The organism is Mycolicibacterium bacteremicum (genome assembly GCF_002086115.1).
In the GTDB taxonomy this organism is placed as follows: Bacteria; Actinomycetota; Actinomycetes; order Mycobacteriales; family Mycobacteriaceae; genus Mycobacterium; species Mycobacterium bacteremicum.
The window spans coordinates 1-54925 of record NZ_MVHJ01000011.1 but is presented as its reverse complement, the minus strand read 5'-3'; the positions used below and the strand labels follow the sequence as shown (position 1 = coordinate 54925).

The 54925-nt window shown below is 68.6% G+C and carries 60 protein-coding genes, 4 tRNA genes and 2 pseudogenes (1 of these 66 cut by a window edge); 37 read left to right on the top strand and 29 right to left on the bottom strand.

What is annotated here, in order from left to right:
* On the top strand, nt 1–6 hold the end of the coding sequence (gene pstB, locus BST17_RS14925; protein WP_083059381.1) for a phosphate ABC transporter ATP-binding protein PstB. 771 nt of this gene lie to the left of the window's left edge; the window shows 6 of its 777 coding nt (coding positions 772–777); its start codon lies beyond the left edge, outside the window; the stop codon is at nt 4–6.
* 199 nt (nt 7–205) lie between these two features.
* Here the strand turns inward: pstB and phoU are convergent, their stop codons facing one another.
* The 5 genes from phoU to BST17_RS14900 all read right to left on the bottom strand — a co-directional run bounded on the left by phoU (nt 206) and on the right by BST17_RS14900 (nt 6088).
* Complete coding sequence (gene phoU / locus BST17_RS14920; RefSeq protein WP_083059379.1) at nt 206–871, bottom strand: phosphate signaling complex protein PhoU; 666 nt, start codon at nt 869–871, stop codon at nt 206–208.
* A gap of 86 nt (nt 872–957) precedes the next feature.
* A complete protein-coding gene (locus BST17_RS14915) occupies nt 958–2979 on the bottom strand; it encodes an LCP family protein (protein ID WP_083059377.1) in 2022 nt (673 codons plus the stop codon).
* A gap of 220 nt (nt 2980–3199) precedes the next feature.
* The gene (dusB, locus tag BST17_RS14910) at nt 3200–4372 is read right to left on the bottom strand and encodes a tRNA dihydrouridine synthase DusB (protein ID WP_407937750.1); all 1173 of its coding nucleotides are present in this window, start codon (nt 4370–4372) and stop codon (nt 3200–3202) included.
* Nucleotides 4369–5379, bottom strand: a complete 1011-nt coding sequence (locus BST17_RS14905; protein WP_083059375.1) for an acyl-ACP desaturase — start codon at nt 5377–5379, stop codon at nt 4369–4371. Before BST17_RS14905 ends, dusB begins: the two co-directional genes overlap by 4 nt.
* A 124-nt stretch (nt 5380–5503) precedes the next feature.
* A complete protein-coding gene (locus BST17_RS14900; RefSeq protein ID WP_083059373.1) occupies nt 5504–6088 on the bottom strand; it encodes a TetR/AcrR family transcriptional regulator in 585 nt (194 codons plus the stop codon).
* Nucleotides 6089–6159: 71 nt separating this feature from the next.
* Between BST17_RS14900 and BST17_RS14895 the strand changes: the two genes are divergently transcribed.
* Both BST17_RS14895 and BST17_RS14890 read left to right on the top strand, forming a co-directional pair.
* Entirely contained in the window at nt 6160–7155 is a 996-nt protein-coding gene (locus tag BST17_RS14895; RefSeq protein ID WP_083059371.1) for an oxygenase MpaB family protein, read from the top strand.
* 28 nt (nt 7156–7183) lie between these two features.
* The gene (locus BST17_RS14890; RefSeq protein ID WP_083059369.1) at nt 7184–8278 is read left to right on the top strand and encodes a serine/threonine-protein kinase; all 1095 of its coding nucleotides are present in this window, start codon (nt 7184–7186) and stop codon (nt 8276–8278) included.
* Between the two features lie 90 nt (nt 8279–8368).
* Here BST17_RS14890 and BST17_RS14885 read toward each other — a convergent pair.
* Nucleotides 8369–8444: transfer RNA gene (locus BST17_RS14885), tRNA-Lys, on the bottom strand.
* A 136-nt stretch (nt 8445–8580) separates the two neighbouring features.
* On the opposite strand from BST17_RS14885, the gene BST17_RS14880 reads away from it, so the two are divergent.
* The 6 genes from BST17_RS14880 to BST17_RS14855 all read left to right on the top strand — a co-directional run bounded on the left by BST17_RS14880 (nt 8581) and on the right by BST17_RS14855 (nt 10490).
* Nucleotides 8581–8653, top strand: a tRNA-Glu gene (locus tag BST17_RS14880).
* A 44-nt stretch (nt 8654–8697) separates the two neighbouring features.
* Nucleotides 8698–8774, top strand: a tRNA-Asp gene (locus BST17_RS14875).
* A gap of 39 nt (nt 8775–8813) precedes the next feature.
* Nucleotides 8814–8887 (top strand) — tRNA-Phe (locus BST17_RS14870).
* Nucleotides 8888–8944: 57 nt separating this feature from the next.
* Nucleotides 8945–9529: a YdcF family protein gene (locus BST17_RS14865; RefSeq protein WP_109750145.1), complete on the top strand. Its 585-nt coding sequence runs from the start codon at nt 8945–8947 to the stop codon at nt 9527–9529.
* A gap of 18 nt (nt 9530–9547) precedes the next feature.
* Nucleotides 9548–9901 carry a Fe-S protein gene (locus BST17_RS14860; RefSeq protein WP_083059367.1) on the top strand — a complete coding sequence of 118 codons (354 nt, stop codon included), beginning with the start codon at nt 9548–9550 and terminating at the stop codon, nt 9899–9901.
* A gap of 4 nt (nt 9902–9905) precedes the next feature.
* Nucleotides 9906–10490, top strand: a complete 585-nt coding sequence (locus BST17_RS14855; protein WP_083059365.1) for a TetR/AcrR family transcriptional regulator — start codon at nt 9906–9908, stop codon at nt 10488–10490.
* Here BST17_RS14855 and BST17_RS14850 read toward each other — a convergent pair.
* Nucleotides 10487–11257: an MBL fold metallo-hydrolase gene (locus BST17_RS14850; RefSeq protein WP_083059363.1), complete on the bottom strand. Its 771-nt coding sequence runs from the start codon at nt 11255–11257 to the stop codon at nt 10487–10489. The two genes, BST17_RS14855 and BST17_RS14850, sit on opposite strands and share 4 nt — an antisense overlap.
* A gap of 95 nt (nt 11258–11352) precedes the next feature.
* Between BST17_RS14850 and BST17_RS14845 the strand changes: the two genes are divergently transcribed.
* Nucleotides 11353–11958, top strand: coding sequence for a TetR/AcrR family transcriptional regulator (locus tag BST17_RS14845; RefSeq protein WP_083059362.1), 606 nt, complete (start codon nt 11353–11355; stop codon nt 11956–11958).
* A 50-nt stretch (nt 11959–12008) separates the two neighbouring features.
* Nucleotides 12009–13574 (top strand): phytoene desaturase family protein, encoded by a 1566-nt coding sequence (locus BST17_RS14840; RefSeq protein ID WP_083059360.1) that lies wholly within the window; start codon nt 12009–12011, stop codon nt 13572–13574.
* On the opposite strand, the gene BST17_RS29305 is transcribed toward BST17_RS14840, so the two are convergent.
* Genes BST17_RS29305 through BST17_RS14830 form a run of 3 tightly spaced genes read right to left on the bottom strand, consistent with a single transcriptional unit; the run spans nt 13571 to nt 15015 of the window.
* A complete protein-coding gene (locus BST17_RS29305) occupies nt 13571–13717 on the bottom strand; it encodes a hypothetical protein (RefSeq protein ID WP_165762282.1) in 147 nt (48 codons plus the stop codon). The two genes, BST17_RS14840 and BST17_RS29305, sit on opposite strands and share 4 nt — an antisense overlap.
* Entirely contained in the window at nt 13714–14622 is a 909-nt protein-coding gene (locus BST17_RS14835; RefSeq protein WP_083059585.1) for a cation diffusion facilitator family transporter, read from the bottom strand. Before BST17_RS14835 ends, BST17_RS29305 begins: the two co-directional genes overlap by 4 nt.
* Nucleotides 14623–14667: 45 nt before the next feature.
* The gene (locus BST17_RS14830) at nt 14668–15015 is read right to left on the bottom strand and encodes a UBP-type zinc finger domain-containing protein (protein WP_083059358.1); all 348 of its coding nucleotides are present in this window, start codon (nt 15013–15015) and stop codon (nt 14668–14670) included.
* A gap of 86 nt (nt 15016–15101) precedes the next feature.
* On the opposite strand from BST17_RS14830, the gene BST17_RS14825 reads away from it, so the two are divergent.
* From BST17_RS14825 to BST17_RS14800, 6 genes are all read left to right on the top strand, one after another.
* A complete protein-coding gene (locus BST17_RS14825; RefSeq protein WP_083059357.1) occupies nt 15102–15542 on the top strand; it encodes an SRPBCC family protein in 441 nt (146 codons plus the stop codon).
* Complete coding sequence (locus BST17_RS14820; protein ID WP_083059356.1) at nt 15539–16618, top strand: CaiB/BaiF CoA transferase family protein; 1080 nt, start codon at nt 15539–15541, stop codon at nt 16616–16618. Before BST17_RS14825 ends, BST17_RS14820 begins: the two co-directional genes overlap by 4 nt.
* An 89-nt stretch (nt 16619–16707) precedes the next feature.
* Complete coding sequence (locus BST17_RS14815; protein ID WP_083059354.1) at nt 16708–17145, top strand: SRPBCC family protein; 438 nt, start codon at nt 16708–16710, stop codon at nt 17143–17145.
* Between the two features lie 54 nt (nt 17146–17199).
* On the top strand, nt 17200–18114 hold the full coding sequence (locus tag BST17_RS14810; RefSeq protein WP_083059353.1) for an LLM class F420-dependent oxidoreductase: 915 nt from the start codon (nt 17200–17202) through the stop codon (nt 18112–18114).
* A gap of 38 nt (nt 18115–18152) precedes the next feature.
* Nucleotides 18153–18854: a GntR family transcriptional regulator gene (locus BST17_RS14805; protein WP_083059351.1), complete on the top strand. Its 702-nt coding sequence runs from the start codon at nt 18153–18155 to the stop codon at nt 18852–18854.
* A gap of 83 nt (nt 18855–18937) precedes the next feature.
* Nucleotides 18938–20476, top strand: coding sequence for an NCS1 family nucleobase:cation symporter-1 (locus tag BST17_RS14800; protein WP_083059349.1), 1539 nt, complete (start codon nt 18938–18940; stop codon nt 20474–20476).
* A gap of 80 nt (nt 20477–20556) precedes the next feature.
* Here the strand turns inward: BST17_RS14800 and BST17_RS14795 are convergent, their stop codons facing one another.
* Nucleotides 20557–21714, bottom strand: a complete 1158-nt coding sequence (locus BST17_RS14795) for a pyridoxal phosphate-dependent aminotransferase (RefSeq protein ID WP_083059347.1) — start codon at nt 21712–21714, stop codon at nt 20557–20559.
* A 15-nt stretch (nt 21715–21729) separates the two neighbouring features.
* Nucleotides 21730–22209 (bottom strand): MarR family winged helix-turn-helix transcriptional regulator, encoded by a 480-nt coding sequence (locus BST17_RS14790; RefSeq protein ID WP_083059345.1) that lies wholly within the window; start codon nt 22207–22209, stop codon nt 21730–21732.
* A gap of 45 nt (nt 22210–22254) precedes the next feature.
* Here BST17_RS14790 and BST17_RS14785 point away from each other — a divergent pair, with 45 nt between their 5' ends.
* The 4 genes from BST17_RS14785 (at nt 22255) to BST17_RS14770 (ending at nt 25219) form a co-directional block, all read left to right on the top strand.
* A complete protein-coding gene (locus BST17_RS14785; protein WP_083059344.1) occupies nt 22255–22686 on the top strand; it encodes a Rid family hydrolase in 432 nt (143 codons plus the stop codon).
* Nucleotides 22686–23600, top strand: a complete 915-nt coding sequence (locus tag BST17_RS14780; RefSeq protein WP_083059342.1) for a zinc-binding dehydrogenase — start codon at nt 22686–22688, stop codon at nt 23598–23600. The genes BST17_RS14785 and BST17_RS14780 overlap by 1 nt, the downstream gene beginning before the upstream one ends.
* Before the next feature lie 78 nt (nt 23601–23678).
* Nucleotides 23679–24419 (top strand): SDR family NAD(P)-dependent oxidoreductase, encoded by a 741-nt coding sequence (locus BST17_RS14775; protein WP_083059340.1) that lies wholly within the window; start codon nt 23679–23681, stop codon nt 24417–24419.
* 32 nt (nt 24420–24451) lie between these two features.
* Nucleotides 24452–25219: a helix-turn-helix transcriptional regulator gene (locus BST17_RS14770; RefSeq protein ID WP_165762281.1), complete on the top strand. Its 768-nt coding sequence runs from the start codon at nt 24452–24454 to the stop codon at nt 25217–25219.
* Nucleotides 25220–25222: 3 nt separating this feature from the next.
* Here the strand turns inward: BST17_RS14770 and BST17_RS14765 are convergent, their stop codons facing one another.
* The 7 genes from BST17_RS14765 to urtA are packed head-to-tail and all read right to left on the bottom strand — an operon-like array spanning nt 25223 to nt 31475.
* The gene (locus BST17_RS14765) at nt 25223–25918 is read right to left on the bottom strand and encodes an urease accessory protein UreF (protein ID WP_083059338.1); all 696 of its coding nucleotides are present in this window, start codon (nt 25916–25918) and stop codon (nt 25223–25225) included.
* The gene (locus tag BST17_RS14760) at nt 25899–26378 is read right to left on the bottom strand and encodes an urease accessory protein UreE (protein WP_083059336.1); all 480 of its coding nucleotides are present in this window, start codon (nt 26376–26378) and stop codon (nt 25899–25901) included. Before BST17_RS14760 ends, BST17_RS14765 begins: the two co-directional genes overlap by 20 nt.
* A complete protein-coding gene (locus BST17_RS14755) occupies nt 26375–27181 on the bottom strand; it encodes an urease accessory protein UreD (RefSeq protein WP_083059334.1) in 807 nt (268 codons plus the stop codon). The genes BST17_RS14760 and BST17_RS14755 overlap by 4 nt, the downstream gene beginning before the upstream one ends.
* Nucleotides 27178–27795 (bottom strand): urease accessory protein UreG, encoded by a 618-nt coding sequence (ureG, locus tag BST17_RS14750; protein ID WP_083059332.1) that lies wholly within the window; start codon nt 27793–27795, stop codon nt 27178–27180. Before ureG ends, BST17_RS14755 begins: the two co-directional genes overlap by 4 nt.
* Nucleotides 27796–27806: 11 nt before the next feature.
* Nucleotides 27807–29522, bottom strand: a complete 1716-nt coding sequence (ureC, locus tag BST17_RS14745; protein ID WP_083059330.1) for an urease subunit alpha — start codon at nt 29520–29522, stop codon at nt 27807–27809.
* A 1-nt stretch (nt 29523) separates the two neighbouring features.
* Nucleotides 29524–30237 (bottom strand): urease subunit beta, encoded by a 714-nt coding sequence (locus BST17_RS14740; RefSeq protein WP_083059328.1) that lies wholly within the window; start codon nt 30235–30237, stop codon nt 29524–29526.
* 2 nt (nt 30238–30239) lie between these two features.
* Nucleotides 30240–31475: an urea ABC transporter substrate-binding protein gene (gene urtA, locus BST17_RS14735; RefSeq protein ID WP_083059326.1), complete on the bottom strand. Its 1236-nt coding sequence runs from the start codon at nt 31473–31475 to the stop codon at nt 30240–30242.
* Nucleotides 31476–31654: 179 nt separating this feature from the next.
* On the opposite strand from urtA, the gene BST17_RS14730 reads away from it, so the two are divergent.
* The 6 genes from BST17_RS14730 to BST17_RS14705 all read left to right on the top strand — a co-directional run bounded on the left by BST17_RS14730 (nt 31655) and on the right by BST17_RS14705 (nt 40056).
* A complete protein-coding gene (locus BST17_RS14730) occupies nt 31655–32665 on the top strand; it encodes a helix-turn-helix transcriptional regulator (protein WP_083059324.1) in 1011 nt (336 codons plus the stop codon).
* A gap of 6 nt (nt 32666–32671) precedes the next feature.
* On the top strand, nt 32672–33784 hold the full coding sequence (locus BST17_RS14725) for an alkene reductase (RefSeq protein WP_083059322.1): 1113 nt from the start codon (nt 32672–32674) through the stop codon (nt 33782–33784).
* A gap of 122 nt (nt 33785–33906) precedes the next feature.
* Nucleotides 33907–35118 carry an acetyl-CoA C-acetyltransferase gene (locus BST17_RS14720; protein ID WP_083059320.1) on the top strand — a complete coding sequence of 404 codons (1212 nt, stop codon included), beginning with the start codon at nt 33907–33909 and terminating at the stop codon, nt 35116–35118.
* Nucleotides 35119–35129: 11 nt separating this feature from the next.
* Entirely contained in the window at nt 35130–37289 is a 2160-nt protein-coding gene (locus tag BST17_RS14715) for a 3-hydroxyacyl-CoA dehydrogenase NAD-binding domain-containing protein (RefSeq protein ID WP_083059318.1), read from the top strand.
* Nucleotides 37290–37610: 321 nt separating this feature from the next.
* A complete protein-coding gene (locus tag BST17_RS14710; RefSeq protein ID WP_083059316.1) occupies nt 37611–38573 on the top strand; it encodes a helix-turn-helix domain-containing protein in 963 nt (320 codons plus the stop codon).
* Between the two features lie 22 nt (nt 38574–38595).
* Nucleotides 38596–40056 carry a class I adenylate-forming enzyme family protein gene (locus BST17_RS14705; protein WP_083059314.1) on the top strand — a complete coding sequence of 487 codons (1461 nt, stop codon included), beginning with the start codon at nt 38596–38598 and terminating at the stop codon, nt 40054–40056.
* Here the strand turns inward: BST17_RS14705 and BST17_RS14700 are convergent.
* Nucleotides 39945–41219, bottom strand: coding sequence for an FAD-dependent monooxygenase (locus BST17_RS14700; protein ID WP_083059312.1), 1275 nt, complete (start codon nt 41217–41219; stop codon nt 39945–39947). The genes BST17_RS14705 and BST17_RS14700 overlap by 112 nt on opposite strands.
* Nucleotides 41220–41294: 75 nt before the next feature.
* Between BST17_RS14700 and BST17_RS14695 the strand changes: the two genes are divergently transcribed.
* A complete protein-coding gene (locus BST17_RS14695; RefSeq protein WP_083059310.1) occupies nt 41295–41831 on the top strand; it encodes a TetR/AcrR family transcriptional regulator in 537 nt (178 codons plus the stop codon).
* On the opposite strand, the gene BST17_RS14690 is transcribed toward BST17_RS14695, so the two are convergent.
* Nucleotides 41828–42253, bottom strand: a complete 426-nt coding sequence (locus BST17_RS14690) for a pyridoxamine 5'-phosphate oxidase family protein (RefSeq protein ID WP_083059308.1) — start codon at nt 42251–42253, stop codon at nt 41828–41830. The genes BST17_RS14695 and BST17_RS14690 overlap by 4 nt on opposite strands.
* 3 nt (nt 42254–42256) lie before the next feature.
* A complete protein-coding gene (locus BST17_RS14685) occupies nt 42257–43006 on the bottom strand; it encodes a hypothetical protein (protein ID WP_083059306.1) in 750 nt (249 codons plus the stop codon).
* 90 nt (nt 43007–43096) lie between these two features.
* On the opposite strand from BST17_RS14685, the gene BST17_RS14680 reads away from it, so the two are divergent.
* A complete protein-coding gene (locus BST17_RS14680; protein WP_083059305.1) occupies nt 43097–44086 on the top strand; it encodes an LLM class F420-dependent oxidoreductase in 990 nt (329 codons plus the stop codon).
* Here BST17_RS14680 and BST17_RS14675 read toward each other — a convergent pair.
* Both BST17_RS14675 and BST17_RS14670 read right to left on the bottom strand, forming a co-directional pair.
* Nucleotides 44079–44444, bottom strand: a complete 366-nt coding sequence (locus tag BST17_RS14675) for a nuclear transport factor 2 family protein (protein WP_083059303.1) — start codon at nt 44442–44444, stop codon at nt 44079–44081. The two genes, BST17_RS14680 and BST17_RS14675, sit on opposite strands and share 8 nt — an antisense overlap.
* Nucleotides 44431–45135 carry an SDR family NAD(P)-dependent oxidoreductase gene (locus tag BST17_RS14670; RefSeq protein WP_083059301.1) on the bottom strand — a complete coding sequence of 235 codons (705 nt, stop codon included), beginning with the start codon at nt 45133–45135 and terminating at the stop codon, nt 44431–44433. Before BST17_RS14670 ends, BST17_RS14675 begins: the two co-directional genes overlap by 14 nt.
* Before the next feature lie 116 nt (nt 45136–45251).
* On the opposite strand from BST17_RS14670, the gene BST17_RS14665 reads away from it, so the two are divergent.
* The 3 genes and pseudogenes from BST17_RS14665 to BST17_RS14655 all read left to right on the top strand — a co-directional run bounded on the left by BST17_RS14665 (nt 45252) and on the right by BST17_RS14655 (nt 47326).
* Complete coding sequence (locus BST17_RS14665) at nt 45252–46184, top strand: LysR family transcriptional regulator (RefSeq protein WP_083059584.1); 933 nt, start codon at nt 45252–45254, stop codon at nt 46182–46184.
* A gap of 114 nt (nt 46185–46298) precedes the next feature.
* Nucleotides 46299–46974, top strand: a pseudogene (locus BST17_RS14660) (SDR family oxidoreductase).
* Between the two features lie 7 nt (nt 46975–46981).
* Entirely contained in the window at nt 46982–47326 is a 345-nt protein-coding gene (locus BST17_RS14655) for a cupin domain-containing protein (RefSeq protein ID WP_083059299.1), read from the top strand.
* A gap of 2 nt (nt 47327–47328) precedes the next feature.
* Here the strand turns inward: BST17_RS14655 and BST17_RS14650 are convergent, their stop codons facing one another.
* Complete coding sequence (locus tag BST17_RS14650) at nt 47329–47742, bottom strand: DUF5313 domain-containing protein (protein ID WP_083059297.1); 414 nt, start codon at nt 47740–47742, stop codon at nt 47329–47331.
* 54 nt (nt 47743–47796) lie between these two features.
* Here BST17_RS14650 and BST17_RS14645 point away from each other — a divergent pair, with 54 nt between their 5' ends.
* Nucleotides 47797–48294 carry a MarR family winged helix-turn-helix transcriptional regulator gene (locus tag BST17_RS14645; RefSeq protein ID WP_083059582.1) on the top strand — a complete coding sequence of 166 codons (498 nt, stop codon included), beginning with the start codon at nt 47797–47799 and terminating at the stop codon, nt 48292–48294.
* Here the strand turns inward: BST17_RS14645 and BST17_RS14640 are convergent.
* The 3 genes from BST17_RS14640 to BST17_RS14630 are packed head-to-tail and all read right to left on the bottom strand — an operon-like array spanning nt 48291 to nt 52595.
* Nucleotides 48291–48641 (bottom strand): VOC family protein, encoded by a 351-nt coding sequence (locus BST17_RS14640; RefSeq protein ID WP_083059295.1) that lies wholly within the window; start codon nt 48639–48641, stop codon nt 48291–48293. The genes BST17_RS14645 and BST17_RS14640 overlap by 4 nt on opposite strands.
* On the bottom strand, nt 48638–50287 hold the full coding sequence (locus BST17_RS14635) for a DNA repair helicase XPB (protein ID WP_083059293.1): 1650 nt from the start codon (nt 50285–50287) through the stop codon (nt 48638–48640). The genes BST17_RS14640 and BST17_RS14635 overlap by 4 nt, the downstream gene beginning before the upstream one ends.
* A gap of 34 nt (nt 50288–50321) precedes the next feature.
* Entirely contained in the window at nt 50322–52595 is a 2274-nt protein-coding gene (locus BST17_RS14630; protein WP_083059291.1) for a helicase-associated domain-containing protein, read from the bottom strand.
* A 57-nt stretch (nt 52596–52652) separates the two neighbouring features.
* Between BST17_RS14630 and BST17_RS14625 the strand changes: the two genes are divergently transcribed.
* Genes BST17_RS14625 through BST17_RS14610 form a run of 4 tightly spaced genes read left to right on the top strand, consistent with a single transcriptional unit; the run spans nt 52653 to nt 54205 of the window.
* Nucleotides 52653–52844: a hypothetical protein gene (locus BST17_RS14625; RefSeq protein ID WP_083059289.1), complete on the top strand. Its 192-nt coding sequence runs from the start codon at nt 52653–52655 to the stop codon at nt 52842–52844.
* Nucleotides 52845–52888: 44 nt separating this feature from the next.
* Nucleotides 52889–53314, top strand: a complete 426-nt coding sequence (moaC, locus tag BST17_RS14620) for a cyclic pyranopterin monophosphate synthase MoaC (RefSeq protein WP_276070943.1) — start codon at nt 52889–52891, stop codon at nt 53312–53314.
* Nucleotides 53311–53787, top strand: a complete 477-nt coding sequence (locus BST17_RS14615) for a MogA/MoaB family molybdenum cofactor biosynthesis protein (protein WP_083059285.1) — start codon at nt 53311–53313, stop codon at nt 53785–53787. The genes moaC and BST17_RS14615 overlap by 4 nt, the downstream gene beginning before the upstream one ends.
* Nucleotides 53777–54205, top strand: coding sequence for a molybdenum cofactor biosynthesis protein MoaE (locus BST17_RS14610; RefSeq protein ID WP_083059284.1), 429 nt, complete (start codon nt 53777–53779; stop codon nt 54203–54205). The genes BST17_RS14615 and BST17_RS14610 overlap by 11 nt, the downstream gene beginning before the upstream one ends.
* A gap of 82 nt (nt 54206–54287) precedes the next feature.
* Here the strand turns inward: BST17_RS14610 and BST17_RS29300 are convergent.
* Nucleotides 54288–54925, bottom strand: a pseudogene (locus tag BST17_RS29300) (transglycosylase family protein); the annotation flags it as partial.

Sequence of the window (54925 nt, the reverse complement as noted above, 5' to 3'; positions counted from 1 at the left end):
GGCTAGCTCGACGCTTCACCTGCGCGGCATCGGCTACGGCCGGTGCCGCGCAGTGCTTTTCCGGCGCACGGACCGCACGGCGAGCGACCGTGTAGGTTCGTGACACGCCGCGCCCGGCGGGCAGTCCGGGGTCGCTCGCGAGCCGGTGCCCCGAAACGACAAGGGCCGATCCCGGACGGGATCGGCCCTTGTCGCAGGTATAGCGCTACTGCGGTTCGGCCAGATTGTCGTCGGGCAGCTCACCGGTGGCGGTGAAGATCACCCGGCGCGAGATCTCGACCGCGTGGTCGGCGAAGCGCTCGTAGAAGCGGCTCAGCAGCGTGACATCGACTGCGGCGGTGACGCCGTGCTTCCAGTCCTTGTCCATCAGCACCGAGAACAGGTGACGGTGCAGATCGTCCATCGCATCGTCCTCATCGCGGATCTGGGCGGCCTTCTCCGGGTCGAGGGTGTCCAGCACCTCGCGGGCACTGTGGGCCAATTCCACTGCGACACGGCCCATCTCGGCGAAGTAGCCGTTCACCTCCTCGGGCAGCGCATGCTGCGGGTGGCGGCGGCGGGCGATCTTGGCCACGTGCAGGGCCAGCGCACCCATCCGGTCGATATCGGCGATGATCTGGATGCCGCTGACGATGGCGCGCAGGTCTCCGGCGACCGGGCCCTGCAGGGCCAGCAGCATGAAGGCGGCTTCCTCGGCACGCACCCGGATCTCGCCGAGCCGGTCCTGTTCGGAGATGACCTGCTCGGCCAGCGCCAGGTCGGCCTGCAGCAGGGACTGGGTCGCGCGTTCCATCGCCACGCCGGCCAGACCGGCCATCTCGCCGAGCTGAACGGTCAAGGAAGACAGTTGTTCTTGGTACGCAGTACGCATGGGAATACCTTACGGTTGCTGAGCTTCCAGGTCACGATTCCACAGGTGAACGAAAGGTGAATGCCCTTCGCGCCCACGGTCCTGCTTTATTCGCAGGTCGTGTCGGCCGCGTTGGTGACGGTGAGGTCCTCGGGAAGCTCGGTGGTGGTGCTGCTGGACGTGCCGCGCAGCAGTCGCACCTGGACGGTGGAGCCGCTGGGCGACGGCGGTGTGACGGAGCTGAAATCGGAGCCCAGCACCACCCGCACGACGTCGCCCATGCCGGTGGTCCGCTCGATGGTGGCGTTGTGGAAGGACGAGGCGACGGTTGCTGCGGCCTGCTCGTTGCCGGGGGAGAAGAACACCGTCGTGGAGTCCAGCGGCCCCGGGTAGTCGTCCGGGGTGTCGACGTTGAAGCCGTGCTGCTGGAGCACCGAGGCGGCATTGGCGGCCAGACCGGACTCGCCGGTGGAGTTGGACACCCGCACGGTCACCGCGCTCGGGTCGGTGGTCACCGCGTCGAGCGTCTCCGGCCCGTCGGTCTGAGTGGGCGCGGTTGTGCCGCCGTGGGTTTCGGGGGCGGCCGGTGCCGGGGTGTTGTCGACATTGCGTTCTTCGGGCAGCGGGTCGTCGTTGATGATCGCGTCGAACAGGGCGGCCATGTCATCGACGCGGGGCTGCTCGTTGCCGTACTCATCGGCGTAGCCGGTGGTGGGCACGGTGACGAAGGTGATGCGGCCGGCGTTGACGCCCTGGACCGACTGGCCGAGGTCGACGAGGTCCTTGGTCTTGATGTTGTCGACGTAGCTGTCCTCGATGAACATGTTGACCACGTTGTTGAGCTTGGAAAGACTGAAGAAGACCTCTTTGGAGATCATCGAGCGCAGTAGCGAGGACAGGAACAGTTGCTGGCGCTTGATCCGGCCGTAGTCGCCGTTGAACTCGGTGGTCACCTGGCGGGCGCGCACGTAGTTCAGGGCGGTGTGCCCGTCGACCATCTGCCGGCCCGGGTTGGCCAGCACGGTGCCCAGCTCGTAGTCCTCCAGCGGGGTGGTGCTGCACACCTCGACCCCGCCCAGGGCGTCGACCATCTTGGCGAAGCCGTTGAAGTCGATGGCCATGAACCGGTTGACCGACAGGCCGGACAGCTTCTGGATGACCTTGACCAGGCACTTGGGCCCGCCGACGGCGTAGGCGGAGTTCAGCTTCGTCTCGGTGTAGGCCTCCTCGAGGCCGTACATCGGCGAGTTCTCGTCGGTGATGGGTCCGTACACGCCGGTCTCGGGATCCCACGGCTCGCATTTCATCGGGGTGATGGACAGATCACGTGGGAAGGAGACGGCGACGACGCGTTTACGGTCCGCCGGGATGTTCACCAGCATGATCGTGTCCGACCGCGCGCCCGCCGCATCGTCGGTGGTCCCCGCGCCGATCTCGGCGTTGGCCCCGATGCGGGTGTCCGTGCCCACGATCAGGAAGTTCTCGTCACCGAACTGCTTGTTCGGGTCGACGATATCGCGCGAGTTGGGGTCCAGTGCCGACACCTGGTTGAGGCTGTTGTTCTTCATCGACTGCCACTGCCAGGCGCCGCCGGTCAGCACCAGCGCGCACACCGCGGCCAACGCGGCGGCCACCCGGCCGGCGGTGCGCGCGGTGCGATGGGAGTGGCTGCGGGGCCGCACGGCGTGCAGCGGGGGCCGCTCGGCGGTCAGGTCCGGCAGTTCCGGGGCGTAGGCCGACGGGACGTACATGACCTCGGTCGGCGGCTCGGTGGTGCCGGGGCGGTCCGGGGCGTCGGGTTCGAAGATGACGGCGTCGATCGGCTCGACGGGGTCGGTGATCTCGGCCGCCGTCTCGGGCGCGATGTCGGGGGTCTCGTCGGTGCCATCGTCCTCGGCGCGGTGCCGGGACCGTCCGGGGGTGTCCGGCTTGTCGGCGGCCAGCTTGGCGATCAGGTCGGCGACGGTGACACCGTCGGTGTGGTTACCGGAATCGGCGGGCGGCACGGAGGCGGCCGCCCGCTCCCACGGCGCGGCGCCTGGTTTGGACCGCTCGGATCGGGTAAGCCGGTCATTGTCGCCCCGCGCACGGTCGGGCCGGCCAGGAGTGGCGTTGTCGCCGTCACTCATGTCCTACCGGCCTTCGACTCGAGGGGTGCGTGCGCGCCGTTGCGCACGGTGTCGTGTGGGCTGCCCAGCTGCTGTGCGATCAAACAGCACTACTTCTTGTAGCAGGCCCATGCCCGGATCCGCCAGCGGAGACCGGGCACGTGGGCCCTCATCGTACTGAGGCAACCTGAGCGTCGGCCAGCGCAGCGATGTGACGGAGCAGTCTCGTAACCATCTCGGCTCAGCCGCCGGAGTGCATGACATCGGCCGCCTCGGGCACGGTGTCGTCATCGGGATCGTCGAGCCAGCCCTCGGGCAGCGACACCGACGCCGGGGAGCCCTGACGGCCGCGCGGGCCGCCGGCGACCTCCGGGAAGGGCACCTCCCGGTCGAGTTCGTCCAGCAGCGTGTCCAGCTCATCGAGGGTCTTCACCAGCGCCAATGCCCGTCGCAGGTCGGCACCGGCCGGAAAGCCGTGCAGGTACCAGGCGACATGCTTGCGGATGTCGCGCATGCCCTTGTCCTCGCCGAAGTGGGCGGCCAACAGTTCACCATGGCGGCGGACGATGTCGGCGACCTCGCCGAGCGTCGGCGGGGTGGGGATGGGATGGCCGTTGAACGCGGCGGACAGTTCGGCGAACAGCCACGGCCGGCCCAGGCAACCGCGCCCGATGACGACTCCGTCACACCCGGTCTGCGACATCATGGTCAGCGCATCGCGGGCGTCGAAGATGTCACCGTTGCCGAGCACCGGAATGCCGGTCACGTGCGCCTTGAGTTCGGCGATGCGTGACCAGTCCGCAGCCCCCGAGTACCGCTGGGCCGCGGTGCGGGCGTGCAGGGCGACGGCGGCCGCACCCTCCTGCTCGGCGATCCGGCCGGCGTCGAGATGGGTGGTGTGCTCATCGTCGATGCCGACCCGGAACTTCGCGGTGACCGGGATCGAGGTGCCGGACACACCGCGCACGGCGGCGGCGACGATCTGGCCGAACAGCCGGCGCTTGAACGGGATGGCGGCGCCGCCGCCGCGCTTGGTGACCTTGGGTACCGGGCAGCCGAAGTTCATGTCGAGGTGATCGGCCAGGCCCTCGTCGGCGATCATCTTCGCCGCGCGGTAGGTGGTCTCCGGGTCGACGGTGTAGAGCTGCAGCGACCGCGGCGACTCGTCGGGGGCGAACGTGGTCATGTGCATGGTGACCGGATGGCGCTCCACCAGCGCCCGGGCGGTCACCATCTCGCACACGTACAGACCGCTGATGGTGCCGGCGCGGGCCACCTCCAGTTCGCGGCACAGCGTGCGGAAGGCGACATTGGTGACACCGGCCATCGGGGCCAGCACCACCGGAGAACGCAACGCGATCGGCCCGATCTGCAGGGCAGACCGGGCCGTCGTCGGGTTGTCGAGCAGCGTCATCCGGCGGCGGAGGAGCTCACCAGCAGGTTCTTCATCGCCTTCTTCTCGGCGACCTTGCGCTCCCGCTCCAGCCGGCGTTCCTTGGCGATCTCGAACTTCTCGCAGGTCTCCTCGAGCTCACGGACGTGCTCACCGATCTCGTCGCGCAGCTTGGCGCCCTCGCCGGTGAAGTCGTCGCGCTCCAGGATGCGCCACTTCTTGAGCACCGGCATCACGATGTCGTCGAGGTGGATGCGCGGGTCATACACACCACCGGTGGCGATCACGACGGCCTTGCGGCGGAAGTCGGGGATCGTGTACCCGGGCATCTTGAAGTTGGTCAGCACCTTGTGCAGTGCCTTCATCGCCTGGTTCGGCGCGATGTCCAGCCCGGCGGCGGAGACGTCGCGGTAGAAGATCATGTGCAGGTTCTCGTCGGCCGAGATCCGGCCCAGCAGCTGGTCGGCGATCGGCTCGTTGCACGCCTTGCCGGTGTTGCGGTGCGAGACGCGGGTGGCCAGCTCCTGGAAGGTCACGTAGATCACCGAGTCGAACAGGCTCTGGGCGAACAGCTCATCGCCGCCCTGCTGGTTCTGGCCGGGTGAGAAGCCCCGGGTGACCTGCTCGACGCGCAGCTCCTCGAGCTCGATCGGGTCGATGGCGCGGGTGACCAGCAGGTAGTCGCGCAGCGCGATGCCGTGCCGGTTCTCCTCGGCGGTCCAGCGGTTGACCCAGTAGCCCCACGGGCCGTCCATGCTGAAGTTCATCGCGATCTCGCGGTGGTACGAGGGCAGGTTGTCCTCGGTCAGCAGGTTGGTGATCATCGCGACCCGGGCGACCTCGGACAGCTTGGACTGCTCGGGATGCCACTCCTCGCCGCCGAGGGCGTAGAAGTTCTTGCCGTCCGACCACGGGATGTAGTCGTGGGGGTTCCAGTCCTTGCGCATGGTCAGGTGCCGGTTGATCTGCTTCTCGACGACGGGCTCCAGCTCGTGCAGAAGCTGCAGATCGGTCAGTTCCTTGATCATGGACCCTCCGATTTATCTGTACCTGGTGGTTGCACTCAATATATCTGTGTCTTTCGGTGACATTCAAGTTCCGTCAACGTGAGTCGCATAACGGTTACCCGTCTTTTGGGTAAGTCCACCGTGATCAGTGCGCGGCGGCGCGGGCGAGCAACAACTTGCTGCAGTAATCCACGAACTGGTCGCGGGTCGCGCTCAGGCGGCCGTCCAGGTAGGCGGTGAACAGGGCGGTCAGCGCGCCGACCAGGCCGGTGGCCACCATGGCCTGCACCGACGGATCGGCGATCTGGGTCAGCTTGCGCTGGATGAGCGCGATGAAGTCGGGCATCCACTCGGCGCCGGATTTGACCAGCACCTGTTCGCGTTCGGGGGCCAGCAGCAGCACCCGGCCGCGAGTCGGGTCGTCGACCATCAACTCGACGAACTGCTCGACGGCGGCCCGCGGAGTCTGGGCCGACAGCAACGTCGTCATCGCCGCGCCGCACACCTCGTCATAGACCGCGCGGACGAAAACATCGCGGTCGGTGAAGCTTTCGTAGAAGTAGCGCTCGGTCAGGCCCGCCGCGCGGCAGACCGCGCGCACCGTCAGCGCCGGCCCGGCGGCGCCACCGAGCAGTGCGATGCCCGCGGTGATCAGTTCGTTGCGGCGCAATGCCTGGCGGTCCTGCAGGGGAACGCCGGACCATCGACCACGTCGTTGACCGGACGGCACATCACTCCTAAGCTGCGTAATGACAACGGGTGTAGTCAGAATTGATTCCCGACTCGAACGGAAGGTCGCCAGTGACTCAAGATACGTCCGAGACATGCCCGGTGACCAGCGATTCCGCTGCGGCCGCCGGCTGTCCCGTCAGTACGGGTTACGACGCCGTCCCGCTCGGCCCCGATTCGCTGACCTGGAAGTACTTCGGCCAGTGGACGGGTCTGTTCCAAGGCACCTGGGCCGGCTCGATGCAGAACATGCACCCACAACTCGGGGCCGCGGTCGAGGAACACTCGATCTTCTTCATCGAGCGCATCCCGCGGCTGCTGCGCTCGATCTACCCGATCGGCGGGGTGGTCTTCGACGGTGACCGTGCCCCACAGACCGGCGCGGAGGTCCGCGATTACCACATCGGCATCAAGGGCACGGACAAGCAGGGCCGCCGCTACAGCGCGCTCAATCCGGACGTCTTCTACTGGGCGCACGCGACCTTCTTCAAGTCGACCCTGTTGGCCGCCGAGAAGTTCGGCGGTGGCATCTCACTCGCCGACAAGCGGCAGCTGTTCGACGAGCACGTGCAGTGGTACCGGATGTACGGCATGAGTATGCGGCCGGTACCGAAGTCCTGGGAGGAGTTCGAGGCCTACTGGGACCACATGTGCACCCATGTGCTGGAGCGCAACTGGGCGGCGGTCACCGTGATGGACCTGTCGACTATGCCCAAACACCCTTCGCTGCAATGGATTCCGGATCCGTTGTGGAAGCTGAACCTGAAGGTGATGCAGCGCTTCCTGACGTTCATGACCGTCGCCCTCTACGACGAGCCGGTCCGCGAACTGATGGGGTACACCTGGACGCCGCGCCAGCAGTTCCTGCACGACCGGCTGTGCGAGGTCATCACCGTCGCGGGCAAGGTGCTGCCCAAGCGCTCGCTGATGCATCCGCGTAAGCGCTCGGCGGTGGATCGCGCCGCCGGCCGGCTGCCCGCCGATGCGCCGTTGGTACAGACCCCGGCCCGCAACCTGCCGCCGCTGGAGTACCGCGGCAGCCCGAACTTCTACTGCCCGCAGGTCTGAGGTTCAGCCGCGGTCTACGGTTGACCGCATGCAGCAGCCCCTCGGCGGTCGCTACGAACTTCGCGGACTCCTCGGCCGCGGCGGCATGGCCGAGGTCCACGACGGCTGGGATGCGCGCCTGGGCCGGCCGGTGGCGATCAAGCTGATGGACCCCCGGGTCGGAAGTCGGCAGCGGTTCGAATCCGAGGCGCGCGCGGCGGCTGCCCTGAGCCACCCGCACATCGTCGCCGTGCACGACAGCGGTGAGCAGGACGGCACGCCCTACATCGTGATGGAACGCCTCTCGGGGCGGACGTTGGCCGACCTGATCGCGGCGGGCCCGATGCCTCCGCCGCAGGTACGGGCGCTGCTGTCGGAGATCCTGTCCGCGTTGGCCGCCGCGCACGCCGCGGGCATCCTGCACCGGGATGTCAAGCCGGCCAACATCCTGATCACCGACACCGGCAGCGCCAAGATCGCCGACTTCGGCATCGCGAAGAGCCCCGAATCCGGGCAGACGATGACGGGGCAGCTGTTCGGCACGCTGGGCTATCTAAGCCCCGAGCGGCTGGCCGGCCATCCGGCCACCGCCGCCGACGATCTGTACGCCGCGGGCGTGTTGGCCGCCGAGGCCCTCATCGGCCGCATCCCGCTGCCGCACGAGAACCTGGCCGTCCTGCGTCCGGATGTCGACGCGACGCTGGTCTCGGCGATCCAGCGGGCGACCGCACCCGATCCTCGCCACCGCTTCGCCGACGCCAGGCAGATGCTGGCGGCGCTGTCGGTGCGACCGCCGACGATGGTGCTGGATCAGCCGCTGCCGGACCCGGCCACGGTCATGGTGGCGGCCCCGCGGTCGCGCAGTCGCCGCCGCACGGTGCTCGCGGTGGTCGGTGCGATCGTGGCCGTGCTCATCCTCATCGCCGCGTTCCTGGTCGACACCGCCTCACGCACCGGGACGCCCACGCCGGCGCCGTCGAGCACGACGAGTCCGTCTCCGGTCGCGCCGGTGTCGTCGCCGCCGGTCCTTCCGACCACGACCGTCGCGCCCGCCCCGGCGCCCGCGCCAGGCCCGCCCCCTGGGCGTGGCAATGGGGAGAACCGCAAGGGTGAGAAGGGGCCGAAGCCCAAGCAGGACCGCTGAAAGCGGGCCCGGCGGCACGAGAGTGACGTTCTTGCGGTCCCGGCGGCCGTCCGAGCGCAGAAACGTCACTCTCGCGGGCCGGAGTAGGTGTGGTGCCCCCACCAGGGCTCGAACCTGGGACCTGCGGATTAAAAGTCCGTAGCTCTACCGACTGAGCTATAGGGGCGTGGTGAAAAAGGATACTTGCCGCCCTGATCAGACGAGTGGGGGTATCCGGTTTGGGATTTCGCGCAGCTGTGTCCTAAGCTATCGAAGCTTCCAACGTCACCGGCGTTGAGAGCGGCCCGGAGAAATCCGGATAGGCCCCCATCGTTTAGCGGCCTAGGACGCCGCCCTTTCACGGCGGTAGCACGGGTTCGAATCCCGTTGGGGGTACGGCACGACGGTGGTGACACACCGGAGTGCAGCAGTACGAGCAAGGCCCTGTGGCGCAGTTGGTTAGCGCGCCGCCCTGTCACGGCGGAGGTCGCGGGTTCGAGTCCCGTCAGGGTCGCCATCTCGGCGAGGTATCCCGGTCGAAAGGCCGGAGCCTTCCGGCCAGGTAGCTCAGTTGGTACGAGCGTCCGCCTGAAAAGCGGAAGGTCGCCGGTTCGATCCCGGCCCTGGCCACTCAGATCAAAATTGTCATTTCCGTAACATCTTCCCCACGGATCACGATCAACAGTCGTGCCGCACTCATTCGGGGATGAAAAGCGCAATCGCCTGACCGCCGTCGTTGTCGCCGTGCTGCTGGCGCTCGGACTCGCCCTCGCCGCGCCGGCCCAGGCCCAACCCGCGGGCAAGGATTTCTCCAAGCCGGCCATCGTGATCCTCGGTTACGGCCTGACGCCCGACGGCTGGATGCGCCCCATCCTCTACACCCGGGTGCTCACCGGACTGGCCATCGCGCAGGCGTTCCCGCAGTCGCCGATCATCGTCACCGGGGGTAACCCGCGCCAGGGCCGCACCGAGGCCGGGGAGATGCGCAACCTGCTGCAGCTGCTCGGCTTCCCGCGCAACCGCATCATCGTCGAGGACAAGGCCAACAGCACCGTGCAGAATGCCCGGTTCTCCGTCCCGCTGGCCGAGAAGGCGGACACCTCCGGCATCATCCTGGTCACCTCGTCGACGCATCAGGATCGCGCCGACACCAACTTCGTCGACGCCGGAGCCAACGTCCTGGCCACCGTGAGCTTCCCGGACGGCAACCCGCAGACCAACATCGGGCAGTTCATCAAGGATGTCCTCAGCCCACTCACGCCGATCCGATGAGCGCGATACGCTCCCGCCATGGAGCTACTACGCAATGTAGTTATCTTGCTGCACATCGTCGGCTTCGCCGTCACGTTCGGCGCCTGGGTGGCCGCGGCGGTGGCCCGGGAATTCCGGGTCAGCAGGCTGATGGACTACGGCCTGCTGCTGTCGCTGCTCACCGGCCTCGCGCTGGCCGCACCGTGGCCGGCGGGTGTGGTGCTCAACTACCCGAAGATCGGCACGAAGCTGGTGCTGCTGATCATCCTCGGTGGCGTGCTGGGCATGGGCAGCGCCCGCCAGCGTCGCACCGGGCAGGCCGTGCCACGTCCGCTGTTCTATGCGGCCGGGGCGCTGTCGGTGACCGCCGCCGCCATCGCCGTTCTATGGTGACCGGGTGACGACGGACGCGGCCGGTGCAGATTTCCGCACCCGGCTGCTGGCCGCGTGCGAGGCGTCGATCGCCGAGGACGGGTACGCCAAGACGACGATCGCCGACATCGTGCGGCGGGCCCGGACCTCGCGACGCACCTTCTACGAGCATTTCTCCAGTAAGGAGGAGTGCTTCATGGCGCTGCTGGCCGAGGCCAACGCCGATCAGGTGCGCCAGATATCGGCCGCCGTCGATCCCGACGCCCCGTGGCGCGAGCAGGCCCGCCAGGCCATCGAGGCCTGGATCGCCTCCGGCGAGTCCCGCCCCGACCTGACGCTGAGCTGGATCCGCGACGGCCCATCGCTGGGCGCCGCCGGGCGCGCGCTCACCCGCGATTTCATGGAGCAGTTCATCGAGATGGTGAACGCCCTGGTCGACAGCCCACGTTTCCGCGAGGCCGGCATCGGAGCGGTGTCGCGCCAGCGGGTCATCATGCTGCTGGGCGGACTGCGCGAGCTGACGGCCGTCACTGTCGAGAACGGCGGCACCATGAGCGATATCACCGAGGAAGCCGTCGACGCGACGATCGCGCTGGTGGCCCCGCACTAGGCGCTTGCGCGCGCCTGCTCCAGCAGCACCGGGTCGTGGGCATTGACGATCAGCAGGTCGGGTTCGTTGCGCGCGGCCAGCTCGGCGAGCCGGGCGTGGTTGTCGCGCACCTGCTTTCGGTCGAAAGCCAGCACCATCTCCATCGACAGGATCTTCGGGATGGGTTGGCCGTCGAGCTTGCCGCGGTGGTAGAACGCATCACCGCAGTGCAGCACCCAGCGATGCCCGGCATCGACCGCCACGCACGCATGCCCACGGGTGTGCCCGGGCAGCGGAATCAGTGCGATGCCGTCGAGCACCTGCTTGGCCGCGCCGAATCCGCGCCAGGGCTCGCCGTCGGCATCGTGCTCGACGAGCTTGGGGCCGTGCGCCCACTGGATGCTGCGATAGCGCATCCGCTCCTGCGCCGAGGGGGAGTGCACGGCGGCGGCCGCCTCCGATGAGGTGACGTGCACCTGGGCGCCGGGAAAGTCGGCGAGACCGCCGATGTGGTCGAAGTCGAAATGGGTGAGCACGATGTGGCGGACGTCGCCGCGGGCGTAGCCGAGCGCTTCCACCTGCCGTGCCGCGGTTTCGGCCGGGTCGAGCACCGGGCGCGATGCGTGCCGGAAGGGCCCGAGCCGACGGGCGGGCTCGGCGCAGTCGAGCAGCCCGTACCCGCTGTCGACCAGCACCAGGCCGTCGGCGGCCTCGACCAACAGGACGTGACAGACCAGCGGTGCCGTCGGAACGGGCATGCTGCCGCAGTTGAGATGATGCACGCGCACTACGTGGAGACCCCCCTCGGAACGTTGCCGCGAGCCTACGAAATGCCCGCCGCGGGTCCGGCGGCGCACCCAGCGGTCTGGGGTACGTTGAGCCGATGGTTCGGCCCGCCCAGACGGCACGCAGTGAGCGCACCCGCGACGCGCTGCGCCAGGCTGCGATGGTGCGCTTCTTGGCCCAGGGCGTCGACGACACCTCCGCCGAGCAGATCGCCGCTGACGCCGGGGTGTCGCTGCGCACCTTCTACCGGCACTTCTCGTCCAAGCATGACCTGCTGTTCGTCGATTACGACGCCGGTCTGGAGTGGTTCCGCACCGCGCTGGCACACCGCTCCGCCGACGAGTCGATCGTCGAAGCCGTCCACGCGGCCATCCTGGAATCGCCGTACGACGTGGACGCCGTCGCGCGTATCGCCGAACTGCGCTCTGATGAGCTGGACCCCGGCCGCATCGTCCGCCACATCCGCCAGGTCGAGGCGTCGTTCGCCGAGGTCGTCGAGGAGCACCTGCGCCACGATCTGCCGGCGGCGCAAAGTGCCGATGACCGCCTGCAGATCACCGTCGCCGCCCGCTGCATCGCGGCGGCGGTCTTCGGCGCCATGGAGGTCTGGATGCTCGCCGAGGACCGCTCGCTACCGGAGTTGGCCCGGCTGTGCCGCACAGCGCTGGACTCACTGGAATCGGGTGTCATCCCGACCCGCTAGAAGTTTTGTCAATATTGACAAAACGTGGTGCCGGGTGTCAGCCTCGGTGAATGTCGGACAGCTTCGATGCCATCGTCATCGGTGCGGGCCACAACGGTCTGGCCGCCGCCGCACTGCTGCAACGCGCGGGACTGCGCACCCTGTGCCTGGACGCCAAGCTCTATGCCGGCGGAACGGCCTCCACCGTCGAGCTTTTCGATGGCTACCGGTTCGAGATCGCCGGGTCGCTGCAGTTCCCCACATCGGCGGTGGTGAGCCGCGAGCTCGGGCTGGACGCGCTGCCGACCATCGACGTCGAGGTGATGTCGGTATCGCTGCGCGGTATCGGCGACGATCCGGTGATCTATTACACCGACCCGATGAAACTGCTCACCCACCTCAACGAGGTGCACGGTGCCGAAGCGGTCAACGGGATGGCCGGGCTGATGGCCTGGAGCCAGGCGCCGACGCGCGCGCTGGGCCGGTTCGACGCCGGCCGGCCGCCCAAGACCCTCGACGAGATGTATGCCTGCGCCGGTAACGAATTCGAACGCGGCGCCATCACCGACATGCTGTTCGGCTCGGTCACCGATGTGCTCGACCGCTACCTGCCCGATGCCGAGAAGCACGGCGCCCTGCGCGGCATGCTGTCCTTCCTGGCGGTCAACACCACCTACCGCGCTCCAGCCACCCCGGGCAGCGCGGCCGCGCTGGCCTTCGGGCTGGCGGTGCCCGACGAGAACGCCGTGCTGATGAAGAAGCTGCGCGGTGGGATAGGTGCTCTGACAACACATCTGCGTGATCTGCTGGTCGACGGCGGAGGAGAGCTGCGGCTGCGGGCGACGGTGCAGGAGATCCTGACCGCAGGCGGTCGCGTCACCGGGGTACGACTGGAGGACGGCTCGCAGCTGAGCGCGCCGATCGTCGTTTCGGGCGTCGCGCCCGATGCCACCATCACCGGGATGCTCGATCCCGGTGTGCTCCCGGGCGAGGTGCGTGAGCGCTTCGCCCGCGTCGACCACCGCGGAAGCTATCTGCAGATGCACTTCGCCCTCGATGGCCTACCGACCTTCGCCGACCCCTACGACATGCTCAACGACCCTGCGCTGCAGTCGGCGATCGGCCTGTTCAACACCCCCGAGGAACTGCAGCAGCAATGGGAGGACTGCCGCCGCGGCATCGTCCCGGCCGACCCGGCGATCGCCATGCAACTACCCTCGGTGCAGGATCCCGACCTCGCCCCGCCCGGTAAGCATGCGGTGTCGGCGTTCTCGCTGTGGTTCCCGGTCGAGGGGTCCGACGCGTCCTACGGCGATCTGAAGGCGCAGATGGGGCAGCGCGTCATCGACAAGATCACCCGGCTGGCACCGGATTTCGAGCGGCGCATCATCCGGCACACCACGTTCACACCGAAGCACATGGGCACCATGTTCGGCGCCCCCGGGGGCGATTACTGCCACGGGCTGATCCACCCCGAGCAGATGGGACCGAACCGACCCGGTCCGAAAGGCCATCTCGACCAGCCCATCCCGATCGACGGCCTGTACCTGGGTAGCGCCGGGTGTCACGGCGGCCCGGGCATCACCTTCATCCCCGGATACAACGCGGCGCAGGCCGCGCTGGCGGACCTGCGTTAGGCGTGCTCTTCGCCGGCCGGCGCGCCGCCCTCATCGGTCCAGTCCGACCGATCCTCGGCCCCCTTGGCCGGGTCGCTCAGGACATCGTCCTCGGCGCCCTCTTTACCCGCATCTGACTCGGTGGTCTTGGGATCTGCGCTCACCACGGTTCGGTACCCGCTTCGTCGGGCTCGGAAACGGTCAGCACCACCTCGATGATCTCCGGCGCGGAGTCCTCGAACCGGTGCTCCAGCATGCGCAGCGTGCGGGCCACCGACGACTCGACCGCATCGCCGACCAGGTCCACGCTCGCGATCACGAAGATCTGTTTGGGGCCGATGAACTCGGGCCGCAGGAACCGGACCCCGGCGACCTCGGGAAAACTCGCCAACCGCTCCGAGAGCGCCTGCTGCAACCGCGGCGGTCCGCCCTCACCGGTCAGAAAGATCCGGTTGCGGTTGATCAGCACCACGGCGACGACGGCGAGCAACAGACCGACCAGGATGGAGCCGACCGCATCCCACACCACATCGCCGGTGAGCTGGTGCAGCAGGATCCCGCCGAAGGCGATGACGATACCGATCAGCGCGGCGCTGTCCTCGGCGAACACCGCGCGGACCGTCGGGTCCGATGTCTCGAACGCGTACCGCAGCACGTCGCTGTCGAAAGCCCGCGCGTCGCTGCGCAATTGACGGATGGCCTGCAACCAGGACACCCCCTCCAGGACGAAGGCGATCGCGAGGACGACATAGGCGATGCGGTAATCCTCGGCGCCCTGCTCTCCGTGCAGCAATTCGGTGACCCCGTGCCAGATCGACACCGCCGCCCCGACGACGAACAGCCCGACGGCGGCGAGCAGCGACCAGACATAGGCCTCCCGGCCGTACCCGAGGGGCCGGCGCCGGTCGGCCTTGCGGGTGCTGCGCCGGGTCGCGATGAGCAGGAACACCTCATTGCCGGCATCGGCCCAGGAATGTGCGGCCTCGGCGACCATCGATGCCGACCCGGAGACCACCGCCGCGAAGCTCTTGGCCACGGCGACGGCCAGATTCGCGGCGAACGCCACCATCACGGTGAGTGTGCTGTCGCCGCCTCCCGATTTGACCACGACGGGTCAGCGATCCCGGCTCTGCAGTTGCGCCATCCAGTCGGCCGGTACCCGTGCGCGTGGTCCCGGCACCGGTTGGTCCGCGGGATGGGCCTGTGGCGCGGCCAGTTCCGGTCCGTCGTAGTACTGGTTGGTGGCGTAATCCCAGAACCAGTCCTCGCCCGGTTCGAAACTGCGGATGATCGGATGCCCGGTCTCGCGCCAGTGTGCCGAGGCGTGCCTGGCCAGCGAGTCATCACAACATCCGACGTGCCCGCACGCGGCGCAGCGACGCAGATGTACCCACCAGCCCCCGTCTGCATCGCACTCCACGCAGCCGCTGCCGGACGGGGGTGCGGAAGGATCGACGTCCACGGAGCTGAGTCTATGCCCGCAGGATTGCCCGCACGGCCTGGCGGGTTTCGCCGGTCGAGGTCCGGCGCGGTGGTTAGTGTCGGGCCATGGCAACCACCGTTTCCCGTGATGTGCTCATCGAGGCGACCCCGGAGGAGATCCTCGCCGTCGTCGCCGACGTCGAGTCCACCCCGTCGTGGTCACCCCAGTATCAGAAGGCCGAGGTGGTCGACCGCGACGCGCAGGGCCGCCCGCACCGCGTCATCCAGACCATCAAGACCGTCGGCATCAGCGATGCCCTGACCATCGACTACACCTGGGAGGAGAACAAGGTCAGCTGGGTGCTGGTCAAGGCCAGCCAGCTGAAATCCCAGGAGTGCAGCTACACGCTGACCCCCGAGGGCGACAAGACCCGCGTCCGCTTCGACATGACCATCGACCTGGCGATCCCGATGCCCGGCTTCATCCTCAAGAAGGTCATGTCCGGTGCAATCGACGTGGCCACCGAGGGACTGCGCAAGCAGGTGCTCAAGGTCAAGAAGGGGTGACCGGCGGCGGTCCGCTCGCCGGTGTCCGGGTGGTCGAACTCGGCGGTATCGGACCCGGTCCGCATGCGGCGATGATGCTCGCCGATCTGGGGGCCGATGTGGTTCGCGTCCGACGGCCGGGTTCGCTGCAGATGCCCGCCGAGAACGTCGATCTGCTGCACCGCGGCAAGCGCGTCGTCGACCTGGACGTCAAGCGCGAACCGCAGGTGCTACTCGACCTCATCGCGAAGGCCGATGTGCTGCTGGACTGCTTCCGGCCCGGCACCTGTGAACGGCTGGGCATCGGGCCCGACGAGTGCACCGCGGTGAATCCGCGACTCATCTACGCCCGGATCACCGGGTGGGGGCAGGACGGGCCGCTGGCGCAGACCGCGGGCCACGACATCAACTATCTGTCCCAGACCGGTGTGCTGAGTGCCATCGGATACCGCGACCGGCCGCCGGTCGCGCCGCTGAATCTGGTGGCCGATTTCGGAGGGGGCTCCATGCTGGTGCTGGCCGGCATCTTGGCCGCACTCTACGAACGCGAGCGATCCGGTACCGGACAGGTGATCGATGCCGCCATGGTCGACGGGGTCAGCATGCTGGCCCAGATGATGTGGACCATGAAGGCGACGGGATCGCTTGCCGACCAACGGGAATCGTTTCTGCTCGACGGCGGCGCCCCGTTCTACCGGACCTATGCGGCCGCCGACGGTGGGTACCTCGCGGTCGGCTCGATCGAGCCGCAGTTCTTCGCCGCCCTGCTGACCGGGCTCGGGCTCAGCGCCGATGGGCTGCCCGGCCAATTCGACCGCGATCGCTGGCCGCAGCTGCGGGAAGTGTTCGAGGCCAGGTTCGCCGAGCGCACGCGCGACGAGTGGGTCGCCGTGTTCGACGGCACCGACGCCTGCGTCACCCCGGTGCTGACCTGGGCGGAGGCCGCCGACAGCGCTCACCTGCTGACCCGTCACACGCTGGTCGATGTCGACGGGGTGCGGCAGGCCGCTCCGGCACCGCGATTCTCGCGCACCCCGGCCGGTCCGGTGGGCACGCCGCCGCAGCACACCACCCCGATCGTCGACCTGGATTGGTAGCGCCTTTGCTGCCTGCAGAATCGTCAATTATCAAAAACCAGTTCGGTCAAATCCTTGCGAGAAAATAAGACCCGTCTTATATTTGCCTGATGGCTGTCAGAGCGTCGAGAGAACTCCTCTTCGACGCCTCGCCGGAGGCGATCCTGGATGCGCTCGCCGACATCGACGAGGTGCCGACCTGGTCGACCCTGCACAGGGCCACCGAGGTGGTGGACCGTCACCCCGACGGCAGACCCCATCACGTCAAGGCCACCGTGAAGATCATGGGCATCACCGACAAGGAGATGCTGGAATACCACTGGGGTGACGACTGGATGGTCTGGGACGCCCAGGACACCTTCCAGCAGCGCGGTCAGCACGGTGAGTACAAGCTGATCCGCGAGGGCGATCGCACGCGGGTCCGCTTCGACCTGATCATCGATCTGGCCGCGCCCATCCCGGAGTTCCTGATCCGGCGCGCCAAGAAGCTGGTGCTCGACGCGGCCCTCGACCGGCTGCGCGCCCGGGTCAGCCGGTTCTACGGCTAGGAATCAACGCGAGGCAAACGGAATTCTGGGCTACGGCTGGTCGCTGACCGGTGTATGCCCACCGGAATCGTGCTCGTTCCCAACCGACAATCCGCCAACCACGTCGACGACGCCATCAGCCAGGCCCGTCAGGCCCATGACGCCGGGGTCCGCCAGATCTGGCTCGCCCAGCAGTTCGACCACGACGCGATCGGCCTCGCCGGCCTGATCGGCGCCGCGGTACGCGGACTCGGTGTCGGTACCTCGGTCGTCCCGCTCAACCCGCGACACCCGCTGATCGTCGCGGCCCAGGCGCAGACGGCGCAGGCCGCCACGCACGGCAACTTCAGCCTCGGCATCGGCCTCGGCGCACACAAACCCGAGGAGGACGCGTTCGGTAGGTCGTGGCCGAATCCGGTGCGCCGGCTCCGCGAGCATCTGCAGGTGCTGCGGTCGATCTTCGACGATGGTGTGGTCGGCTTCCACGGCGACGAGTTCACCGCCGCTCCCGAGTGGCCGGTATCGGTCGCCGGTGGCACCCCGGTCCCGGTCTACGTGGCCGCCATGGGCCCGAAGGCGTTGCAGGTCACCGGCGAACTGGCCGACGGCACCCTGCCGTATCTGGCCGGTCCGCGCACCATCGGGGAGTTCATCGTGCCGACCATCAGCAAGGCCGCCGCCGACGCGGGCCGGCCCGCGCCGCGGATCATCGCGATGGTGCCCGCACTGGTCACCGACGACGTCGAGGCGGGCCGCGCGCTGGCTGCCGAAACCCTGGCCTTCTACGGCACCATCCCGTCGTATCAGAAGGTGATCGCGCGCGAGAAACTCGACTCCATCGCCGATCTGGCCGCGGTCGGTGACGCCGAGACGGTCCGCGCACACCTGCGCCGCTATCTCGATGCCGGAGCCACCGACGTCGCGCTCAGCCCGCTGGATCATTCGCTGCCGGCGCTCGCCCCGCTGTGGGAGGTGACCGCGTCGTTGTAGGCAACACGGCGGCAACATCGGCGGCCTACCGTGAACCGATGACGCCGGTGCGCCGTTCGGCACTGCTGGAGTGCCTGGTCGCCGACCGCGCCGGCACCTCGCAACAGGGCATCCTCACCGAACTGCGGCGCGCCGTGCTCGACGGTGGCGTGCCGCCGGGCTCCCCGATTCCGCTGGCCGAGGTGGCCGAGGTGTTCGGGGTCAGTCAGATCCCGATCAGGGAGGCGCTCAAGACGCTGGTGGGCGAGGGGCTGGTCGCGCACCGGCGCAACGGCGGTTACACGGTCGCGCTGCTCACCGCGCAGGAATTACGCGAGATGTACATCGTGCGTGAGACGTTGGAGACGGCCTCGCTGACCGCCGCGGTGCACAACGCGACCGACACCGACCGGGCGGCCGCCGTGCTGGCCAACCAGCGTCTCGAACAGGCGCTGCGTGACGGCGACGGCACCGCATACCACCGGGGCAGCCGACAGTTCCACACCGCGTTGACGGCGCCGTCGCGGATGCACCGGCTGTTGCACATGCTCGAAAGTGCGTGGAACGTCACCGAACCGGTGCAGTCGATGGTGCATGTCAGCCCGGTCGACCGGGCCGAGTTGCACGCCGATCACCGCGCCATGCTGGAGGCCTTCCTGGCCGGCGACGTCGACCGGCTGCTCGCGGTGTCCGAGCAGCACGCCGCACGGCTGAACTCGGTCATCGCGACGCTGCCGCGCGATACCGGCCTGCTGGCCTGACCGCGGAATATATTTGCGGCGCAACCGAGAAGATGCGTCGGCGGAAACGGCGGCGAAACAAACCGGTCGCATAGTCGGCACTTATGACCGAAACCGTTGTACCCGCACACAGCGCCCCGCCGGGAGCCGCCGGTGACATGGTCGAAGCCGCCGGTCACCCGGTCGGCGGCGGCGTCATCAAGCCCGGCTACGACCCGCGGCTGACCAATGAGGACCTGGCCCCGCTGGGCAAGCAGACCTGGTCGTCCTACAACATCTTCGCCTTCTGGATGTCCGATGTGCACAGCGTCGGTGGCTATGTCACCGCAGGCAGTCTGTTCGCGCTCGGCCTGGCCAGCTGGCAGGTGTTGGTGGCGCTGCTGGTCGGCATCACCATCGTCTACTTCTTCTGCAATCTGGTCGCCAAGCCGAGCCAGGCCACCGGGGTGCCCTACCCGGTGATCTGTCGCACCGTGTTCGGTGTGCTGGGCGCCAACATCCCGGCCATCATCCGCGGTCTGATCGCGGTGGCCTGGTACGGCATCCAGACATATCTGGCGTCTGCGGCCCTGGATGTCGTCCTGCTCAAACTGTTCCCGGCGTTGATGCCGTACGCGGTGGTCGAGGATTACGGGTTCGCCGGCCTCTCGCTGCTGGGGTGGTGCAGCTTCCTGCTGCTGTGGGTACTGCAGGCCTGCGTGTTCTGGCGCGGCATGGAATCGATCCGCAAGTTCATCGACTTCTGCGGCCCGGCAGTGTATGTCGTGATGTTCATCCTGTGCGGATACCTGATCTACAAGGCCGGCTGGGGGGCGATCGACCTGAACCTCGGCGCGGTGACGCACACCGGTTGGTCGGCCGTGCCGGTCATGCTGGGGGCCATCGCCCTGGTGGTGTCCTACTTCTCCGGGCCGATGCTGAACTTCGGCGACTTCTCCCGCTACGGCAAGTCCTTCGCGGCGGTGAAGAAGGGCAACTTCCTGGGCCTGCCGGTGAACTTCCTGGTGTTCTCGGTGCTGGTGGTCGTCACCGCGTCGCTGACGCTGCCGGTGTTCGGCGAACTGCTGACCGACCCGGTGGAAACGGTGGCCCGTATCGACAGCACCTTCGCGATCGTGCTGGGCGCGTTGACGTTCACCATCGCCACCATCGGTATCAACATCGTCGCCAACTTCATCTCGCCGGCATTCGACTTCTCCAATGTGAGCCCGCAGCGCATCAGTTGGCGGGCCGGCGGCATGATCGCCGCGGTCGGCTCGGTGTTGATCACGCCGTGGAATCTGTACGCCAACCCCGAGGTCATCCACTACACCCTGGAAACACTCGGCGCGTTCATCGGCCCGCTGTTCGGGGTGCTGATCGCCGACTACTACCTGGTGCGCAGGCAGAAGGTGGTCGTCGACGATCTGTTCACCATGGAGTCCACCGGAAAGTACTGGTACACCAAGGGTTACAACCGGGTCGCGGTGCTGGCCACGGTGCTGGGTGCGGTACTGGCGGTCATCCCGGTCCTGCTGGGCGGCAGCGTCGCCGGGATGGCCACCGCGGCCCAGTACAGCTGGTTCATCGGCTGCGGCGTCGGCTTCGCGGTGTACTACCTGCTGGGCACCCGGGACAAGCTGGTCGCGAACTCGCTCACCTGAACCTCCCCGAGTGAGACGTTGTTGCGCTGTCCGGCAAGGATTTCACGCAACAACGTCTCATTCGCGGCATCCGGCGGGTGTCAGGATGCCCTGAGCACCCCGAGGCGTCGGATCGCCTCATCCAAGGTGTCGTCGCGCTTGCAGAACGCGAACCGCACCAGGTGATTCCAACCGTTGTCACCGCTCGTGAACGCGGACATCGGGATGGCCGCCACCCCGGCCTTGTGCGGCAGCTCGGCGCAGAACGCGGTGCTGTCGGTGTATCCGAGCGGACGCGGATCGGCACACAGGAAGTAGGTGCCCGCACTGTCGTGCACCTCGAAGCCGAGGTCGGTCAGCGCGGCACCGAGGCGGTTCCGCTTGCCCTCCAGGTCGGCCCGCAGACCGGCCACCCAGTCGTCCTCGTGGTCCAGCGCGTAGGCGATGGCCGGCTGGAACGGCGCCCCGCCGACGTACGTCAGATACTGCTTGGCGGCCCGCACCCCGGCGATCAGGTCCGGTGCCGCGCACGCCCAGCCGATCTTCCAGCCGGTGGCATTGAACATCTTGGCCGCGCTCGAGATCGTCACCGTCCGGCCGGCCATGCCCGGATAGCCCGCCAGCGGACGGTGTTCGACGCCGAAGACCAGCGTCTCGTAGACCTCATCGGTGATGACCAGCAGATCGTGTTCGGCCGCCAGTGCGGCGACCGCGGCCAATTCGGCGTTGCTGAGCACCATGCCCGTCGGATTGTGCGGGGAGTTCAGCAGCAGCGCGCGGGTGCGCGGGGTGACCGCGGCGCGCAGCGCCTCGACGTCGAGGGCGAAGCCCCGCCCGGCGGGTACCAGCGGGACGGTGACCCGGTGGCAGCCGGCCATCGCGATGACAGGGGAATAGGAGTCGTAGAACGGCTCGATGACGAGGACCTCGGAGCCGGGCTCCACCAGACCGAGCAGGGCGGCCGCGATCGCCTCGGTGGCGCCGACGGTCACCAGCACCTCGGTGTCCGGGTCGTACTCGATGCCATACCGGCGCCGGCGCTGCGCGGCGATCGCCGTCCGCAGGGCCGGGATACCGAGCCCGGGCGGGTACTGGTTGATCCCGTCGGCGATGGCGTCCTGGGCGACCTTCAGCATGCCGGCCGGCCCGTCCTCGTCGGGGAAACCCTGCCCGAGGTTCACGGCGCCGATCTTGGCGGCCAGCGCCGACATCTCCGCGAAGATCGTCACCGCGTAGGGCTGTAGCCGGGAGACGGTCATATTCGGTGAGCCTACTCAGCCGTGCTGGCCCTTGAAACCCGGTGACACCACCCGCAGCTTGGCGGCGATCCGGGTGAGCGCCGCGAGATCGCCGGCGGTCAGTGGATCGAGGACCAACTCGCGCACCGCGCGCACGTGGATCGGCGCCGCCTCGACCACCAGTCGGTAGCCGGGTTCGGTGAGGGTCGCCAGCGTGTACCGGCCGTCCTCGGGATCGGGGGAGCGGGTCACCCAGCCGCGCTGCTCGAATCGCTTGACCACGTTGGACAGTCGTGACAGCGAGCCGTTAGCCAGGAAGGCCAACTCGCTCATCCGGATCCGGCGGTCCGGGGCGTCGGAGATGTGGCTGAGCGTGAGGTACTCGAACAGCGTGAGGTCCACCTGGCGCAGCGGGGCCTCCAGCTTCCCCGGCAGCAGCAGCATCAGCGAGACCAGACCGGTCCAGGCATCCTTCTCATCCTGGTTCAGCCACGGGGTGTCATCGGTGCGCGCCATCCCGATGACTTTACGCGTGAAGTCATCGCGTGTACGTTTGACTTCATGCGTGAAGTCAAAAACTCGAAAGTCCAGTTCTTTGCCACCCCGGGCTGGGGCGAAACGGCCCTGGCGGAACGGCACTATCACCAGGCGGTCCGTATCGGCGACCGCGTCGAGATCTCCGGTCAGGGTGGTTGGGATGACGACCTGAACTTCCCCGAGACACTCGAGGCCGAGATCGACCGGGCCTTCGACAACGTCGGGGCGGTCCTCGCGGCGGCCGGCGCCGCGTGGGGTGATGTGGTGCACGTGAACACCTATCACGTGCTGGCGCCACCCACCGAGGACTTCGACGCCCACAACGCCATCGTGATCGACCAGATGCGCAGGCGGATGCCCGACCGCGCCCCCATCTGGACCGAAACCGGCGTCACGGCACTCGGGGCGCCGCAGATGCGCTTCGAGATCCGGGTCACCGCGGTGGTCGAGAACTGATGCGCGCCATCGTCTTCGACCCGGACGCACGAAACAACTTCGCGCACGCCGAGGTGGCTGACCCGGTATCGTCGGCGCCCGACGAGCTGCTGATCGAGGTCAAGGCGATCTCGCTGAACTTCGGCGAGGTCAAGTACGGCGACAACGCCGAGCACCCCGGCGACATCCCCGGCTGGGACAGTGCCGGGATCGTCGTGACTGCGGCGGCCGACGGGTCCGGCCCGCCGGTGGGCACCCGGGTGGCCGGTGCGGCCTGGTCGCAGGGCTGGGCGCAGCGCCGGGTACTCGCAGCGGACAACGTTGCGGTGATACCGGATTCGCTCGATTTCGAGACAGCGGCCGCCCTACCGGTCGTGGGGGTCACCGCCGTGCAGATCATCCGCAGGCTGGGCCCGGTGCTCGGCAAGCGGGTGCTGATCACCGGGGCGTCCGGCGGCGTGGGCCGGGTGGCGGTGCAGCTGGCGGCCCGCGCCGGTGCGCACGTGGTCGCCGTGGTCGGCAGCCCGCAGCGCGGCGCCGGATTGCGCGAGCTCGGCGCCGAGGAGGTCGTCGTCGGTCTCGATGGCGTCGCGCCGGTGCACGGTGTGCTCGAACACGTCGGCGGCACAATGCTTTCCGATGCATACGCGCTTCTCGAGGATGGCGGCACGGTGATCTCGGTCGGCGCGGCCTCCGGCGAGCCGTCGGTCATCGACTTCGAGGCGGCGCGGATGGCCAGGAAGAACAACGGCATCGAGTCCTTCATGACGACCTGGCCGGTGGGTGCGGACTTGCAATACGTCCTCGATCTGGCCGGCCGTTCGGAGTTGGATGCCCAGGTGGGTTACCGCGATTCCTGGGACAATCTCGACGCCGCGATCGACGCCCTGCTCGGCAGGCGGGTGGCGGGCAAGGCGGCGCTGACGGTCGGCTGAGCAGCGGCCCTTTATTCCCCGGCGGAGGGGTACATGTTCTGACTCCCTGTCCCCGGCGCCGCGCGCTGTGATGGGTACATGACCACAACTGAGAACCCGATCGTCCTGGTGACCGGCGCGAACGCCGGCATCGGTTTCCATCTCGCACAACAGCTGTCCGGAGCGGGTGCCCGGGTGCTGCTGGCGGCCCGCAACCCGGAGCGCGGGCACGCGGCGGCCGAGAAGCTGGCAGCCGACGGACTCGATGTCGAGGTGCTGGCCCTCGACGTCACCGACGACCGCACCATCACCGCCGCGGCCGAGCATGTCACCCGGACCCATGGCCGACTCGACATCCTGATCAACAATGCCGCAATCGTCGGCGACGGCCTGCCCGCCTCCCAGGTGAGCCGCGCGGCGATCCTGCAGACCATCGACACCAACGTCGCCGGCGTGTCTGCCGTCATCAACGCCTTCCTGCCGGTGCTACGAGCATCCGGGCGGGCCCGCATCCTGAATGTCTCCAGTGAGCTCGGATCGGCCCGGCTGGTCAGCGATCCGGACTGGCCGCACAGTGATGTGGCGGCGGCCGCGTACCAGGCGTCCAAGAGCGCCCTGGACATGCTGACGGTGCTCTACGCCAAAGAGCTCGCCCGGGAGGACATCTCGGTGCTCTCGGTGAGTCCGGGATACCGCTCCACCGGTCTGAACAACGGCCAACCGATGGAGGGTGCCGGCGATCCGGCCGAGGGCGCGGCCGGCATCGTCGCGATCGCGCTGGCCGAACGATCCCGGACGGGTCAGTTCCTCAGCGACCAGGGGGAGCTCGTGCCGTGGTGATGGCGACCCGGCCGCCGTGTCACCATCGACGAATGGACGGACAGGCGGCCGGCGACTTCCTGCGCGCGATCCGGGAGAACCGCGACCCGGCGGCGTTCGGGTTCACCGTGACGGGTCGGCGCACCAGTGGACTGCGACGCTCGGAGGTCGCCACGCTGGCGCACATCTCCGTCGAGCACTACACCAACCTGGAACGTGCCCGCGGCAGCGGCCCCTCCGAACAGGTGCTCGACGCGGTGGCCGGTGCCCTGCGCCTGGACGCCGACGAACGCAGGCATCTGTTCCAGCTCGTCGGGCGCAACGTGCCCTGGGGTGAGTCGCCGAGCACCGAACTGAGTCCCAGCGTCGCCGAACTCATCACCGGACTGGGCGCCACCGCCGCCATGGTGCTCAGCGCGCGCTTCGACATCCTCGCCTGGAACGCCGCGGCCGCGGATCTGATGGAGGATTTCGGCGCCCTCCCGCCCACCGATCGCAATATCGCCCGCCGCCACTTCCTCTCGGAGAAGGGCCATTACGGGATGAGCGAGGCCGAGGAGTTCTCCCGGATGGTGGCGGGCCAACTGCGCGCCACCGCCGCCCGGTATCCGCGGGACCACCTGACCCGGCAACTCATCGACGTGCTACGGAGTCGCAGCCCGGATTTCGCCGCGTTGTGGTCCGATGCCACCGTGGTCAACACCACGCACATGATCAAGCGGCTCGACCACCCGCAGCGGGGTCATCTCACGCTGTCGTGTGACGCGCTGATGGATCCGCACCGGGACCAGACCATCGTGATGTTCTCGGTCATCGACTGATCCTCAGGTCGCGAACAATCGCGCCGTCCGTTCCTCGTGCCGCATACCGCTGATCTCCAGCGCGGGGGACAGGCTGCTCAACTCCGACAGCGGACGGCGGCAGGCCGCGTCGGCCCATTCGGTCACCGCATCGGCATTGCGCAGCTGGATGCGCTGACTCTGCAGCGGCCCGAGCCTGCCGAGGCGGACCGCCGCGCTGAGCATCGAGGCCATCATCGACCGCAGCACACCCAGCACCGCCACCTGCCGCGGCACGGCCAGTACCGCCTGCACCACGCCGTCCACCACGGCGGCATGCCCCGGGGTCGCGGAGTCCAGCACGGCATGCAGATAGCGGTGCTGCCCGCCGATCCCGATATCGCAGGCCGTGGCGGCCAACTGCCTGCCCGCCGACACCGACGCCGTCCGCGCGTTGCCGAAAAGCTTGTAGGTGGCGGTCAGCTCATCCAGGGCGGTCAGCGCGGCCAGATCGGTGGCGGCCCAGGCATGTGCGGTGATGGTGGCGTCCAATGTCGCGAAACCGTGCCGCAGATGGCCGCACACCGCCGCCTCGATTTCCGCGGAGTCGGCATCCGGCCTATTCGACAACCATTCCTCCAGTCCGTGACTGTGCACCATCCGGCCGGCCGGGAAGGCGCTGTCGTGCAGCTGCAGCCACAGCGCAAGCGCGGTGGCGGATTCAGTGGTGATGGCCGGCATGGTCATCCGCGGAGGTCCGTGCCCAGCCGTGCCCGGCCAGGGCCATCTCGATCACCTCGCCCACCACCCCGATCCCGGCGAGCATCTCGCGGGCGGCGTCGGCACTGGTGAACAGCGGGACGGTCACGGCGTCCTCATCGACATCGACCGGTGCGTGCTGATTGCCCAGCAGGTGTCCGAGCAGCAGCATGGCGCGCGCGGAATTGTCGGCGAAGCGGACCCGGATGGCCGGTTCGGCGGGCCGGCGGACCACCACGACATCACCACCGTCGTCGGCGATCACCGCCCCATGGCGCAGAAAGGCACCGCGGGGCAACATGATTCGCACCTCGATTCCGGTATCGGCGGTCACCAGCTGGCGGTGCTTACCCGCATCGCCCCACCCGATGTCCACGTGATGGCGCCGCCGGTCGGCGAACACCGGGTCATCGACGGATCCGAGGACGGTATCGGCTATCACGAGGCGCTCCTTTGCTTCGGTGGGATCGGCAGCGCGGTGCGCGCCGCGGTGTGGACGGCCCGCTGGACGGCGTCCAGCGCCGGTGCGTCACCGGCCAGCAACCGCACGAAAACCCCGGCGCCGAACGGGAGTTCGCCGGCCCCGCCGTCGATGTCTCGGTGCCCGGTCAGCGCCACGCGGACAGCGGTCAGCACGGCGGCGACATCCTGGCCGGGGGCGACGATCAGCGCGGTGGCCAGGTAGTCGGCGGCGACGCCGGCGCCCGCGGTGATGAGCTGACGGTCGCGCGCCACCGTCCGGCCCGCCACCCGCACGGTGAACGAACTGTCGACCGCGGCGTAGCGGAACCGTTCGCCGTGCGCGATCCGGCCCGCCGCGATGGCATCCCAGCCGAAATACATCCCGCCCGGCGCGACGTCCACCGCGAGGTCCTGGGTGAAGGCCGAATCAGCCTGCGGGATGATCGTTTTGGGTCGGTATTCCAGCACCGCCGCGGACTGCACGCCGAACCGCAGCCGGTGCCGGGCCCCCGGCCCGCCGCCGGCGAACACCTGGGTGGCGGCCTGACTGGTCAGCTGCAGGTGGGTGCCGTCCGCGCACTGCACGCTGGTGTGCAGATCGTCATCGGAGAAGGTGCCGCCGCTGGGGCTCTGCACACACAATGTCGCCGCGCGCGGATAGGCGGCATCGGCGTGCAACGCCATCGTCACCCGCTGCGGGTACCGCTGCCGCAACCCGGCGACCCGGGTCGTGCCCGTGGCGTCGGCCACGGTGCGCAGGCTCAGCTCACCGGGTGCGATCACGTGCGGGCCGTGAGCATGACACCGCGCAGCAGCTCCTCGGTCAGGGCGTCCAGGCCGGCGCCCGACCGCAGATCGGTGAACAGCGTCGGTTTGACCGGCCGGGCCACCGCGCAGTCGCGACGCATCCGTTCCAGGTCCGCGCCCACCAGATCGGCCAGGTCGATCTTGTTGACCACCAGCAGATCCGCCTGCAGCAGACCGATGCCCTTCTTGCGGGGGATGTCGTCACCGCCGGCGGTGTCGATGACGAAGATCCAGTAGTCGACCAGATCGGAGGTGAATGTCGCGGCCAGGTTGTCCCCACCGGATTCGATCAGGATCAGGTCCAGATCGTCGAACTCGGCGGCCAGCCGGCGCGCGGCGGCCAGGTTGGCCGACGGATCCTCGCGGATCGCGGTGTGCGGGCAGGCACCGGTCTCCACGGCCAGCACCCGGGCCGGGTCGATGACCCCGCTGCGCCGCACCCGCTGGGCGTCCTCGTCGGTGACCAGGTCGTTGGTGATCACCGCGACCCCGAGGCCGCGTCGGATCAGTTGCGGCACCAGCGTTTCCACCAGGCGGGTCTTCCCCGAACCGACCGGACCGCCGATGCCGATGCGGAGCACCTCACTCATCGTCTTCCTCCCTATTTCAGCGTGTAGCGGCGGCCCAGCGGCACCGACGTCATCGGCACGCTCTGGCACAGTTGCCCGTCCACGATCACCCGGTAGGTGTCGGGCTCGATCCGGATATCGGGCAGGTAGTCGTTGTGCAGCAGGTCGGCCTTGGTGAGCGCCCGGGAGCCGCGGCAGGCGACCAGCGGGGTCTGCAACCCGAGCCGCGCACCGAGACCGGCGTCGACCGCCGCGGCGGCCACGAAGTTCACCGACACATCGCTGGGGGTCTGTCCGAATGCCGCCCACTGCGGCCGATACTTCAGCGGTTCGCACGTCATCAGCGAGGCGTTGGCCTCACCCATCACCGACCAGGCCGGGAAGCCGCCCTTGAACACCACCTCGGGCCGGATGCCGAAGAACTTCGGTTCCCACAGCACGATATCGGCGAGCTTGCCCGGTTCCAGTGAGCCGACCTCGTGATCGATCCCGAACAGCCGGGCGGGGTTGATGGTCAACTTGGCGATGTACCGCAGGATCCGGGCGTTGTCGGCGCCGGTGCCCTCGTCGGCGGGCAGCGCGCCGCGGGTGGCCCGCATATGGGAGGCCAATTGCCAGGTGCGCGCAATGGTCTCGCCGATCCGGCCCATGCCCTGGGAATCGGACCCCATCGCCGAGATGGCCCCGAGGTCGTGCAGCACATCCTCGGCGGCGATGGTCTCGCGCCGGATCCGGGATTCGGCGAACGCCACATCCTCGGGGATGCGCGGGTTCAGGTGGTGGCACACCATCACCATGTCGAGGTGCTCGTCGAAGGTGTTCAGCGTGTACGGGTTCGTCGGGTTCGTCGAGGACGGCAGGCAGTACGGTTCACCCACCACCTGCATGATGTCGGGCGCGTGACCACCGCCGGCACCCTCGGCGTGGTAGGTGTGGATGGCCCGGCCGCCGATCGCGGCCATGGTGTCCTCATAGAACCCGGACTCGTTGAGGGTGTCGGTGTGGATCTGCACCTGGAGGTCCAGTTCATCACCGGCGTCCAGGGAGGCCCGGATCGCGGCCGGGGTGGCACCCCAGTCCTCGTGGATCTTGTAGCCGATCGCGCCGGCCAGCCCCTGCTCGATCAGCGGTGCGGTGCTCGAGGCGCTGCCGTTGCCGATGAAGCCGAAGTTCATCGGGAAGGCCTCGGCGGCCCGCAGCATGCGGGCCAGGTTGGTCGGCCCCGATGAGGTGATACCGACCGTGACCGGGCCCAGCCCACCGCCGATCATCGTGGTGATACCGCTGGAGATGGCCTCCTCGACCAGGCCGGCGCTGTCGAAGTGCACATGCACGTCGATGGCGCCCGCGGTGGCGATCATGCCCTCCCCGGAGCGGATGTCGGTGCCCGCCCCGATGATCAGCTCCGGGTCCACCCCGTCCATGGTGCGCGGGTTGCCGGCCTTGCCGATACCGACGATCCGGCCGTCGCGGATCCCGATGTCGGCCTTACGTATTCCCAGCACCGCGTCAATGATCAGCGCGTTGGTGATGACGAAGTCGAGCGCACCGTCGGCGTGGGTCACATCGCCGTGCACCGCCATGCCCTCGCGCATGGTCTTACCGCCGCCGAACACGGCCTCGTCGCCGTAGACCGTTGCGTCGGCCTCGACGCGGGCCAGCAGTTCGGTGTCGGCCAGGCGCACCCGGTCCCCGGTTGTCGGCCCGTAGAGCTCGGCGTAGCGGGCCCGGCTGATGCGGTAGACCATCTCAGCTCCCCGCATCCGGTAGGGCATCCAGGAAGCCGCGGGTGTGCATGGTGCTCATCAGCTCCTCGCCGGGATCGGCGTCGGTGGGCCCGTTGGTGACGTCGTTCTGGCCGATCACCACGCGCTCACCCCCGTAGTTGGTCAGCGAGACCTCCTGCGTCTCACCGGGTTCGAAGCGCACCGCGAGCCCCGACGGGATGTCCAACCGCATACCGAAGGCGGCCCGGCGGTCGAAGCGCAGCGCCCGGTTGGCCTCGAAGAAGTGGAAGTGCGAACCGACCTGGATGGGCCGGTCACCGGTGTTCTGCACGCTCACCGAGACCGTGGCCCGGCCCGCATTCAGTTCGAGCTCGCCGTCGGCGGCCAGTACCTCGCCCGGAGTGAAGGCGATCTCGTCGGCCGACCGGGTACCGGGGGAGATCGCGTCGTGCACCGTGACGAGCTTCTGCCCGTCGGAGAAGAACGCCTCGACCTGCACCGAACCCAGCAGGGTGCGGACGCCGGGGAGCACGTCGTCATCGGTCAGGACGTCTGCTCCCAGCGCTGCCGCCTCGGCGACGTTCGCACCGGAACGGGCCGCCTCGATCACCTCGTCGGCGATCAACGCCCGCGCCTCGGCATAGCTGAGTCTCAGTCCCGCGTCGCGGTGCTTGCGGGCCAGTTCGGCCGCCAGGAACAACAGCAACCGGTCCTCGTCCTTCGGAGTCAGATGCATGATCAGCCCGTGATCCCCTCGGCCCAGGGATAGTCCTTGAGATATGGGTCGGGGGTGATGGGCGCCGGGGACTGCCATACCTGGTCGATCAACCCGCTCGGGGCCACCTTGCCGATGCGCGCGGTCTTGGTGACGTGGTGGTTCTCGCCGTCGATGGACACCGACCCCTCGGGTGCGTCGACCGTGACGCCGCCGGCCGCGGCCTGGATGTCGGCGACGGCGAACGAATCCGCCTTCTCCACCGTGGCTTTCCACAGATGGACGGCGGTGTAGGCGGATTCCATCGGGTCCGAGGTGACGCGGTCGGCCCCGTACTTGGCCTTGAAGTCGGCGACGAAGGTCTTGTTGGCCGGGGTGTCGAGGGTCTCGTAGTAGTTCCACGACGACAGCTGCCCGACCAGGGTGTCGGCGCCGATGCTCTTGACCTCCTCCTCGCCGACGCACATCGACATCACCGGCATGGTCTGCGGGTTCAGGCCCGCGCTGTTGTATTCGCGGAAGAATGCGGTCAACGAGCCACCGACCACGACGTTGAAGATCGCGTCGGCGCCGGCGCTGCGGATCTTGTTGACGATCGTGGCGAAGTTCGTACTGTCCAGCGGCACATAGTCTTCGCCCTTGATCTCGATACCGTTGGCCGCCGCGTAGGCCTTCACGATGGCGTTGGAGGTCCGCGGGAACACGTAGTCACTGCCGACCAGGTACAGCGAGGTGACGCCCTGCTCCTTCAGATAGTCCAGGGCCGGGATGATCTGCTGATTGGTGGTGGCCCCGGAGTAGAAGATGTTCTTCGAGGACTCCAGCCCCTCATACTGCTGGCCGTAGTACAGCAGTGCGTTGGAATCCTCGAACACCGGCAGCATCGCCTTGCGGCTGGCCGAGGTGTAGCCACCGAAAACCGCTGCCACACAGTCACTGTTGACCAGTTTGTTGGCCTTTTCGGCGAACACCGTCGGATCCGATGCGCCGTCCTCGGACAGCAGATCGAGCTGCTTGCCCAGCACACCACCATCGGCGTTGATCTCGTCCACGGCCATCGCGATGGCGTCGTGGATGACCGACTCGCTGACGGCCAGACCGCCGGACAGGGAGTTGATGGCGCCGATGGACACCTGCGGGCCCGAGGTGTCGGCACACCCCTCGGTGGCCGCGGTGTCGTCACCGGCCCGGCTGCCGCAGCCGGCCGCGAGCAGGGTGGTCGCCGCCAGCAGTGCCACACCCGCACTGAGTCTGTTCATGAGAGCCGCCTTCGATGTTCGTGGATCGTTGGCGATCAGCGTAGAAACGCCCGGTGCGACGGGCTATGGGAGGAATCTCCCATTTTCGGCGGCACTGTTGCCTGCCCGCCGCGCAGCCGAAACATCCACGAAACATGTTCTGCACATCATGCTTTCGGGGCGCAGAAACGAAGGATCCGATGGCAGGCACATACGCCGAGGTGCTCGGCAGCTCGGCGAGCATCGAGACGCGCGCGCACGAGATGCTCGACGCGCTCGGTGCCCGCGCCGCGTCGTCGGCCTCGGCGATCAGCCTGTGGGATCCGATCCGGCGCCGCCATGTCGCGGTCGCCAATCACGGCTACCCCGATGCGGTGATGGAGCACCTGAACACCTGGTTCATCGATCACGACCCGCTGTTCGAGAAGATGCGGGTACGCGGGCTCGGGGCGCTGCGCTGGCGTGACTTCCCGGAGTACCGCGACACCTATTCGGTCCAAGGCGTTTTCGTGCCCGCCGGCTTCGACGAGGGTCTGTCGGCGCGGCTGGTCACCGCCGACGGCAGCTACGCGGGCACCATCCACGTCAACTGTGACGACGCCCGCCATCCCAGTGATGACGATGTGGCCGAGATTAATTCGCTACGCGCCCAGATGGCCGAGCAGCTGGACTTCTCGGTGCGCCCACGCATGGTCGCCGAACTGATGGCGCCCGAGGCCCAGGCCTGGGCGGTCGACGCAGATGGTCAGGCGCACCTGCTGATTCACGGTGACACCTTCGACGCCCCGCTGGACCGCGCACTGGTCGCGGAGATGACGCTGGCCGCCCGCGCACCCGAGCTGGGCTTCCGGCCCGAGGTGACGCGGTGGTTCGACGGTGCCGGCTGGTTGCACGCCCGGCACATCGGTACCGCCCGGCGGTTCTCGCAGGACAGCCTGACCGGGGTGATCCTGGTGACCCGGGATCCGTTGCCGTTCGGCATCACTGCGCGCGAGCTGGACGCACTCACCCTGGCCGCCCAGGGGTTGACCAACAATCAGATCGCCGCGCGTCTGTTCATCAGCGTGCGCACCGCCGGTCACCACATGGAAAGCGCGATGGCCAAACTCGGCGCGAGCAACCGGGCGGCCTGCGTGTCCCACGCGGTCACCTGGGGTCTGCTGTCGGGCCGGCTGCTAGGCGGGAATGTTTGGGCGGCCGACAGCGCTTAGACCCACGTGACCGATCAGACCTTCCGCCTCGCCCCCGACGCCACACTGCTCAAGCCGCTGCGGGTCGGTGCCACCGAGGTCGCCAACCGTCTTTTCATGGCGCCGCTGACCCGTTCGCGCGCCCAGTCCGATGCCACCCCGTCCGATCTGGCGGCGCTGTACTACTCCCAGCGTGCCGGGGCCGGGCTGATCATCAGCGAGGCCACGGCGATCTGCGAGCAGGCCAACGGCGCCTACATGAACACCCCGGGCCTCTACACCGACCGGCACCAGGCGGCGTGGGCCGACATCGCCGCAGCGGTACATGCCGCGGGCAGCAAGATGTTCGTCCAGCTCTGGCACGTCGGACGGATGGCGCACCCGGAGATCAGCGGCTTCGACGTCGTCGGCCCGTCGCCCGTGGCGGCCGCGGTCACCACCCACACCCCGTCGGGCAAGCAGCCGCTGCCGGTACCGCGTGAGCTGACCGTCGAGGAGATCACGACCATCATCGGCCAGTTCCGCAGTGCCGCGCGGCGCGCCGTCGACGCCGGGATGGACGGTGTGGAGATCCACTCCGCCAACGGGTACCTGCTGCACGAATTCCTCTCCGATGTCGTCAACCTGCGCACCGACGGCTATGGCGGTAGCAGCGCGAACCGGGCCCGGCTGACCGCCGAGGTGGTCGAGGCGGTGGCCGACGAGATCGGCGCCGACCGGGTCGGTCTGCGGATCTCGCCGGGCAACGGCGCCGGCGATATGCGCGAGAACGATGTCATCGGTGCCTACGAGGCGCTGCTGACCCGCATCGCTCCACTGGGCCTGGCCTACCTGCACGTGCTGATCGATCCGACGACCCAGACCTTCGGCGCGTTGCGGGCGCTGTGGCCCGACACCCTGGTGCTCAACACCGGGCGCGACACCGGCACCGACTTCTGCCAGCTGGAATCGCTGGCCGACTGGGGTGCGGCGAGCGCCATCGCCGTCGGCCGCACCTGGCTGGCCAACCCGGACCTGATCGACCGGCTGCTGCTGGGCGCCGAGCTCAACGAACCCGATGTGCGTACCTTCTACGCATCGGGCCCCGGCGGGTACATCGACTATCCGACGCTCGCGGAGGCCGAACCACAGTCGGCCTGACCCCTCGGACGCCGGTACAGGGCCGCCCAACCAACAGGTTGGGCGGCCCTGTTAGGCTGCGGTCTCAGTGGACTACCGTCCCGATGGACGACCCCTGTCACCCACCCGAAAGGGAACATCACATGTCCGAAGGTGCCTTCATCTACGAGGCGATCCGCACCCCGCGCGGTAAGCAGCGCGGCGGATCGCTCAACGAGATCAAGCCGGTAAACCTGGTCGTCGGTCTGATCGACGAGATCCGTACCCGCTTCCCCGACCTGGACGAGAACCTGATCAGCGATCTCATCCTCGGCGTCGTGTCCCCGGTCGGTGACCAGGGCGGCGACATCGCCCGCACCGCCGGCCTGGTGGCCGGCCTGCCGGAGACCACCGGCGGCTTCCAGCTCAACCGCTTCTGCGCCTCCGGCCTGGAGGCCGTCAACCTGGGCGCCCAGAAGGTCGCGTCCGGCTGGGACGACCTGGTGCTGGCCGGCGGCGTGGAGTCCATGAGCCGCGTCCCGATGGGTGCCGACGGCGGCGCCTGGGCCTCGGATCCGGACACCAACTACCGCATCGGCTTCGTCCCGCAGGGCATCGGCGCCGACCTGATCGCCACCATCGAGGGCTTCTCCCGCGAGGACGTCGACGCCTACGCGGCCCGCTCGCAGGAGCGCGCGGCGGCGGCCTGGTCCGGCGGTTACTTCGCCAAGTCGATCGTGCCGGTCAAGGATCAGAACGGCCTGGTCGTGCTGGACAACGACGAGCACATGCGGCCCGGCTCCACCGTGGAGAGCCTCGGCAAGCTCAAGACCGCGTTCGACGGTATCGGCGCGATGGGCGGCTTCGACGACGTGGCGCTGCAGAAGTACCACTCGGTCGAGAAGATCAACCACGTGCACACCGGCGGCAACAGCTCGGGCATCGTCGACGGAGCCGCGCTGCTGCTCATCGGCTCGGAAAAGGCCGGTCAGAGCCAGGGTCTGACCCCGCGCGCCCGCATCGTGGCCACCGCCACCAGCGGTGCCGACCCGGTCATCATGCTCACCGGCCCCACCCCGGCCACCCAGAAGGTGCTCGACCGCGCCGGGCTGACCGTGGACGATATCGACCTGTTCGAGCTGAACGAGGCCTTCGCCTCGGTGGTGCTGAAGTTCCAGAAGGATCTGAAGATCCCGGACGAGAAACTCAACGTCAACGGTGGCGCCATCGCATTCGGCCACCCGCTCGGCGCCACCGGCGCCATGATCACCGGAACCATGGTCGACGAGCTCGAGCGTCGTGGCGCCAAGCGTGCGCTGATCACGCTGTGCGTCGGCGGCGGCATGGGCGTGGCCACCATCATCGAGCGCGTCTAGGGAGACTGAAAATGGCAGAGAACACGATTCAGTGGGAACAGGATGCCGACGGCATCGTCACCCTGACGCTGGACGACCCGACCGGTTCGGCCAACGTGATGAACGAGCACTACAAGGAATCCATGCACAATGCGGTGGAACGCCTTGTGGCCGAGAAGGATTCAATCACCGGCGTCGTCATCGCCAGCGCGAAGAAGACCTTCTTCGCCGGTGGCGATCTCAAGGGCATGATCAACATCGGTCCCGATGACGCCCAGCAGGCGTTCGACGAGGTCGAGTTCATCAAGGCCGACCTGCGCAAGCTGGAGACCCTGGGCAAGCCGGTCGTTACGGCCATCAACGGCGCGGCCCTCGGTGGCGGCCTGGAGATCGCGCTGGCCACCCACCACCGCATCGCCGCCGATGTGCGCGGCGTGCAGATCGGCCTGCCCGAGGTCACCCTGGGCCTGCTGCCCGGTGGCGGCGGCGTGGCCCGCACCGTGCGGATGTTCGGCATCCAGAAGGCCTTCATGGAGGTACTGAGCCAGGGCACCCGATTCAACCCGGCCAAGGCCAAGGAGATCGGCCTGGTCGACGAGCTGGTCGGCTCGGTCGAGGAGCTGATCCCGGCCGCGAAGGCATGGATCAAGCGCGAACGAGAGGAGCGCCCTGAAGGCACTGTGCAGCCGTGGGATGTCAAGGGCTACAAGATGCCCGGCGGTACCCCGTCCAGCCCCGGCCTGGCCGCCATCCTGCCGTCCTTCCCGGCGCTGCTGAAGAAGCAGCTCAAGGGCGCGCCGATGCCGGCGCCACGGGCGATCCTGAACGCGGCCGTCGAGGGCGCCCAGGTCGACTTCGACACCGCCACCCGCATCGAGAGCCGCTACTTCACCCAGCTGGTCACCGGCCAGGTCGCCAAGAACATGATCCAGGCGTTCTTCCTGGACCTGCAGGCGATCAACGGCGGTGCCTCCCGGCCCGAGGGCATCGCCCCGGTGCCGATCACCAAGATCGGTGTGCTGGGCGCGGGCATGATGGGCGCGGGTATCGCCTATGTATCGGCCAAGGCCGGCTATGACGTTGTGCTCAAGGATGTTTCGATCGAGGCGGCGCAGAAGGGCAAGGCCTACTCGGAGGGTCTGGAGGCCAAGGCGCTCAAGCGCGGCAAGACCACCCAGGAGAAATCCGACGCGCTGTTGGCCAAGATCACCCCGACGGCGGATCCCGCGGACCTCGCCGGTGTCGACTTCGTGATCGAGGCCGTCTTCGAGAGCCAGGAACTCAAGCACAAGGTGTTCCAGGAGATCGAGGACATCGTCGAGCCCAACGCGATCCTGGGGTCGAACACCTCCACGCTGCCCATCACCGGCCTGGCCAGTGGGGTGAAGCGTCAGGAGGACTTCATCGGCATCCACTTCTTCAGCCCCGTCGACAAGATGCCGCTGGTGGAGATCATCAAGGGCGAGAAGACCTCCGACGAGGCGCTGGCCCGGGTGTTCGACTACACGCTGGCCATCAAGAAGACCCCGATCGTCGTCAACGACAGCCGCGGCTTCTTCACCAGCCGCGTCATCGGCACCTTCGTCAACGAGGCGCTGGCCATGCTGGGTGAGGGCATCGAGCCCGCCACCATCGAGCAGGCCGGTGCGCAGGCCGGGTACCCGGCGGCGCCGCTGCAGCTCTCCGATGAGCTCAACCTGGAGCTGATGCACAAGATCGCCGTCGCGACCCGCAAGGGCATCGAGGACGCCGGTGGCACCTACGAGCCGCATCCGGCCGAGGCCGTCGTGGAGAAGATGATCGAGATCGGCCGCCCGTCGCGGCTCTCGGGCGCCGGCTTCTACGAGTACGCCGAGGGCAAGCGCGTCGGGCTGTGGCCGGGACTGAAGGAGACCTTCAACTCCGGCAGCGCGACCATCCCGCTGCAGGACGCCATCGACCGGATGTTGTTCGCCGAGGCGCTGGAGACCCAGAAGTGCCTCGACGAGGGCGTGCTGACCTCGACCGCCGATGCCAACATCGGCTCCATCATGGGTATCGGCTTCCCGCCGTACACCGGTGGTTCGGCGCAGTACATCGTCGGTTACGAGGGCCCCGGTGGCGTCGGCAAGGCCGCGTTCGTGGCCCGCGCCAAGGAACTGGCCGCCAAGTACGGCGAGCGGTTCAACCCGCCCGCCTCGCTGGAGGCCTAGCCTCACCGCGCCGCACGGCGCGTGCATGACCAGAAGCCCCCGGGCCCGCCGACCTCGAAACGGCGAGCCCGGGGGTTTTCTCATGCCCGTTCTCTTCCGACTGGGCGCCCTCGGCGCAGAGTGAGTCGCTGCGACGGCGGCGGGCCGGTGACTGCTCGGCCGGTCGGACCCCGTGGGCAATCCCGTTGGCCGCGTGGACACCGGCGAAAAAGGCGGCCAGGGCATCGAAACGCTTGCGAATGTTCGTCATGGCTTCGACGATGCCGAACCCCGCTGCGCACGCACAGTGTCACTGGTGCCGCTCTTCGATAAGATAGTGACATGCATACCGTGGCGATCCTGGCGTATGACGGCATGACCGGCTTCGAATCCGGTCTGGCTGCCGAGATCTTCGGGATGGCCGACCTGCCCGGCCGCTTCTCCGCCGGCGTCGCGCCGACCGGATACACGGTGCAACTGTGCTCCGAACAGCCCGAGATCCGGATGCTCGGCGGTGCGATGGTGCACACCTCCTACGGCCTCGACGACCTCGCGGCCGCCGACACCGTGTTGATCCCGAGCGTGCGCGATGTCGAGCAGGCGCCCTCCGATGGTCTGCTGGAGGCCATCCGCGCCGCCGATGACCGTGGAGCTCGGCTGGTGTCCATCTGCTCGGGCGCCTTCGCGCTCGCCGCGGCGGGCGTGCTCGACGGCCGCCCGGCCACCACCCACTGGATCTACGCCGACCTGCTGGCCCGGCGGTATCCCGCGATCGAGGTCGACCCGACGCCGCTCTACGTCGACAGCGGTCGGGTGCTCACCAGCGCGGGCTGCGCCGCCGGCCTGGACCTGTGCCTGCACATCGTGCGCTCCGATCACGGCGTGCAGGTGGCCAATGACGTCGCCCGTCGGCTGGTCGTCTCCCCGCACCGGGCCGGCGGGCAGGCGCAGTACATCGACACCCCGGTCCCCGAACCCACCGTGGACGGCCGGATCGCGGCCGGAATGGCATGGGCACTGGAGCATCTGGACCGTCCCATCACGCTGGACGAGCTCGCCGAGCGGTCGGCGCTGTCGCGGCGCAGCTATCTGCGTCAGTTCGCCAAGGCCACCGGCACCACACCGATCAAATGGCTGATCGAGCAGCGCATCCAGGCCAGCCTGGCGCTGCTGGAATCCTCGGACCTCGGTATCGAGCAGATCGCGGCGCGGGTGGGCTTCGAGTCCCCGGTGACGTTCCGGCACCACTTCGTCCGGCAGATGCACACCACCCCCAGTGAGTACCGAAGCTGCTTTGCGGCCTGAGCGCGCCGGGCACAATGAAGCGGTGACCGAAAGCTTTACCGAAAGGTTCGCGGCAGGCCTGGCGAGCTACGGCGACCGACCCTGTATCGAATTCGAGGGACGCTGGCACGACGGAAACGACGTGCAGCGCTACGGTCGCGCACTGGCCGACTGCCTGCGCGGTCTGCAGCCGGGGGAGCCCGTCGCGCTGGTGGTGCGCAACCGTTATCCGCACGCCGCCGCCGTCATCGGCGCGCTGGCGCATGCGCGCCCGGTCGTGATGATCTACTCATTCCAGTCGCCGGAGACGATCGCCGCCGATGTCGAGCGCACCGACGCCGCCGCCGTGCTCGCCGACCCGCAGGACTGGACCGCCCCCGTGACCGCCGCGGCGCAGCGGGTGGGCGCCGCCCGGATCATGCTCGGCGATGACGCACCCGCCGTGGTGGCGCCGGCGCGCGATCGCCCGCATCCGGCCCTCGACGGGGCGCTGGCCATCCTGACCAGTGGAACCACCGGCCCGCCAAAGCGGTTCGTGGTCGGCGCGCAGGTGTTGGAGCACACCGTGTTCAGCGTCACCGGCGGCCGGGCCAGGCCCGACGAGCCGCCGGAGCTGGTGTACTGGCCGCTCGGCGGTATCGGCGGGGTGTGCCAGCTGGTCACCGGCGTCTACGTCGGCAAGCGCATGGTGCTGCTGGAGCGCTTCGCCGTCGACGCCTGGGTGCGTGCCGTCAAAACCCATGGGCTGCAACGGGTCGGTGTGCAGCCCGCGGTGGTGCGGATGCTGCTGGACGCCGACCTGGACCCCGCGGACCTGGCCTCCCTGCAGTACGTGATGAGCGCCTCCGGCCCGCTGGATGTCCCCACCCGCGACGCGTTCGAGCAGCGCTACGGCATCCCGGTGCTGACCGCCTACGGCGCAACGGAATTCGCCGGCTCGGTGTGCACCTGGACCCCGGATCTCTACCGCAAGTTCGGCGCCCGCAAACGCGCGAGTTCGGGCCGGGCGCTGCCCGGTGTCGAGGTGCGCATCCTCGACCCGGACACCGGGGCCGAGGTGGCCACTGGGCAGCGCGGCATCCTGACCGCGAAGGTGCCGCTGCTGGGACCGGGCTGGGTGCGCACCACCGACCTGGCGTCGGTCGACGAGGACGGATTCATCACCCTGCACGGCCGGGCCGACGGCGCGATCAACCGGGGCGGCTTCAAGATCTTGCCGGAAACCGTTCGGGCCGTGCTCATCTCCCATCCGGGCGTGCGTGACGCCGGGGTGGTCGGGGTGCCCGACCGGCGGCTCGGCGAGGTCCCGTTCGCCGCCGTCGAACGCGCACCCGGCAGCTCGGTCACCGGGGCGGAACTCCTCGACCTGATCCGCGGGGCGCTACCCGCCCATCATGTGCCGGTGTCCGTCCTGGTGGTCGACGAGTTACCGCGCACACCGTCGCTCAAGGTCAGTGTGCCCGGCGTCGTGGCGCTGTACGCCGGTATCTCGATCGAGTCGTAGAGCCGGATGCCCTTGCGGTTCAACCGCACCAGCGCGTCGGTCATCGGCCGCGGCAGCGTCGTCACCAGCCGCATCCCGGCGATGAACGCCCACGCCCCCAGCGGGGAGGACGGCAGGATGCTGCGCGCGACGCTCTTGGCCAGTTCGCGGGCACCCAGCACCGGGGCCCGCATGATGCCCTCGTAGGCCGGAAACGCCACGGTGTGATCACCTTTGGCGGCCGCCAGCTCGCCGGCCAGCACCCGCGCCCCGATCACCGCGAGGCTGGTGCTGCCGCCGACTGCGGGTCCCGGGCAGTAGCCGGCGTCACCGACCAGTGTGACCCGCCCGCGTGACCAGCTGGTCAGTTGCAGTTGCGTGATGGCGTCGAAGTAGAAGGCCGGTGCGCCGGCCACCTGGTCGAGCCAGCCGTCGACCTCGGCGCTCAGACCGGTGAACCGCTCGGTGAGCTGGCGCTGCTGGCCCGCGGTGTCGCGGTGGTCGTAGACGAAACCGGAGGTGGGCCGGAACAGGAACACCGCGCGTGCATCGTCGAGGTGATCGGCGGTGTAGATCATCGCGGTCCGGTCGACATCGACATAACCGGTCATCTCACCGGCGGCGACGAAGGACTTCGGCAGCGACACCACGCAGAGGTGGGCACCGAGGAATTCGGTGTGCCCCGAGTCGGGACCGAAGACCAATTGCCGTACGCCCGAATGCAATCCGTCGGCACCGAGCACCATGTCGAATGTCCGGGACGCACCACCGGCGAAGGTGACCCGGCCGTTGGGATCGATGGCGGTGAGATGATCGCCGAACACATACTCGATGTCCGCGCGCCCGGCGTCGTAGAAGATCTGGCTCAGGTCGTCGCGCATGATCTCGACGTGGCGCGCCGAGATCGCCGAGGACAGTCTGCCGTAGTCGATGTGGGTCGGACGGCCACCGCCCACGCGACGGAAGGTGATCCGGTGGGTGCCGGTGGCGTGCGCCATCACCTGATCCAGCACGCCCATCTGTTCGGCGATGTCCATGGCGGGGCCGAACAGGTCGATCGCGTGGCCGCCGGTCTTGCGCAGGTGCGGCGCGCGCTCGACGACCGTGACGTCGAACCCGGACCGGGTCAGCCAATAGCCGAGCACCGGTCCGGCAATGCTCGCCCCGGAGATCAGAATCTTCATCACAACTCCTTACTTAACGGTCGGTAAGTAGACCTCCGCCAGCTTACTTAACGATCGGTCAGTTAGGCTAGGTACGTGAGCGCGCCACGGTCGGACACCCGGCAACGCATACAGGAGGTGGCCCGCGAACTGTTCGCCGAAAAGGGGGTGCAGCGCACCAGCCTGCAGGACATCGCGGCCCGCCTCGGTATCACCAAACCGGCGCTGTACTACCACTTCGGCTCACGGGAAGACCTGGTCCGCAGCATCGTCCAGCCGCTGGTCGACGGTGGCGAGGAGTTCGTCACGCGGTGCGAGCAGGCCGCCGACCTCACGCCCACCCAGGTGCTGGCGGGTTACTTCGACTACTTCTACGCCTTCCGCGCCGATCTGGTCACGGTGATCTCGGAGCTGAGCACCATCGCTGATCTCGGTCTGATCGACAGCATGCTGGCGTGGCGGGAGCGGCTCTGCGGGGTGCTCTTCGGTGCCGACCCGACCTTCGATCAGCAGGTCCGGTCGGTGATCGCACTCGGCGGGCTGCAGGACTGCTGCATATCGTTCCCCGATGCGCCGGCCGATGACCTGCGTGACCGCGCGGTGGCGGCGGCGCTGACCGCGCTGTACGGCTAGAAGCCACCCATATCGGCGGAGAACCAGTGCTGGGGCCGCAGATGGACGGCCACGCTGGGCCCGTGCTCGCGCCGGGCCATCTCCAGATAGGGCTCGACCGCCTCGGGCGGTAGGTAGCGCCGGGTCATCTCGACCAGCTGCTCGTCGGTGCCCTCTTCGATCCGGGCCACCGCGCCGTCGACGCTGACGTAGCGGACCGTCGGCTCGACCCGCTCGACCATCAGCGACAGATGCCCGGCGGCCTCGATCAGCCTGTGCTTGCGGGACCCGACACCGGTCAGGAACCACGGCTGGCCGCCGGGGGTGTACTGGTACCAGATCGGCACCGTCAGCGGACCACGGTTGGGGCCGGACGCTATCGAGAGCGCCGCGACATGCGGCTCGGCCAGGAACGCCTCACGATCTTCCCGGGAGAGCGGCATGGCTTACAGGCAGGGCCGGAAGAACAGCAGCTTGGGACCGCAGATACCGGAGGCGCCCAGCTTGGGCGGGCCGATGCGCGGCATGCCGATCTTGGGCATCTGCGGGGCACCGATCTTCGGCGGGGCCGGCAGCTCGGGCAGACCGATCGGCGGCGGCGGGGGCAGCTGGAACTGCGGCAGCTTGGGCAGCGACAGCGACGGCACCGAGGTGGCGACCCGGGCGACGTCGGAGGCGGCGGCGAAGGTCTGGCCACCGATCTGGGAGGCGTTGGCCAGCGTGGTGACCGGCGCCGAAAGGCTCGTCAGGGAAGCACCGCCCGCACCCGGTAGCAGGCCGAAGAACGCCAGCGTCGCGGCGGTGTCGGCGGCCGCGGCGGTGATCAGCGTCGGCCAGCCCACCACGGTGTCGACGGTGTTGACCACCGAGTTCCACACCTGGGTGGACCGGGGGAGGGCGCCCAGGTTGTTCGCGAGCTGCCAGGCGCCGCCCAGCTGATCCGGCGTGAGCTTGGCCACAGCCGGGGTCTCGGCCTTGTCCAGCGCGGCGGCCAGCAGGGTCTGGCACTCGCCGGTGCCGGAGTTGCGGACCTCGTTGCGCTTGCAGTTGTCCACGCAGGCGCCGTTGTAGTTGACCTGACCTGGGTTGCAGGTGGTCTCGGCGCCGCTGGGCGCCGCGGTGGCGATGGCGACAGCGGTCAGCGGCATGACGGCCGCCGCGATGGCAGCCGCGAAGCGACGTCGGGTGGCAGTCATGACGAGATCCTCACGGAAGGGTGTAGCGAACAAACTTCTGCGAGTGTAGACGATTTAACAATGCCGTGTGCACGCCTAAAGTCGAAGGCTATGCGCTTCGGACTGTTCATCCCGCAGGGTTGGCGACTCGATCTCGTCGACATTCCCACCGAAAACCACTGGTCAGTGATGAATGAGCTGGCCCGCTACGCCGATAACAGCACGTGGGACTCGGTGTGGGTGTACGACCACTTCCACACCGTCCCGGTGCCCACCGACGAGGCCACCCACGAGGCATGGTCGCTGATGGCGGCGTTCGCGGCCGTCACCGAGCGGGTGAAATTGGGCCAGATGTGTACGGCCATGAGCTATCGGAATCCGGCGTACCTGGCAAAGGTGGCCGCAACGGTCGACGTGATCTCCGGGGGCCGCACCCAGATGGGGATCGGCGGCGGCTGGTACGAGCACGAGTGGCGTGCCTACGGCTACGGCTTCCCGTCCGCGGGTGACCGGCTGGGCCGCCTCGACGAGGGGGTGCAGATCATGCGCGACGCCTGGCGCGACGGCCGCGTCACCCTCGACGGCAAGCACTACCAGGTGGACGACGCCATCGTCGCGCCCAAGCCGCTGCAGGACGGCGGCCCGCCGCTGTGGATCGCCGGCGGCGGGGAGAAGGTGACGCTGAAGATCGCGGCCAAGTACGCGCAGTACACCAACTTCAGCTCGGTGCCCGCCGACTTCGAACACAAGTCGCAGGTGCTGGCCGGGCACTGCCAGACCGTGGGCACCGACTACGACGCCATCGTGCGGTCGGCCAACTTCAACTCGGTGATCGCCACCTCCGAGAACGAGGTGAAGGACCGGCTGGAACGGATCCGCGCCCGCCAGGTGGGCAAGGCCGGTGAGGACGCCGTCGACGCCATGCTGGCCAACGTCGCCTCCCCGGACTCGGCCACCGGCACCCCCGAACAGGTCATCGAGCGTCTCACCCGGCTGCGTGACCTCGGCTGCGAGTACGCGATCATCTACTTCCCCGAGGCGGCGTACGACCGCTCGGGTGTCGAGTTGTTCGAGCGCGAGGTCATCCCGGCCCTCAGCTAGCCAACGCGCTGACCTGGTACTGCGCGATGCGCCACCCCTCGGCGGTCTCGGTGACGACGACCCCGAGGTTCAGGCTGACCGCCGTGCCGTCGGCGAAGCTGAAATCGGCCCGGGCGAAGCCCGTCACCACGGTGTCGGCCGGCCGCCGGTACTCCAGGACGGTGTAGTCGACGCTCAGCCCGGCCGGTTGCCCGTCGTAGTAGGCGAACACCCCGTCGCGGCCGACGCTGTAGGGCTTGAGCCCCTGAAAGACCGCGTCCGCGGTGAACACGGCGGCGGCCCGGCCGGGATCATGCCCGTCGACCCCGGCCTTCCACTCGTCGAGGACCTGTGCGAGGACGTCCTCAGTGCCCGGCATGCTGGCCTCCGTCGACGTGCAGGATCTCCCCGGTCACGAAGCCGGCGTGCTCCAGGTACAGCACGGCCTCGACGACCTCGTCGAGTTCACCGATGCGGTGCTGCGGATTGAGCTGCGCCAGCGCGGCGTACTCCTCGTCGGCGTGCATCGGGGTGCGGATGATGCCGAGCGCGACGGCATTGACCCGGATACCGCGCTCGGCGTACTCGACGGCCAGTGATCTGGTGGCCGCGTTCAGGCCGCCCTTGGTCAGCGCGGCCAGCACCGAGGGTGCGGCCTTGGTGGCCTGGTCGACCAGGCTGGTGGAGACGTTGACGACGTGGCCGCCGTCGCCCATGACCGCCAGCGCGGCGCGGGTCACCTCGAAGAAGCCGCGCAGGTTCACCCCGGTGATGGCGTCGTAGTCGGCGTCGGTGTACTCGGTGAACGGCTTCGCGATGAAGATGCCGGCGTTGTTCACCACGCTGTCGACGCGACCGAAGCGCTGGACGGCGGCGTCGACGATGCGTTGTCCGACACCGGGAACGCCGATATCACCGGCCACGCTCAACACGATCGGGTCGTCACTCGGCTCGATGCTGCGGGAGTTGGCGACGACCGCGTAGCCGAGTTTGCGGTAGCCGGCGACCAGGGCCTCGCCGATGCCCTGGGAGGCGCCGGTGATGATCGCGACGCGCGTGGGATTGTTCATGGTTCTGCCTTTCTCGTGGGTTCTGCACCGCTCAACCTCATTGCAGTGCGGCCGCGTCCCGATTCCTGGGATCGGAAAGCTCGCTGGTGGGAGCGCGCGCCTACTACGCTGACCGGGTGGAATTGCGGCAGCTGCGGTACTTCGTGACCGTCGCCGAGGAATTGAACTTCGGCCGGGCCGCCGAGCGGCTGCGCATCGCCGGGCCGTCGCTGTCCCAACAGATCAAGGCGCTCGAACGCGATCTGAAGGTGCAGCTGTTCGACCGGGACCGCCGGTCGGTGGCGCTGACGGCCGCCGGTGTGGCACTGCTGCCCGACGCCCGGGCGCTGGTCCGTCAGGCCGACGAGTTACGCAGGCGGGTAACGGGGTTGGCGTCCGACGAGCCGGTGCGCATCGGCTGTGTGAACTGGTGCCCGGTGGACTGGTCCGAGCGCGCGGCGGGGGTGGCCACGCTGCGGGTCGACACCTGGGTGATGCCCTCGCACACCCAGGCCGCCCGGGTGGCCGACGGCAGCCTCGATCTGGCGATCTGCTGGGTGCAGAACACCGACCTGGCCGAGCTCGACCTGTCGTCGCGGCTGGTCGGGGTCGACCGGCTCTACGCGCTCTCGGCCGGTGCCGGCACCGAACCCGTCGACGCGAAAGACACCGTGGTGCTGGTGGATACCGACACCGCCAGCTGGTCGTCGTGGAATCGGTACGCCGAACAGTTCGCCGCGGCCACCGGGGCACGGGTCATGCGTACCGATGACGGCGGGGTCACCGGGCCGACATTCTTCGAACATGTCCGGCGTCTGGGCCGGCCGGTGCTCAACAATCCCAAGGGGCAGAACGACACCGGCGCCGGCGATCTGGCACGCCGACCGGTCTGCAACCCGGAACCGTTGTGGACGTGGTCACTGGTGTGGCGTCGCGCCGAGGATCGGGCCGCGGTGCTGGCCGTCGTGGACGCCTTCACCAGGGACGCCGGTGATCTGGGTATCGGCGCCGCCGGGGTGTGGCTGCCTGCCGAGGATCCATATCACCGCGCTCACCAGCGCGGCCAGTAGCACCGTCACCGGCCACGACGCGCGCCCTCCCAGCTGAGAGCCGATTCCTCGCAGTCGCGGGGATGGGCGGGAGTACGAAAGGCGTTGACTGCGAACAGAACAAAGGAGCAGATCATGACCGAGACAATCACCGTACTGGTCACCGGCGCCAACCGTGGGCTGGGCCGCAGGATCGCCGAGGAGTTCGTTGCGCGCGGCGCCAAGGTCTACGCCGGGGCTCGTCGTCCCGACACCGTGGACTATGCCGGCGTCATCCCGATCCAGCTGGACATCACCGATCCCGAATCGGTGCGCCGGGCCGCCGAAATCGCCTCCGATGTGACCGTTCTGGTGAACAACGCCGGCATCTCCACGCGGGCCAATCTGCTGTCGGGCCCCATCGAGGACATCCGCGCCGAGATGGACACCCACTACTTCGGCACCCTGAACGTCGCCCGTGCGTTCGCCCCGGTGCTGGAGCGCAACGGCGGCGGCACCATCCTCAACGTGTTGTCGGTGCTGTCCTGGATGCACCCGGCCACCTCCGGGGGCGTATGCGGCGGCGAAGGCGGCGGCCTGGGCGCTCACCGATGCGGTACGTGACGAACTGGCCCCGCGCGGCATCAACGTCATCGCGCTGCACGTCGGCTACATGGACACCGATATGGTCAGTTACATTCCGGCAGAACAGAAGTCAGATCCGGCGGAGATCGCGCGGCAGGCCGTCGACGGGGTCTACGACCATGCCACCGAGATCCTGGCCGACGATTGGGCGCGACGGGCCAAGGCGGCCTTGTCCCAGGTGCGATAGTGGAGGAATGGAGAAGATCTCACTGACCGCGCTGGCGCGTGAGCATCTGGAGACGGCCCGCGCCGCCACCAGCGGCCGGAGCGCACACACGGTGTACGGCGGACATGAACACAGCCTGCGGCAGACCCTGCTGGCGCTGACGGCCGGCAACGGTCTGGACGAGCACGAGAGTCCCGGCGAGGCCACCGTGCAGGTATTGCAGGGCCGGGTCCGGCTCACCACGGCCGAGGCGGGGTGGGAAGGGTCAGCCGGTGATCACCTGGTGGTGCCCCGAGTGCGGCACGGGCTGTCGGCGCTGGAGGATTCGGTGATCCTGCTGACCGTGGTCAAGGCGGTCGGGCCGCACGTCTGACGTCAGAACGGGCTCGGGTTGGACTGCCACTCGGCCTCCTGCGGACGGGCGCCGTAGCGACGCGCGTAGTCCTCGTGCAGGCGGGCGTTGCGCTCCCGGTTCAGGGTGTCGATCAGCTTGGGGTCCAGGCCGTGCTGAGACAACCGGTGCCGGCGCCACACCTTGTTCAACACGAAAGCCATGACCAGCGCCCAGGTGTAGATGGGCACGGTCATCTCCAGATGCACGTACAACGAGGCGGGCAGCAGCCACAGCGGGGCCAGGATGAGGGCCGGCGGGATGGCGTAGCGCAGCATGTGCCGGCGCACCGCGCCCTTGCCGGTCAGGTCGGCGGTCACCCACTGCTTCATGGAGTCGGGCAGTCGCTTGCCGTAGGCGTAGAGAACCTTTTGTCCGAAGGTGGGGGTGGCGGCCATGACTTAGATAGTACGCTAACTATTAGCAGGCTAAGCAAGTAGTACAGTGTGATGATGGCTTCATCGTCGGCAGCGCCGGAAGTGACCGCAGATATCGATCCCCTCGCCCTGGAGCGACAGGTGTGCTTTGCGCTGGCGGTCACCAACCGCGCGGTGCTGGCGGTGTACCGGCCGCTGCTCGAACCGCTGGGACTGACCCACCCGCAGTACCTGGTGATGCTGGCGCTGTGGGACAACGACAAGGCCGGTCTGGATGCCCTGTCGGTCAAGCAGGTCGCCGGTCTGCTGCAGATGGACTCCGCGACCGTCTCCCCGATGCTCAAACGGCTGGAGGCACTGGGCTTCATCAGCCGGGTCCGCAGTGCCGCCGATGAGCGCACCACCCTGATCACCCTCACCAAAGCCGGTGCGGCACTGCGCAAGAAGGCACTCCAGATCCCGCCTGCGGTGGTCGCCCGGCTCGGTGTCGACATGGCCGAACTGGAGCAGCTGCACTCGGTGCTGACCCGGATCAACCTGGCCGCGGTGGCCGCCGGGGCGCTGGAGGATTAACCGCGGTGTGCCAGCACGTTGACGACGTTGCCGGCGCCGTCGGCGAAGAAGAACCTGCGCACGCCCCACTCCTCGTCGGACAGCGGATGCACGATCTGCAATCCCGCGTCGACCGCGGCCGCATGGGCGGCATCGACATCGTCGACCTCGATCGACACCGTCGGGTTCACCGCCGCCGTCTGATCTTTCGTCATCAGGCTCAGCTGATGGCGGTGCTCGTCGTCGGCGAGGGTGACGATCCAGCCGTGGTTCATCACCTCGGTCAGCCCGAGCGTCGCGATGTAGGCGGCGCGGGCGGCGTCGATGTCGGCGACGGTCAGGACCGGCACCACCCGCCCGACGGTCATATCGCCGGACCCAGCAGGTCGTCGGCGTCCTTGATGATGTAGCCATAGCCCTGCTCGGCCAGGAACCGCTGGCGGTGCGCGGCGTATTCGGCGTCCAGGCTGTCGCGGCTGACCACCGAGTAGAAGATGGCCCCACCGCCGTCGGCCTTGGGCCGTAGCAGCCGGCCCAGTCGCTGAGCCTCCTCCTGGCGCGATCCGAAGGTGCCCGAAACCTGCACGGCCACAGATGCTTCCGGGAGATCGATGGAGAAGTTCGCGACCTTGGACACCACCAGGGTGCGGATCTCCCCGCGCCGGAACTGGTCGAACAGCTCCTCGCGCTCGGCGTTCTTCGTCGAGCCCTGGATGACCGGAGCGCCGAGTTCCTGGCCGAGCTCGTCGAGCTGATCGAGGTAGGCGCCGATCACCAGCGTCGGCTCGTCCTTGTGCTTGTCCAGGATCGACTTCACCACGGCGATCTTGGTGTGCGCCGTCGAGCACAGCTTGTAGCGTTCCTCGGGCTCGGCGGTCGCGTAGATCATCCGCTCGTTATCGGTCATCGTGACCCGGACCTCGATGCACTCTGCCGGCGCGATCCAGCCCTGAGCCTCGATGTCCTTCCACGGCGCGTCGTAGCGCTTCGGGCCGATCAACGAGAACACGTCGCCCTCGCGGCCGTCCTCACGGATCAGCGTGGCCGTCAGCCCGAGCCGGCGCCGCGACTGCAGATCGGCGGTCATCCGGAACACCGGCGCGGGCAGCAGATGCACCTCGTCGTAGATGATCAGACCCCAATCGCGGGAGTCGAACAGCTCCAGGTGCTTGTACTCACCCTTGGTGCGCCGGGTGATCACCTGATAGGTCGCGATGGTGACCGGGCGGATCTCCTTGCGCTCGCCGGAGTATTCGCCGATCTCCTCCTCGGTGAGCGAGGTCCGCGCGATCAGCTCGCGCTTCCACTGCCGGCCCGCGACAGTGTTGGTGACCAGGATCAGCGTGGTCGCGCCGGCCTTGGCCATCGCGGCGGCACCGACCAGCGTCTTGCCGGCCCCGCAGGGCAGCACGACGACACCGGAGCCGCCGGCCCAGAACGAGTCGGCCGCCATCTCCTGGTAGTCGCGCAGTGTCCAGCCGTCCTGGGCCAGGTTGATCGGGTGCGCCTCGCCGTCGACGTAGCCCGCCAGATCCTCGGCGGGCCAGCCGACCTTGAGCAGCATCTGCTTGACCCGGCCGCGCTCGCTGCCGTGCACGATCACGGTGTCGTCGTCGATGCGCGCGCCCAGCATCGGGGCGATCTTCTTGTTGCGCAGCACCTCCTCCAGCACCGCACGGTCCAGGCTGACCAGCGTCAGCCCATGCGCGGGATGTTTGACCAGCTGCAGGCGGCCGTAGCGGGCCATGGTGTCGACGATGTCGACCAGCAACGGCTGCGGCACGGCATAGCGGGAGAAGCTGACCAGCGCATCGACGACCTGCTCGGCATCGTGTCCGGCCGCGCGGGCGTTCCACAGCGCCAGCGGGGTGATCCGGTAGGTGTGGATGTGCTCGGGCGCGCGTTCCAGTTCGGCGAACGGCGCGATCGCGGCGCGCGCGGCGCCGGCGAGTTCGTGATCGGTTTCGAGCAGCACAGTCTTGTCGGACTGGACGATCAGCGGGCCCTCGGTCATGCCTGGCCTCTAAAAGGGAAAGTCATCCCATCCATTATCCAGAGTCGGCCGACACCACGGATGTCACGCGGTGGATGGCGAACTCCCGGACCCGGCCCGCCGCCGGATCGAAGGCGGTCAGCTGGCCGCCGCGGATGTTGATCGGCGCGATCACCCGCTGGGTGGCCACCCCGGCGGGGTCGACGTACCCCATCACCACCGAGGTCTGCTCGACCGCCGCCTGCTGCAGCAGCGCGATCAGCACCGCCGGATCCAATCGCTCGTGCGACCGCGGGGAGGCGGCCACGCTGCGCATCACCGCGACGATCGCGCCGAGGGTCTGGGTCGTCGGCGCCGCCAGCGGCCGGAACACCCGGCGCCGGCTCAGGGTGGGCACCCGGGCACCGCGGGCGCGGATGTCGAGCACGGCCCCGGTCGAGTCCTCGGCGGCCGGCACGAACCCGCCGGCCCGCAGCGCGGCGAGCACATCGCCGATCGGGGCCTGCGACACCGCGACGGTGGGCGCCAGGATGCGCAGTTCCAACGGTTCGGCCGCCGGGGTGGCCACCGCCTGGGCCAGCAGCGCCGGGTCCTCGCACCGCACGAACGACGACGCCATCCCGACACGGAGCTGCCCGTGCCGGCGCGCGACATCGTCGATCAGGTAGGTCAGCCCCTGCGGGACCGGGGTCTTGGAGTGCTTCTCGAAGAAGGCGTGCAGCCCGCCCGCTGTCCGCCCGGCATCCAGCGCCCGCCGGATCGAGGCTTCGCTGATCCGGTACACCATCGCCGCGCCCGCCGATTCGACGGTGGCCACCGCATCGAGCTGCTCGGCGAGTTCGCGCAGCAGCGGCCCGGGCACCACCACGGTCAGGTCGGCCTGCAGCAGGAAGTGGTCCAGCGGTGCGGGCAGCACCTTGTCCATCGCGGTGATGGTGGCCTCGGCGTCATCCTCGGAGTCCTGGGCCAGCAGGGCACGCCCCGGCGTCGCGATGCCACCGCGCCCGACCAGGCCGACGGCGTGCGCCTCGCGCAACAGGTCGGTCACCGGGTCCAGCTGCAAGCGGGCCGCCCAGCGCGGGCGCTGCCACATCATCGCCAGCGCCGCCGACTCGGCGTCCACCCCGGCTCCGGCCGGCAGCCCGTCGAGCACCGTCAGCAGCAGCCGGCGATCAAGCGGGGCCGCCGTCGAATACAGCGCATCGGAGAGCACCCCGTAGGGCTTGCCGTCCGGGCCGCGGTGCCCGATCAGGCTGGGGCGGGCCGGCAGGTTCAGCCAGGTCCACGCGATCAGCTGCCATCGCGCGGCGGTCGAGGTCTCGACGAACCGGTCCGCGCCGACCGTCGGCGCCCAGTACGGCGAATTACCCGCCACCGGCTCGGGGTCCGGTGTACCCGGCGCCAGCAGACCGGCGGCGGCGGCCAACTCCAGGATCAGCCCGAGCCGCTGTTCGTCGATACCGGTCAGCTTGGTCAGCTTCTTCACATCGCGCACGCCGAGGCCGCCGGCGCGCAGTTCGGACACCGGGTTCTCCGACAGCGTCTCGATGATGACGTCGATCTCGCGCAGCAGGTCGATCGCCGCCCCGGCGGCCACCGAGTCCACGTCGGCCTGGGTGGTGGTGTGCACCGCCGGATCGGGCGTGCGCAACCCGGTCGGGCCGGGCAGGTCGCCGCGCAGCACCTGGGCGACCAGGCGCGGCAGGATCACCGTGTCGTCGGTATCGCTCGGGATGCGGTGCAGCAGGCCCGCGGCGAGTAGCCGTTGGGCCGGGCGGTCGGCCGGGGCGCCGGGGATGGCGTCGCGGGTACGGCCGATGGGGGAGCCCTCGACCAGCCGGGTCAGCAGCTCCGTGTCCGGCTCGTCGAGCCCGTCGAGCAGCTCACGGATCTGTGCGGCAGTCAGTTCGGGACCGTCGTGCACGGCCTGGCCCGGGTACCAGGGCAGGCCGGCCGTCACCTCGGCGACCACCCGCAGGTTCTCGTCGCCCCACACCAGGGCCCGGTCGACCAGATCATCGAGCGCGGCCTCGACATCCGCGGCGTCGGCCCGGGTGCCGATGAAGTCGGTGACCGCGTCCCGGGGCACCGCGGCGGCCTCGGCGTGCAGCATCAGCAGCGCGTCCAGCACCGCCAGGTGCAGATAGGTCAGCCCGTCGGTGGCGGCCTTGACCGACTGGCGGGCCTGTGCTCGGGCCGCCAGTGCTGCGATGGTGCTCGGCGGCGGCTGGGTCAGGTCGGGTCGCAGTTCGAGCAGCCGCACCAGGCGTTCGTCGGACAGGTCGGCCAACCAGACGCCGAGGGGCATGCTCTTAAATCCCTGGGTCATTGCTGACCAGCGTAAAGCAGCGTCCCGCTCTCGCCACCGCTCGTAGTACCTGCCACAATGTCGGGTGTGGCAGACAAGAAGAATCAGTACGTCGACAATGGCTGGCCCGAGGTGGCCGAGGGCGATCACGCGGTGAGCGAACTCGTCAGCGACCGGACCGGCTCCCTGTCCCCGTTCGGTGATGTGACCTTCCCGCTGCCGGCCGAGGATCTGCCCTACGTGCACCCGGTCACCGTCGTCAACAAATAGCGTTGAGCGGGCTCTCGCACCTCGACGATTCGGGCGCGGCCCACATGGTCGACGTCACGGCCAAGACCGCCACCAAGCGCACCGCGGTCGCGCGGGGGTCCGTGCACACCCGGGCCGATGTCATCGAACTGATCGCCGGCGGCGGGTTGCCCAAGGGTGACGCCCTGCCCACCGCGCGGGTCGCCGGGATCATGGCAGCCAAGCGCACCAGCGATCTCATCCCGCTGTGCCATCAGCTGGCGCTCACCGGCGTCGACGTCGAATTCGACATCGGTACAACCGAAGTGACCATCACCGCGACCGTGCGCACCACCGACCGGACCGGGGTGGAGATGGAAGCCCTGACCGCGGTGAGCGTGGCGGCGCTGACCGTCTACGACATGATCAAGGCCGTCGACCCGGCCGCGCGCATCGACGGTGTGCACGTTGTGCGCAAAGAGGGCGGCAAAACGGGTACCTGGACGCCATGAGGTCGGCGCGGGTCATCATCGCCTCCACCCGGGCGGCCACCGGCGTCTACGCCGACCGCACGGGCCCGATCATCACGGCCTGGCTGGGCGAGCGGGGCTTCGCCTCCGGTGACCCGGTGGTGGTCGCCGACGGCAACGATGTGCAGACCGCGCTGCGGCAGGCGCTGACCGACCGGGTCGCGCTGATCATCACCTCCGGTGGCACCGGTATCTCGCCGACGGACCGAACCGCCGACATCACCGCCGCACTGCTCGACTACCAGATCCCTGGGTTGGCCGACGCCATCCGCCGGTCCGGGCTGCCCGAGGTACCGACGTCGGTGCTCTCGCGCGGCGTGTGCGGGGTCAGCGGCGCCACGCTGATCGTGAACCTGCCCGGCTCCTCCGGCGGGGTGCGCGACGGTCTCGGCGTGCTGGCCGACGTGCTGGAGCACGCGCTGGACCAATTGGCCGGAGGTGACCATGGGCGCTGACGTCATCCGGGTGGGATTGAGCGAGGAGCCGATCTCGCTGACCGAACACGAGGAGCTGGTGGCCCACGAGGCCGCCGGCGCGGTGGTCGGGTTCTCCGGAGTCGTGCGCGACCACGACGGCGGACGCTCGGTCACCCGGCTGGAGTATTCGGCGCATCCGTCGGCGCTACAGACGCTGACCGACGTGGTGCACGAGGTCGCCGCCGCGGCCGAGGGTGTGCGCGCGGTGGCGGTGAGCCATCGGATCGGCGATCTGCGCATCGGGGACGCGGCCCTGGTGGTCGCGGTGGCCGCCGATCATCGCGGCGCGGCGTTCGCGACCTGTGCGCTGATGGTCGACACCGTCAAGGAGCGACTGCCGGTGTGGAAGCACCAGCACTTCGGCGACGGCACCGACGAATGGGTCAACTCGGCCTAGGCCCCCGACGCAATGTTCCCCTGACAGCCGAGCCGTGGCGATATATCCACGGTGGCGCTGTCAGAGGAACATTGCGTTCAGGTCAGGGCAGTGGAGCCGGGGGCACCGGTAGCGGAGCCGCCGGCGCCGGTGCGTTTGGCGGCGCCACCGGGACGACCGGCTGGCCGGCCGGGGCATTACCGGTCAGCGAGCGCTGCGTCGTGATGGCGATCAGCGCGTCCTTGCCGGTGATCTGCTGCTGCTGAACGGCATTCCAGATCTGGCGCAGGTAGCTGACGTTCGCGCTCTCGTTGGGCAGCGCGTTCGGGTCGAGCGTGGTGCCGGGTGCCAGGTTCTCCGGAGTGATCAGGTGCGGGACACCTTCGGCCGGAACCGGCGCGGGAACACCGGCCGGAACGGGTGCGGCCAGGGGTGCCGGGGCGGCGGCCGGCGCGGGAACCGGGGCCGGCGCAGGAACCGGCGCGGGGGCCGGCGGGACCAGCGGGGCGGGCTCCATGGGCAGCGGGGCCTCCAGCGACCACAGCTGCGGCTGGTTCGGCGCGGGCTCCGCGGTGTCCCAGTTGGCGGCGTTGACGGCCGGGGCCGGCGGCAGCGGGGCGTCCAGCGGCAGGGCGTCGACCGGGGCACCGGGCAGCGGCAGGGCCGGATCGACCGGAGCCTGCGGGGCCGGGGCGGCCAGCGCGACGGCATCGATCGGAGCCGGCGGCAGGGGCGCCGGAG

Coding starts and splice junctions, on each gene's coding strand:
- phoU (WP_083059379.1), bottom strand. CDS start 871: ATGCGTACTGCGTACCAAGAACAACTGTCTTCCTTGACCGTTCAGCTC.
- BST17_RS14915 (WP_083059377.1), bottom strand. CDS start 2,979: ATGAGTGACGGCGACAACGCCACTCCTGGCCGGCCCGACCGTGCGCGG.
- dusB (WP_407937750.1), bottom strand. CDS start 4,372: ATGACGCTGCTCGACAACCCGACGACGGCCCGGTCTGCCCTGCAGATC.
- BST17_RS14905 (WP_083059375.1), bottom strand. CDS start 5,379: ATGATCAAGGAACTGACCGATCTGCAGCTTCTGCACGAGCTGGAGCCC.
- BST17_RS14890 (WP_083059369.1), top strand. CDS start 7,184: ATGCAGCAGCCCCTCGGCGGTCGCTACGAACTTCGCGGACTCCTCGGC.
- BST17_RS14860 (WP_083059367.1), top strand. CDS start 9,548: ATGGAGCTACTACGCAATGTAGTTATCTTGCTGCACATCGTCGGCTTC.
- BST17_RS14845 (WP_083059362.1), top strand. CDS start 11,353: ATGGTTCGGCCCGCCCAGACGGCACGCAGTGAGCGCACCCGCGACGCG.
- BST17_RS14840 (WP_083059360.1), top strand. CDS start 12,009: ATGTCGGACAGCTTCGATGCCATCGTCATCGGTGCGGGCCACAACGGT.
- BST17_RS14835 (WP_083059585.1), bottom strand. CDS start 14,622: ATGGTGGCGTTCGCCGCGAATCTGGCCGTCGCCGTGGCCAAGAGCTTC.
- BST17_RS14825 (WP_083059357.1), top strand. CDS start 15,102: ATGGCAACCACCGTTTCCCGTGATGTGCTCATCGAGGCGACCCCGGAG.
- BST17_RS14815 (WP_083059354.1), top strand. CDS start 16,708: ATGGCTGTCAGAGCGTCGAGAGAACTCCTCTTCGACGCCTCGCCGGAG.
- BST17_RS14810 (WP_083059353.1), top strand. CDS start 17,200: ATGCCCACCGGAATCGTGCTCGTTCCCAACCGACAATCCGCCAACCAC.
- BST17_RS14805 (WP_083059351.1), top strand. CDS start 18,153: ATGACGCCGGTGCGCCGTTCGGCACTGCTGGAGTGCCTGGTCGCCGAC.
- BST17_RS14800 (WP_083059349.1), top strand. CDS start 18,938: ATGACCGAAACCGTTGTACCCGCACACAGCGCCCCGCCGGGAGCCGCC.
- BST17_RS14795 (WP_083059347.1), bottom strand. CDS start 21,714: ATGACCGTCTCCCGGCTACAGCCCTACGCGGTGACGATCTTCGCGGAG.
- BST17_RS14790 (WP_083059345.1), bottom strand. CDS start 22,209: ATGGCGCGCACCGATGACACCCCGTGGCTGAACCAGGATGAGAAGGAT.
- BST17_RS14785 (WP_083059344.1), top strand. CDS start 22,255: ATGCGTGAAGTCAAAAACTCGAAAGTCCAGTTCTTTGCCACCCCGGGC.
- BST17_RS14780 (WP_083059342.1), top strand. CDS start 22,686: ATGCGCGCCATCGTCTTCGACCCGGACGCACGAAACAACTTCGCGCAC.
- BST17_RS14775 (WP_083059340.1), top strand. CDS start 23,679: ATGACCACAACTGAGAACCCGATCGTCCTGGTGACCGGCGCGAACGCC.
- BST17_RS14770 (WP_165762281.1), top strand. CDS start 24,452: ATGGACGGACAGGCGGCCGGCGACTTCCTGCGCGCGATCCGGGAGAAC.
- BST17_RS14765 (WP_083059338.1), bottom strand. CDS start 25,918: ATGCCGGCCATCACCACTGAATCCGCCACCGCGCTTGCGCTGTGGCTG.
- ureG (WP_083059332.1), bottom strand. CDS start 27,795: ATGAGTGAGGTGCTCCGCATCGGCATCGGCGGTCCGGTCGGTTCGGGG.
- ureC (WP_083059330.1), bottom strand. CDS start 29,522: ATGGTCTACCGCATCAGCCGGGCCCGCTACGCCGAGCTCTACGGGCCG.
- BST17_RS14740 (WP_083059328.1), bottom strand. CDS start 30,237: ATGCATCTGACTCCGAAGGACGAGGACCGGTTGCTGTTGTTCCTGGCG.
- urtA (WP_083059326.1), bottom strand. CDS start 31,475: ATGAACAGACTCAGTGCGGGTGTGGCACTGCTGGCGGCGACCACCCTG.
- BST17_RS14730 (WP_083059324.1), top strand. CDS start 31,655: ATGGCAGGCACATACGCCGAGGTGCTCGGCAGCTCGGCGAGCATCGAG.
- BST17_RS14720 (WP_083059320.1), top strand. CDS start 33,907: ATGTCCGAAGGTGCCTTCATCTACGAGGCGATCCGCACCCCGCGCGGT.
- BST17_RS14715 (WP_083059318.1), top strand. CDS start 35,130: ATGGCAGAGAACACGATTCAGTGGGAACAGGATGCCGACGGCATCGTC.
- BST17_RS14710 (WP_083059316.1), top strand. CDS start 37,611: ATGCATACCGTGGCGATCCTGGCGTATGACGGCATGACCGGCTTCGAA.
- BST17_RS14700 (WP_083059312.1), bottom strand. CDS start 41,219: ATGAAGATTCTGATCTCCGGGGCGAGCATTGCCGGACCGGTGCTCGGC.
- BST17_RS14690 (WP_083059308.1), bottom strand. CDS start 42,253: ATGCCGCTCTCCCGGGAAGATCGTGAGGCGTTCCTGGCCGAGCCGCAT.
- BST17_RS14685 (WP_083059306.1), bottom strand. CDS start 43,006: ATGACTGCCACCCGACGTCGCTTCGCGGCTGCCATCGCGGCGGCCGTC.
- BST17_RS14680 (WP_083059305.1), top strand. CDS start 43,097: ATGCGCTTCGGACTGTTCATCCCGCAGGGTTGGCGACTCGATCTCGTC.
- BST17_RS14675 (WP_083059303.1), bottom strand. CDS start 44,444: ATGCCGGGCACTGAGGACGTCCTCGCACAGGTCCTCGACGAGTGGAAG.
- BST17_RS14670 (WP_083059301.1), bottom strand. CDS start 45,135: ATGAACAATCCCACGCGCGTCGCGATCATCACCGGCGCCTCCCAGGGC.
- BST17_RS14655 (WP_083059299.1), top strand. CDS start 46,982: ATGGAGAAGATCTCACTGACCGCGCTGGCGCGTGAGCATCTGGAGACG.
- BST17_RS14650 (WP_083059297.1), bottom strand. CDS start 47,742: ATGGCCGCCACCCCCACCTTCGGACAAAAGGTTCTCTACGCCTACGGC.
- BST17_RS14645 (WP_083059582.1), top strand. CDS start 47,797: ATGGCTTCATCGTCGGCAGCGCCGGAAGTGACCGCAGATATCGATCCC.
- BST17_RS14640 (WP_083059295.1), bottom strand. CDS start 48,641: ATGACCGTCGGGCGGGTGGTGCCGGTCCTGACCGTCGCCGACATCGAC.
- BST17_RS14635 (WP_083059293.1), bottom strand. CDS start 50,287: ATGACCGAGGGCCCGCTGATCGTCCAGTCCGACAAGACTGTGCTGCTC.
- BST17_RS14630 (WP_083059291.1), bottom strand. CDS start 52,595: ATGACCCAGGGATTTAAGAGCATGCCCCTCGGCGTCTGGTTGGCCGAC.
- BST17_RS14625 (WP_083059289.1), top strand. CDS start 52,653: ATGTCGGGTGTGGCAGACAAGAAGAATCAGTACGTCGACAATGGCTGG.
- moaC (WP_276070943.1), top strand. CDS start 52,889: ATGGTCGACGTCACGGCCAAGACCGCCACCAAGCGCACCGCGGTCGCG.
- BST17_RS14615 (WP_083059285.1), top strand. CDS start 53,311: ATGAGGTCGGCGCGGGTCATCATCGCCTCCACCCGGGCGGCCACCGGC.
- BST17_RS14610 (WP_083059284.1), top strand. CDS start 53,777: ATGGGCGCTGACGTCATCCGGGTGGGATTGAGCGAGGAGCCGATCTCG.